Origin of the sequence: Rhizobium aethiopicum, assembly GCF_014197535.1 — a bacterium.
Lineage (GTDB): Bacteria > Pseudomonadota > Alphaproteobacteria > Rhizobiales > Rhizobiaceae > Rhizobium > Rhizobium aethiopicum_A.
Map to the genome: position 1 here is coordinate 1 of NZ_JACIFV010000025.1, position 57,671 is coordinate 57,671.

Consider the following 57,671-nt stretch of genomic DNA (forward strand, 5'->3'; position numbering starts at 1 on the left):
AACTGCGCAGACGTCAGCCTTTCTGCGGATGCAAAGGGTAAAGCGGATGCGAGGGTGAAGTGGAAAGCAGGGGCCGGCATGTAAGCCCCTCCCCCCTTGTGGGGAGGGGTTGGGGAGGGGTCTATCCGCCGGCCTTGGGCGTAATCGTCAGGTCGGCACCATAGGCATCGCGCAGTTTGTCCTCCTGTCCCGGATGCCTGTCGGCGGCCTGGTGCAGCAGTATCGTGTTGTAGCCCTGCGAACGCGTTCCCTCGATCAGCGTAACGTCGGCATTTCCGGGATTGTCGGAGCGTTCGAACCATTCGACGGAATGGTGCAGGAAGTTCATTTCCACCGCCCGGTTGGTGACGCCGTGGCCGACGATCGCGACATTGTGGTCGCTGCTTTCGGCCTCGCGCATGACGGTCTGGAGGAAGAGACGCACCCGCTGCGCCACATCCGCCCGGCTTTCGCCGTCCGGCGGCCGCGCATAGAACTTGCCGCTATTGTTGCGCAGCCTCGCCCATTTTTCGAATTCTTCGGGGAATTTCTGTTTCTGCTCGGCATGGTCGTAGATTTCGGTGAAGAGGCCGAAATCCTGCTCGCGCAGAAGGTAATCTTCCCTGACATCGCCAACGAAGTTTTCCGGCAGCGCTTCGAGCAGCGCATCCTTGCTCTGGCGCGTGCGCAGAAAAGGCGAATACCAGATATGCAGCTTCTGAAATCCCTGGCTCGGCAGCCCTCTCAGGTACGAGGCGATGACAGCGCCTGCCTCCGCCGCCTGGCGATAGCCCCATCCAGTCAGCGGCACGTTATGATCGCCGAACTGACGGTAGGCCTGTTCGTTGATGTTGCCGAGGGATTCGCCGTGGCGAACGAGAAAGAGACGCATCGGCCATCCCGCTTTGTCGGATATGGAATCGTCGTCATCATGAACGCGCTCGATCGGCACGGCAATATTGTCGGCCGAAAAGGGGGCGAGCGTCCAGTCGCCGCTTGCCCCCAATCCGCTTGGCTCGATCTTGCACGTTCGGTTCCAAAATCGACGAGCGAGAGAGCGTCTTCCGGCTATCGGCCCTGGAAGATCTTGATGAGCTTTGGCGTAAACCTGTGAGCCTTGATGTCGAGCAGATCCTGATACGTGGCGCGACCGGAGATCGCGGCCGCCAGATATCGCCGGCAAGCGGCCCTCGGAGCGTCCTTGTCGGAGACGTTTGTCACGATCCCTGCGGTGCGACGGGCATTTGCATCGAAATCCTTTGCGCACACTTTGACGAACTCATTTCTCGCTCTCGCGCTGCCTTGCAGCAGCGTGACTATCGCATCATAGTCCTGCTGCGTCGGTGCACAGCCGGCAAGCAGTGCAATAGAAATCATTATAGTCGCGGTGCGGACGCGCATCATCAATTCCCCCAGGGTCAGCCTTGATCGGCAGTTGCTGTTAATTTGATTCTCGGTATGCGGGAAAGATCCAGAGCCTCGCGGCGAGAAATTATGATGATGGGACTCCCGGGTGTTGGTGTTGCGAGCTCCTGGCCGACTGGCTCGGCATTTACCATTCAGACGGAATAAGCGCGCTTGCATGGCTTTTCCCCAGCTTGTCATCTTCCTGAAACACGAGTCTGGTTTTGGAAGGCTAGATGAAAGATGGGGCATGAGCGGCAGCTCGTGATAGACATGATGGAACCCAGACATTTCCGCACGCTCTTCATTTCCGATGTCCATCTGGGCTCGAAAGCCGCGAAGGCTGATTTCCTGCTGGATTTCCTGCGCTACCACGAGGCGGACACGATCGTGCTCGTCGGCGATATCGTCGACGGCTGGCGCCTGAAGCGCAGCTGGTACTGGCCGCAGGTCTGCAACGACGTCGTCCAGAAGCTGTTGCGCAAGGCGCGCAAGGGCACCCGCGTCGTTTATATCCCAGGCAATCACGACGAATTTCTGCGCGACTTCCCGGGTATGCATTTCGGCGGCATCGAGGTCGTCGGGCGTATGATGCACGACGGCGCGGACGGCAAGAAATACCTGATCCTGCACGGCGACGAGTTCGATGTCGTCGTCCGTAACGCCCGCCTGCTCGCCTATCTCGGCGACTGGGCCTATGATACGGCGATCCGGATCAACATCCTGCTCGCGGCAGTACGCCGCCGCCTCGGCATGCCCTATTGGTCGTTTTCCGCCTGGGCGAAGCTGCAGGTCAAGCATGCAGTCAATTTCATCGGCGAGTTCGAGCGCGTCGTGGCCGAAGAGGCCCGCAAGAGCGGCGCCGACGGCGTGATCTGCGGCCACATCCACCACGCCATCATCCAGGACATGGACGGCATTCGCTACATCAACACGGGTGACTGGGTGGAAAGCTGTACGGCGGTTGCCGAACATGCCGACGGCACCTTCGAACTGATCACCTGGCGGGCGCTTGCCACCGCCGTACCGGCGCTTACCGCCGTCGAGCGTACCGAAGAGGCGGAACTCGCCCCGCAGGCGGCGTGATTTTAGCGCCGTCGCAATCGCGGCGGCTCTCCAGCAATTTAGCCGTTACCGCGAGGTGACAGGCCCAATTTATTTCTTAAAACGTTTCCAGACGGCTATTTCTCGCAATAGTCGCCTCCCGGGTGGTGTGTTAGGACAACGTCCAGTTTCCTTCAGGTCCACCCATGATTCCCGCTCAACATTCCCCGGGTGAGGGAGCGCCGCCGCGCTTCCGGCTGCTCAGCGCGCTGTCCTATTGCGCGCCGCTGCTCGTCAACGGCGTCGTGCTGCCGTTCTTCCCCGTATGGCTGGAAAGCCACAGTTTCAGCGATCATGAAATCGGCATCATCCTTGCCATACCGATGGTGGTTCGCGTCCTGGTGGGGCCCATCGTCGCCATGATCGCCGACCGCCTGAAGGAGCGCGCCGACGTGTTGCTGTGGTCGGGCGGCCTGTCGCTGCTGACGGCGATCGCACTTTATTGGACGACGAGCTTCTGGCCGGTGACGATCGTCTTCGCGCTCCAGGGCGCCACCTTCGCGCCCTATCTGCCGGTCGTCGAATCGATCGTTATTTCAGGCGTGCGCCGCTGGGGGCTCGACTATGGGTCGATGCGGGTGTGGGGGTCGATCGCCTTCATCATCTCGACGCTCCTCGGCGGTCAGCTGATCGGCCGGTGGGGCGGCGGCATGGTGCTCGTCGTCATGGTGTTCGGCTTCACGATGACCGTCGTGATGGCGATCTTCTGTCCGCGGATCGGGCCGACGCGGCGGCGCGGCCAGCCGATCGATCTTCCGGCCGCCACCGGGCGGGGTCTGAGCGAGCCGCATCTGCTGCTGCTTCTGATCGGCGTCGCCATCCAACAGTCGAGCCATGCGGTGCTTAATGCTTTTTCCTCGATTTATTGGCATCAGCTCGGCTTTTCCGGCACGCAAATCGGCCTGCTCTGGAGCGCCGGCGTTGCCTCGGAGGTGACGGTGTTCTTTCTGTCGAAGCGTCTCAATCGGCGCTTCAGCGCCTGGACGCTGATCCGCTTCGGCTGCGCCGTCAGCGTCTGCCGCTGGATCCTGTTTCCCATGAATGCCGGCTTTGCCGGCTTCTTTCTGCTGCAATGCTTCCACGGCTTCACCTATGCCTTCGTACACACCGGCGTGCAGCGGCGGATCATGACGACGGTGCAGGAAACGCAGGAGGCCTCGGCGCAGGGCGCCTATTTCTTTTATGTCGGCATGGCGATGGGGTTGATGACCATCGCTTCGGGCTATCTCTACGCCTGGCTCGGCCTCGTCAGCTATTACGTCATGGCGCTGGTCGCGCTTTCCGGCCTCGGGCTCGTCATCTCAGCCTATTATCTTCAGCCCCAGAGGGCGCTTTCCGGCGGAAAGACCAGGGAAGCGGCGTAGCGCAGGCCGGGCTCGCGGTCGCGGGCAAGCAGCAGCGGGCCGTCGAGATCGACGAAATCGGCATTCTGCGCGAGCAGCACGGCCGGCGCCATGGCAAGCGAAGTGCCGACCATGCAGCCGATCATGATCGAAAAGCCGAGCCTCTCGGCTTCGGCCTTCATCGCCAAGGCCTCGGTGAGGCCGCCTGTTTTATCGAGCTTGATATTGATCGCATCATAGCGGTCGGCAAGGCTTGCGAGATCTCCGGTATGATGCACACTCTCGTCGGCGCAGACCAGCAGCGGGCGGCGGATTTCGGCAAGCAGCGCGTCGCGGCCCGCCGGCAGCGGTTGCTCGACGAGGGCAACGCCCGCCTCTGCGGCGATCTGCAGATGACGTTCCAGCACCGCCTCCGGCCAGCCCTCATTGGCGTCGAGAATGATGGCGGCATCGGGCGCGGCCGCGCGGACGGCGCGGATGCGGCCTTCATCGTCGCCGGTTCCGACCTTCACCTTGAGCAGAGCGCGACCGGCATGTTCGCGCGCCTGCGCGGCCATCACTTCCGGTTCGCCGAGTGAGATGGTGTAGGCTGTCGTGAGCGGTTTGAGGGCGGTGAGGCCGAGGCGGGCGGCGACCGTTTGGCCCGTCCGCTTTGCTTCGATATCCCAGAGAGCGCAATCAACGGCGTTTCGTGCCGCACCCGGCGGCATCGCCGACAAGAGATCGTCGCGCGAAATGCCGGATTCGACCAGCGGGCGCGCTGCCTCGATCTGCGCGACGACGCTCTCCATGGTCTCGCCGTAGCGGCGGTAGGGCACACATTCGCCGTGCCCTTGCGCGCCTTCTTCCGTGACCGTGCAGGTAATGACCTCGGCCTCGGTCTTTGCGCCGCGCGAGATGGTGAAGGTCCCGGCAATCGGAAAGGAATTCATCTGGATATCGAGGGTGCGCGGCATTATTGCTATCCTGCGAGCATGGAAATTGGACGTTGCTTCTGTATATTGACGCTCCGGCGGCGACGATCCGCTTCGCGAGTCGGCAATGTCGCCGTAAGCCTTGAAAGACACAAGTATCTTGAACGCCGAGAATCGCAACGCCGCCTCGCTGCAAGTGGACGACCGGTCAGATGGTTCGGGGCAGTATGTTCGTCTCAGCGGCAACTGGCGCAGCGCTTATGTGCATCTTGTGCTGCGCGACTTCGAAAAGCTTCAGCGAGAGAAGACCGGCAATCTGACGCTCAATCTCTCCGATGTATCAGACATCGATACTGCCGGTATCTGGCTTCTGTGCCGGCTAAAGAAAGAGGAGGAGGCGGCGGGACGCACGGTGCGCTTCGTCGGCACCAATCCGCATATCGACGAAATGCTGGAGATGTTTTCCGAGGAACCGGCCAAACCGGAGCCGGAACAGAAGGAAAAGGTCTCGCTTGCCGCGCGTATCTTGGCGCCGATCGGCAAGATGACCTACGACATCTGGGACAATCTCGCCGCCTCGATGTATATCCTCGGCTCGGCGGTGCGCGGGGCGCAGATGAAGCTCGGCCGCGGCAGCGGCGTTTCGCCGGCCTCGATCGTCAACCAGATCGATCACATGGGCGTGCGCGCCGTTCCGATCATCCTGCTGATGTCGTTTCTGATCGGTGCCATCATCGCCCAGCAGGGCGCCTTCCAGCTGCGGTATTTCGGGGCGGAGGTGTTCGTCGTCGATCTCGTCGGCATCCTGCAATTGCGCGAAATCGGCGTGCTGCTGACCTCGATCATGATTGCCGGCCGCTCCGGCAGCGCAATCACTGCCGAAATCGGCTCGATGAAGATGCGTGAGGAGATCGACGCGCTGAAAGTGATGGGGCTGAACCCGATCGGCGTGCTGATCTTCCCGCGGCTTGTGGCGCTGACCATCGCGCTGCCGCTTCTGACGGTGCTGGCGAACTTCGCCTCGCTGGCGGGGGCTGCAGTCGTCGCCTGGGGCTATTCCGGCATTACCTTCGCCAATTTCCTGTCGCGGCTGCACGAGGCGATTACGCTGTCGACCGTGCTGTCGGGCATGATCAAGGCGCCGTTCATGGCGCTCGTCATCGGTATCGTCGCCGCCGTCGAAGGGCTGAAGGTCGGCGGCAGTGCGGAGTCGCTCGGCCAGCACGTGACGGCCTCGGTGGTGAAGGCGATTTTCGTCGTCATCCTGATGGACGGGCTTTTTGCGATGTTCTATGCAGCGATCGACTTCTAGCATGGCGGGCAGCGTGGACGAGCAACCGATCGAAAACGAAGGACAGGGCAGGGATGTCGTGCTTTCGGCGCGCGACGTCACCGTCGCCTTTGGCTCCAAGGTGGTGCTCGACAAACTGAACCTCGATATCTATCGCGGCGAGATCCTCGGCTTCGTCGGCGCGTCGGGCACCGGCAAATCGGTGCTGATGCGCACGGTACTGAGGCTGCTGCCGCGACGCTCCGGCACGATCAAGATCCTCGGCCAGGACTTCGACGAGCTCAACGAGCCGCAGCGCAACGCGCTCGACATGCGGCTCGGCGTGCTCTTCCAGCAGGGCGCATTGTTTTCGTCGCTCACCGTCAAGGAAAACATCCAGGTGCCGATGCGCGAATATCTCGATCTGCCGCACTCGCTGATGGATGAGCTGGCGCATCTGAAGATCCGCATGGTGGGGCTGGCGGCCGATGCCGCCGACAAATATCCGTCCGAGCTTTCGGGCGGCATGATCAAGCGCGCCGCGCTTGCCCGCGCCCTGGCGCTCGATCCCGAGCTCGTCTTTCTGGACGAACCGACTTCAGGTCTCGATCCGATCGGAGCGGCCGAGTTCGACGAACTCATCGCCAATCTGCGCGATAGTCTCGGACTGACCGTCTATATGGTGACGCACGATCTCGACAGCCTGTTTTCGGTTTGTGACCGTATTGCCGTGCTCGGAAAGAAGCGGGTAATGGTGGAAGGCACGATCGACGACATGCTGGCCTATGACGATCCGTGGGTGCAGGCCTATTTTAGAGGTAAGCGAGCGCGGTCGATCGTGCCACAGGACAATGGCGCGCGGCACGGCAACGGCAGCGGCGGGAAGTGATCGGATAGATGGAAACCAAAGCCAATTATACGATTGTCGGTTTTTTCACGGTGCTGGTGATCGCGGCCGCCTTCGGCTTCGTCTACTGGATGGCCGAATATGGCCGCGGCGGCCCGATGACGGAGCTGATCGTGCGTATTCCCGGCTCGGCGAACGGGCTCAGCGTCGGCTCGCCGGTGCGCTTCAACGGTATCCAGGTGGGCTCGGTGCAGACGCTGTCGATCGATGCCGACGATCCGCAATATTCGCTGGCCTTCACCCAGGTGCGCACCGACGCGCCGATCTACCCCTCCACCAAGGCCGCGCTTGAAATTCAGGGCTTGACGGGGGCCGCCTATATCGAACTGTCGGGCGGTCGCAAGGGTGAGGAGAGCATCCTAAAACATGCGATCGAAAACGGCAAACGCGCCGTTATCGTCGCCGACCAGTCGAGCGTCACCAATCTTCTGGCGACCGCCGACAAAATCCTTGATCGCGCCAACGACGCGGTCGGTGAACTTCAGGGTTTCATCCAGGATTCACGTGCTCCGCTGACCCAGACGTTCAAGAATGCCGAAACCTTCTCGGATGCGCTGGCCAAGAATTCCGACAATATCGACGCCTTCCTGCAGAGCGTCGGTGAGCTCTCCAACACGGTGAAGGCGGTTTCCGGGCGTGTCGATTCGACGCTTCAGGCTGTGGAGTCGCTGGTCAAGGCCGTCGACGCTCAGAAGATCGACAATATCGTCTCCAATGCCGAGAAGATCACCGCCAATGTTGCCGATGCCTCGGGCGATCTGAAGGGCGCGATCCAGAAGTTCGACGAGACGGCCACCACCTTCAACGATTTCGGCAAGCAGGCGCAGGCAACGCTCGACCGCGTCGACACGCTCGTCGCCCAGATCGACCCGGCGAAAATCAAGGGTTCGGTCGACGATATTTCGCAAGCCACAAAGGATGCTCGTGCGGCAGTCGCCTCGATCCGCGACGTCGCCAACACGGTTTCGCTGCGCCAGAAAGATATCGACCAGACGATCCAAGACGTGTCGCAGCTTGCCAATAAGCTGAATTCGGCCTCGACACGCATCGACGGCATTCTCATCAAGGTCGATGCGCTGCTTGGAACCGACAATACGCAATCGCTGTTCGCCGAGGCGCGCGATACGCTGGAATCCTTCAAGAAGGTGGCCGACAATCTGAACTCGCGAATCGGTCCGATCGCCGATAATCTTCAGAAATTCTCGAGCGGCGGCTTGCGCGACGTGCAGACGCTGATCAACGACATGCGTGGAACCGTGAGCAATCTGAACGATACGATCAGCAACTTTGACCGCAATCCGCAACGCCTGATCTTCGGCGGGGACACGGTCAAACAGTACGACGGCCGAACGCGGCGTTAATAGGGAAAGTCAGGGGTAGCCCAGTATGGTCGCATCGCATCTGTTGTCGCGCCGTTCATGGATCAGGGGAACGGCGATCGCGCTGCCGCTGACTGCGTTGATCCTGTCGGGCTGTGGGACTTCAGCCAAGAACGATACCTATGATCTCTCTGCGGCCGTCGATGGCGATGGGCCTGCTGCCAAATCCCGCCAGATCCTGATCGCCGGCCCGACGGCACTCAGATCGCTCGACAGTGACCAGATCGTCATCCGTGTCTCGTCGTCGGAAATCCAGTATCTGTCGCGGGCGCAGTGGGGCGACAAGCTGCCGCGCATCGTGCAATCTAAACTGGTCGAGGCCTTCGAGAATTCGGGCAAACTCGGCGGCGTTGGCATGCCGGGGCAGGGGCTGGCGATCGATTATCAGATCGTTACCGACATCCGCGCATTCGAGATCGACGCTTCAAGCGGCAATCAGGCGGTGGTCGAAATCTCCGCCAAGATTCTCAACGACCGAAACGGCTCGGTACGCGTCCAGAAGGTGTTTCGCGCCACGGCGCCGGCCGGCGGCGACAATGTTGGCTTCGTCAAGGGTCTCGACCGCGCCTTTTCGACGGTGGTTTCGGAAATCGTCAGCTGGACGCTGCGCTCAATCTGACATGGCGTTTGTGGAGCGCTGCGCCGACGTCAAGGGGTGCTGATTCGGGAAAATAACGGCTCCGTCAGGTTAGAGCGGCTACCCTATTAAATTTCTTCATGAATTTGTGTGCTTGGCTCGCCGGCTACTTCGTCGGCTGCGCATCCGTCATCGTCGGTGCAGGCTGGCTGCCTGGGGTAGCGGAGGCGGTGGCGGTTGGTGATGAGGGCAGGGTGCTGTCGAGGAGGCCCGCCATCTTGTCGTCGCGCAGGCTTGCAGTCTTTTCACCCATGACGACGCCGACGACGCGGCGGCCATCCCTCAGCGCCGAGGTCACGACATTGTAGCCGGATGCATCGGTATAGCCCGTCTTGATGCCGTCGACGCCGTCATAGCGATACATCAGATTGTTGTGGCCGCGCAGTTTCATGCCTCGGAACTGGAAGCCGCGCATCGAGAAGAGCTTGAACTCCTCGGGGAAGTCCCGCATCAACGAAAGGCCGAGCGTGGCCATGTCGCGCGCCGTGGTAACCTGCTCCGGATCGGGAAGGCCCGACGGGTTCTTGAAGACCGTGTCCTTCATCCCCAGCTGGCGCGCCTTGTCGGTCATCGTTCTGGCGAAAGCCGGTTCGGAGCCGCCGAGCTGTTCAGCGATCGCCACGGCGGAATCGTTGGCAGACAGCACGACGATGCTTTCGACCGCTTCACGCAGCGTCACCTTGCGGCCGGCGCCGACGGCAAGCTTGAAGGGTTCCTTGCTCTCGGCATTTTCCGACATGGTGAGCTTCTGATCCCAGGTGAGGCGTCCATCGTGCAGCGCCTCGAAAGCGAGATAAAGCGTCATCATCTTGGTCAGCGACGCGGGATAGTTGAGATCATCCTGGTTGGAGGCTTCAAGGACCTGACCGGACTGCGCATCGATGACGAAGCTTGCCTGACCGGCCTCGGCCGGAATGAAAGCGCCCATCAGCAAGGTGGACGAGAGCGCGATGGCAAGGAGCCGGGATGTCTTCGTGGTCATCGGTATTGCTGTCTCTTTCGTTGCACGGCCGACGGGCCGTTGGCTTTAAACGCAAGCGGATCGAAAAAGTTTGTGACGGAATGAAGGAAGGCGGGCAATAAAAAAGGCCCATCCACAGATGATACCTTTTGTCTCGGCTCCCGCGGCTTTGACAATCGCGCGCATGGCACGTAGAAATTCGTCATGAGCATGAAGAGCGCGCTTTTCGACCATGACCGCACCTGCCCGCAGGTCGCGATCGCGCGCGCCATTGGCGGACGAGGTCTCCGCGTCCTGCTGTGACGTCCGGGCGCTGCATGCGTCCGGCGCGCCGCCGGACGTAAAGCCCTTCACCACGTCAACAGGGTTGCCAGGGAGACAGGCACCATGCTCAATATTTATCACGTCAATTCGCTCGTCCATTGGGAGGAGCGCGAGATCAATCTGCGCGATCATATGATCGGCTTTTTCTCGCAAGAGGTCCGCAGCTTTCTCAGATCGGTCAATCCAGCCTGGGATATACGACGGGTCGAGGCGCCGGCGCTGACGCCGCGGTCGCTGGTTTCAAGTGCCTATTCGAATGCCGACATCTGGGTCCAGGAACAGCTCGCGGCCGGCGATACTGCGCTGGTGCTGAGGCCGGAGACCACGCCTTCGACCTATGTCTACATGCAGCATATTCTTGGAAACCATTCAAAGACGCGGTTGCCTCTCTGTGTCTGGCAGGCCGGCAGGTCCTATCGCCGCGAGCAGGAGCAGCCGACGAAACACATGCGGCTGAAAGAATTTTGGCAGCTCGAATTTCAATGCGCCTTCACCGCCGACAGCGGCAACGACTATCACGCGGCATGCCTCGAACCTTTGCGCCGCATGATCGCCTCGCTGATCCATCTGCCGACGCGGGTCGTGCCCTCCGACCGGCTGCCGGCCTATTCCGAGGTGACGATGGATATCGAGGTTGATAATGGCGACAAATGGATGGAGGTCTGCTCGATCTCGCGACGAACCGACTTTCCGCTACGCTACCGGTCGCAACCGAAGCAGGGAGCTACCATCGAGCATGACGTCCTCGTGCTCGAAATCGCCATCGGCCTCGACCGCTGCGTCTACAACTGGGGTATGGCGGCCGACGGGTGAGAGGCGGAAAACCGGAACCGCATGGCGATCCCGGTTTTCTCTGCAGTTGGTCACGGATTTTCCGCAGCACTTTGAATTGCTGTAGGCGCGGGCTTCCGATTTGATGTCAGGTGTTGTTGCCGGAGCTTTCTGAAAAGGCAATGTCGGCGGCAGGGCGGACATTCACAATCGCCTTGCCCGCATCGAAACCATCAAGCGTTTCATTGTGGTGGGCGACAATCTCGGAGAAACTAAGGGTCGCCGTGTCGCCGGTTGTGTGGCCGTCGGCAACCAAGGTCACGTCATAGCCGAGCGAAACGGCCCGCCTGACGGTCGTGTCGACGCAGAATTGCGACATGCAGCCGCCGACTATGAGGTGGGTAACCGATCGCTCTTGCAAGCGGTCGGCAAGATCGGTCCCGAAGAAGGAGTCGGCGCTTTTCTTGCGCACGACGACCTCACCTGTTTGCGGCGCAATCTCCCGGCGCAGCGCCCATCCTGACGTGCCCACGGCCAATCGGTGACCGCTGTCGCCATCATGCTGCACCAGCACGACCGGCACGCCGGCCTGTCGCGCCCTTTCCTTGAGCAACGCCAATCGCGCGACGGTCTCGTCAAGTGCGGAATCGACCTCGGGCTGGCGCTCCGGCGTGGCCTTTCCGGAGAGGATTGCGTTCTGTACGTCGATAATTAGAAGGGCCTTGGTCATTTCGTTCGCGGTTCCGGGCCGGGGAGCAGATCATATCCCCATCATCAGGGAAAGCCGCCTGACACATCTTCAGGCGGCTTCAGCTCGACGATATCGGCCAGACTCTATCTCAGCCTGCCCGCTGCGTGGGCGAGCATGGTGTAAACCTTGCCCGTATCCGACGTCAGATAGGACTGTGTGACTGTCTGGTTCGGGTCGGTTCGGGCGACGTCGGCGAGCAGCTTTTCGAAATCGCCGATATAGCGGTCGACGGCGGTGCGGAATTCCGGTTCGCGGTCGTATTTGCGCTTGATCTCATCGAAGGTCTGCTGGCCCTTCAGCGTGTAGAGGCGACGGGTGAAGACGTCGCGCTCGCCGCGCTGGTAGCGGCGCCAGAGATCGACCGACGCATCGTGATCGATGGCGCGGGCGATATCAACGGAGAGCGAATTCAGCGATTCCACGACATGGCGCGGATTGCGGCTGTCGTTGCTGCGTGCGGCCGGTGCGGCGGTTTCCGCCGGGCGGGCGGGAGCACGGGCCGGCGCCGTGTCCGCGGCGTCTTCGCGGGATGCGCCACGCAAAAGATCGCTGATCCAGCCGCCGCTTTCCCGCGCCGGTTCCTGGCGGCCCAATTCCTGGCGAGCGGGGGCTGGCTGCTGGGCGGCCCGCTGAGGAGCGGCGGCCGGAGCGGACGGCGCAATCGTTCCGCGCAGACCCGCCGCTTCGATCGGCGGAGGCGCTGCCGGCTGCGGCGGCTGGGCTGTGATCGGCTGGGTTGGGCGCGGAGCCGGCTGCGCCTGGGCAAGCGAGCGGGCGGCGGGCTCTGAGATTTCGAGCTGCTGGCTGGAGCGGCCGACAAGCTGCGAGATATCCTGCAGGGCCTTGATCTGTTCGGCGACGGCGCGGCGCATGGCCGAGGCGCTTTCCTTGGCTTCCTCGGGCAGGTCGAAGGCGCCGCGCTTCAGTTCGGCGCGGGTGGCGTCGAGTTCGCTGCGGATGTCGGCAGCGGAGCGACGGATGTCCTCGGTGGCGCCGGAGAAGCGGCCGACGGCATCCTCGATCGCCTCACGCAGCGATTCCCGCATGTGCTGGGCGGCACCGTCGGAGGCGCGGCCGGCTTCGCCGAGCATGCGCTCGACTTCCGACAGCGAGGCGGTCAGGCCGCCGCGAATACGATTGGAGAGATCACCGGAACGGCGCTCGACATTGGCGAAGGTGCTGTCGATCGTCGTATTGGCCTCATCGCCGGCGCGGGTGATCGCCGCGCGCATCGTCTCGGCGGCTTCCTGGGCGCGCTTCTCGGTTTCCGTCAGAACGCGACCGATATCGGCAAAGGAGGACTGGACGCCCTGGCGCAGGTTGCCGGTGACCTGGTTGGAGCGCTGCTCGGCCCGCTCGAACACGGTCTCGATCATGCCGCCGAGCCCGCGCATGGTCTTTTCGATCTCGTCGGAGCGTTGGACCAGGCTGACGGAGAGGGCTTGCAGCGCGCCTTCACGCTCTTCGAGCGTCGAGGCGAGGTTGGACTGGGCGGCACCCAGAAGCTGCGAGGCCTGGGTTAGAACTTTGGAATGGTCGTCGAAGCGGCCGATGATGCTGCCGACCTGGGCCAGCGTCTGGCCGGAGATGTCGGAGAGGCGGTCGACCTTGCCTTCGAGAAGCCTGGTCGAGGCGTTGACCATTTCGGCAGCCTTGGTGGCGGAGTCGGCAAAGCGGGTCGTGGTTTCGCCGAGACGCCCGTCGACGCTCGTCAGCTGCTCGGCGGCGCGGTTCATCATCATCGCCATCGCCGCGCTGCTTTCCGACATGCGCTGAACCAGGCCGTTGACGTTGCCGACCAGGCTGTTCTCGATGGCGCTGACAGCGTTGGCAACATTCTCGGTGCGGGCGGCGACGGCGCTGGCGAGCGCTTCGTTCTCGGCGCGCAGGCGATCGGCGCTGAGATTGGCTGCTGCGGTGATGCGGGCAGCGGCCTGCTCGCCGGCATCGGTGTAGCGATCGATGATCGGGCGGGCCGTTTCATCGAGTATGCGGGTCAATTCGACAGAGCGGCCTGCTAGCATCGAGTTGAGGTCGCGGGTGCGTTCCTCGAGCGTCGAGCGGATTGAGTTGCCGCGCGCTTCGAGCGCCCGGTCGACGTCGGAGAGGGAGGTATCGATCTCGCGGACACGCTCCTCGAGATTGGAGCGGATGGCGCTGCTACGCGCTTCGAGCGCCCGCTCGACATCCGCCATGGTGGCGGAAATCTCGCTGCCGGCTCCCGACAACGTCGTGCGGATGGCATTGCCGCGCGCCTCGAGAGACTGGCCGGCGTCCGACAGGGCCCTGGAAATGGCATTGACCTGCGTGCCGACAACGGTCTCCGCCTCGGCGACCTTGTTGACGATGGCATTGCCGGCTTCCGAGAAGGTCTGGGCGACGGCAGCGGCCTGGGTTGCCAGGCGGTTCTGAGCTTCGGCAACCCGCGTGACGATCTGGGACGAGCGCTCATCCATGGTGCGGGTGAATTCGTCGCTTTTTGCATTGAGATCCTCGGCGAACTGCTGGCCGGTCTTGCCGAGCAGTTCCGTGGTTCTCGTCGCTTCGCCTTCCATCCCCTGGGCTGCTTCGGCCACCGCGCTGCGCAGCGTCGAGGCGAGGCCGGCGGCCTTGCCCTCGATGGTGCGGTTCACGGCGTCGAGGCCGACGGTCAACGCGCGATCCATGGTGGAGAGGCGTTCCTCGATGCGTTCGTTGCCGCGGTCCAGGGTTTCGCCGAGACTTGCCGTGCGGCCCTCGATGGCGCCTGCAAGCGTGGTCGTGCGGCTGTCCAGCGTCTCGGCCAGATTGGCGGCGCGGCTGTCGATTGCCTGTGTAAGATTGGCGGCGCTGCCTTCGAGCGTCGCCGAGATGCGCCGGGTGGCGTCGTCACCGAGCGCGCCGAGCCGGGAAATGCCGTCGGTAAGCACGCCGGAGAGCTGGCTGTTGGCGGCCTCGACCTTTTCGGCAACGCCGCCGACGCCGTCACGGATGCGGGTCTCGATCGCCGTAAGGCCGGCTTCCATACGAGAACCGGTTTCTTCAAGACGTCCCGCAAGGTTTTCAACCGACTGGTCGAGATGGGCCGAAAGGTTCTGGGCGGAGCTCGAAATCGTGTTCGCCGCCTCCTGGAAGCGGCCGGCGATCTGGCCGGCGCCGGCGCGCATGCGATCTTCCAATGTCTGGGCGCCGGCATCGATCGCCTGGCGGATCGAGGCTTCACGATCTTCAAGCGACATTTCGAGCATGCTGACGCTCGTCGCCACCGAAGTGCCGATGCTGGTCGCCTGTTCGGTGAGCGTATCGCTGATTTGCGCATGCGCCTGGCTCAACGACAGCTCGATGGCATTGCCGCGATCCTCGAGCGTCGTGCGGATGCGCTCATGGGCAGAAGCGAGCCCGCCTTCGATCCGCGCCGCGGCCTCCTCGGCCAGGCTCCCGAGCCGCGCATGGGCATCGCTCAGGCGGCTTTCGATGCGGCCGGTCAAGCCGCCGACGAGATCCTCGAAGCGGGCACCGCCCGCATCGAGCGCGCCCGAAAGCGCCGCGCTGTGCTCGGAGAGGGCGGATTCAAGCCGCCGCTGATTGTCGGCATAGGCGTTGTGGATGGCGTCCGTCTTGTCGGCAAAGGCGCCGGCGACGCGGGCCTCGGCGCTGGTGACGGCCTCCATGATCGCATTGCTGCGGGCTTCGAGGGCGCTGTCGAATCGGCTCTGGTTGTCATCGAGCGAAATGGCGAGCGCCATGGTCTTTTCGTCGAGCGTATCGGTGAGCCGGTCATGGCTTGCGGTTACGGCACCGACGAGCGCGGCGGCGCGGTGTCCCAAGGCTTCCTCCAGGCGAACCTGCCCTTCGTTCAGCGAGGCGGCCAATGCGCTGGCCTTCTGGTCGAGCACGCCATTCAGGCGTTCATGTGTGCCGGAGACCGCATTGGTGATCGCATCGGCGCCTGATGTCAGCGTCTCCTCGAGGCGGCTCTGGCTCTCGTTCAGCGAAATGGCAAGGGCCATCGCCCGATCGTCGAGCGTCTCGGACAGGCGGTCATGGGTGGCAGAAACCGCACTGAGGAAGGATTCCGAACGGCTCTCCAGCGTATCCTGCAGGCGGCTCTGGCCTTCGCTCAAGGAGGCGGTCAGTGCCGATGCCTTCTCATCAAGGGTTTCGGCGATACGCTCATGCGTACCGGAGACGGCCTTGAGGAAAGCTTCGGAGCGGGCTTCCAACGTGTCTTCGATCCGCGTCTGGTTCTCATTGAGCGAGATTGCGAGCGCCATCGCCTTCTCGTCCAGCGTTTCCGACAGCCGGTCATGGGTGCCGGAAACGGCATTCAGCAGCGCCGACGACCGGGTCTGCAGCGTGTCCTCGATGCGAGCCTGGCCTTCGCTCAGCGAGATGGCAAGCGCCATCGCCTTTTCATCCAGGGTCTCGGAGAGACGGTCATGGGTGCCGGATACGGCATTCAGCAGGGCCGCGGAGCGGGTTTCGAGCGTATCTTCGATGCGTGCCTGGGTTTCGTTCAGCGAATTGGCAAAAGCTGCCGCCTTACCTTGCAGCGTCTCGGCAAACCGGTCATGGGTGCCGGATACGGCGTTCAGCAGGCCTGCGGAACCGTTTTCCAGCGTTTCCTCGATGCGAGCCTGGCTCTCGTTCAAGGAAATGGCAAGCGCCATCGCCTTTTCATCAAGGGTTTCGGCGAGCCGGTCGCTCGTGCCGGACACGCTGTTCAACAATGCTTCGGCGCGGGTTCCGAGCGCGTCCTCGATGCGGGCATGGCGCTCGTCGAGCGAAGTCGTCAGCGCCGCTGCCTTGGTATCCAGGGTTTCCGACAGCCGATCATGCGTGCCTGAGACGGCGTTGAGGAAGGCTGCGGAACGGGTCTCCAGCGTGTCTTCGATGCGGCTCTGGCTTTCGTTCAAGGAGATGGCGAGCGCCATTGCCTTTTCGTCGAGCGTTTCGGAAAGGCGGTCATGAGTGCCGGAAACGGCGTTGAGCAGCGCCTCGGAGCGGGTTTCGAGCGTATCCTCGATGCGGGTCTGGCTCTCGTTCAGAGAAATGGCGAGCGCCATCGCCTTTTCGTCAAGCGTTTCGGCAAGACGGTCATGGGTGCCGGAAACGGCGTTGATGATGGCGTCGGAGCGAGTCGTCAGCGCTTCCTCGAAGCGGCCGTGATGGGTGGTCAGCGCATTGATCAGCGCTCCGCCGCGCTCCGCCATGACGCTGTCGATACGCTCATGGGCTGTGCCAACCGCGTCTCGGATTTCTGCGGCGCGCGCTGTCAATACGCTGGTCAGTTCCTCGGCGCGGCCGCCGAAGGCCGTCGTGACCTGCTCGGTGCCGGCGGCAACGGCGGCGGTCAAATCGGTGGTGGTTGTGCGCAGCGTATCGCGGAATTCGGCCGAGCGGGCCTGAAGATTGTTGTGCAGGTCGGAGGTGCCGGATGCAAGAGCCAGCGCGATGTCCGACGTGGCGCTCTGCAGCGCCGAGGTGAGTTCGCCGGTGCGGCTGGTGAGTGCGGTGGTGATTTCTTCGGTGCGACTATTGAGCGTGCTCTCCAGCACTTCATGACCGGTTGCGAGCGCCGTCGCGAGCGCTAGCGACTGGTCGGTCATCGAGGAGCCGAGCCGGTCGATGCTGGAGCTCAAAATGCCTTCGATCGAATCCGAACTGCCGGTCAGCGTTTCGTTGATGCGGGCAAGGCTCTCCATCAGCTTGGTGTCGAGCGAGCCGGTGCGCTTGTCGAAAGCGCTGGTGAATTCGGCGACACGCTCGTCGAAGGCGGTCGACAGCTGGGCGACGGTCGTCTGCAGCCGCTCTTCGAAGAAGCCGGAGCGCAGGTCGAGATCCATGACGGCGTCGTCGGCGGTGCTCTGCAGGCTCTGGCGGAAGCTTGCGCCCTTCTCATCGAGCGCGCTGTTCAGCTTCGAGAGCACGTCGTCCAGCGTCCCGCCGATGGTGCGTTCGCCCGATGTCAGGCTCTCGTTGATCTCGCGGGTGCGGGCGATCAGGATCTCGTTCAGCTGATGCGTGCGCTCGTTCAGCGCCGCGTTCAGCTTCTCGGTGCTGCTGTCCATGGTCGAGGCGCGCGTCTCGAACTGGCTCAGCAGTTTTTCGCCGTGTTCGTTGAGGTTGACGGAGAGCGCTTCGAGGCGGTTGTCGAATTCGGTGGCGAGCGCAAAACCGGAGGCGTTGAGGGTCTGGAGCAGGCTGTCGGTCTTGGCGGCAAGCAGGCTGCCCATCGACTGCAGGGCGCTGTCCGATTTTTCCAGGATCGTCGCTGCGCGCGTGTCGATCAGCGAGGCGAAGGCTTCGCCCGATGTGGCGAGCCGCACGGCGATCTCTTCGGTCGCCAGCGACAGTTCTTCCTTCAGCTGGTCGTGGACGCTGCCGATCGAGGTGCGGATGCGGTCGGCATGGTTGACGATCGCCTCCCGCTCCGAACCGAGTTCATGGACAAGACCGCGCACGCGCAACTCGTTGTCGGCATAGGAGCGTTCGAGAGCGTTGACTTCGGAATGGACCAGCGTTTCCAGCTCGGAAGCGCGCGCAATGGTGCGCTCGATGCCTTCATTCATGGCCGAGACTTCGCGGCGCACCGCCTGGCCAACGGTCATGATGCGTTCGGAGGCGATGGTTTCCGGCTCCGCCAGGCGCAATGCCACTTCTGCCATGGAGCGGGCGGCGTTGCGCATGTCCTGGGCGCGGGAGATCATGATGGCGAAAGCGTAGAACATCATCACCGGAATGATGATGCCGACCAGGCCGGCAATGACGCCGGGCAGGGCGACGAGATCGGCGATCGAGCGGATCTGCCAGATCTGCGGCGCATAAAGCAGCGACATCAGGCCGAGGCCCGCCATGACCCAAAGCACGGAAAACAGGGTAGCGGTGCGCATGGCCGAGCGGCTGGAAGCGCCGTCGAAGGACTTCAGGATCGAGGCGGGCGTATTGCGGCTGGCATCATTGGCGGGCGCGAAGGCCGAAGCCCTGGAAGCCTGCTCGGCCCCGGAGCCGCGGCGGCTGCGGCGCTGCGCTTCTTCCTGGGCCTGCTGATTGCGCGCATTTGATGGATCAGACACATTACCCTCCGGCGCCTGGGGCGCGTCGCCGCGGCGAGACGGCACGTTATCCTTGCCGAAGTCGATCTGGAGCGCCTCGTCCAACGCTTTGAACGCCTTGTCCTCGATCGACTCGTTATATTTGTTATTCGCCATTCGGTTACGCCTCGTTACTGTCGGCCGGCCCGGCAGCACATCCCCGGCTTCCACCTTGTCCGGGAACAACTTTGCCGTAACGGCCCTCCATCCCGACCGCGGACGGATAAGCATGTCATTTCAGAGTAGATAGCCGCTTTTTCAAACGGAAGGTATCAAAACACTACCATTATCCACTCACTCGGCAAAGGCGCGTACCATAAACCCGCTCCACCAGTATCGTAGTGACACATCTGGGCTCTGCACACAATTAATGAAGGCTTGAGATTTATGGCTCGTTAACCCGTTGTTAACATCTTTGAATCCGAGGCCCTGCTTAAAAACCAATAATTTAGCGATATTTAACGGATGTTAACCATATGGTGAGATTTCCACGCCCGATGTGCCGGAATTTAACGCGATGGCCACCCTCCTGACGCAGAACTGTAGCAAGTGCGGACGACCTGAGACGGGAGAAATGGCAAATGGCGGCCCAGCTGGCAGCATTGAAGATCGTATTCGAGGCGCCTGATAATGCAAAAGGGCCGTGCCCCTCGACGGTCCGGCCGATCGATCTCGTCCATCTCGCAAAACAGACGATGGGCGACAAGTCCTTGGAAATCGAAGTCCTTCAGATGTTTGCGCGTCAGGCGCGGGCGTGTCTCCAGGATATGGCGAGCGGTGAGACCGTGCGTGTCGGCGCGGCCGCGCATCGGCTGAAAGGTGCGGCGAGTTCGGTCGGCGCATTCCGCGTGTCGCAGACGGCTGAGGTCGTCGAGGAGACCGGCGGCGATGCCGGCGCGATGGCGGCGCTCGGCGCTGCCGTCCTCGATGCCGAGAACTTCATTCTCAAGCTCTGCCGCGGCTGACCTCCAAGTCTTCTTTCGTTGATCGAACGAGGCCCGTTGTTTCATTGCGGAACCACGGGTCTTTTTGCGACGTCCTAGATGACGCTTTGAAGACGGCGGGCGAAGGCCCGATCTGCGAGGTTATGGCGGATTTCCGAATGTTGACTGAAGCGTCGAATTGTCGGAAGAAACTCCGCCCACCCATTTGAAGACCGGAAATAGTCCTGATGCCCAAACTTACCATCGTCGCCTTCGACGGCACGCGCTTCGACCTCGACGTCGACCAAGGCTCCACCGTGATGGAGAATGCCGTGCGCAATTCGGTGCCCGGCATCGAGGCCGAATGCGGCGGCGCCTGCGCCTGCGCCACCTGTCACGTCTACGTCGACGAGGAATGGACGGAGAAGGTCGGCCAGCCGGAAGCGATGGAAGAGGATATGCTCGACTTCGCCTTCGACGTGCGCCCTACCTCGCGGCTCTCCTGTCAGATCCGGATGAAGGCCGCTTATGACGGGCTCGTCGTGCACGTGCCCGAACGCCAGGCCTGAGGCGCCCCGCGTTTCGCGCTAACGTATCGGCCCGAAAATCGGAACCGATTTTCGGAGTCGAATAACCGACACCATCACCACAAAAAAGACGCCTCGCGCGCTGGTGCGAGCGAGGCGAGGCGGGCGCATTACCAACGGATGAGGGAGGAACATCCGCGGCTTCGGAACGCGCCAGGAGAACCCAGCGAGGAAAGTCCAGATGCCGTACCTGAACTTTCGAATGTGTTCATATTAACGCGTTCCGGTTGAGTCTGCCAGGATGAAAAATGACCATTAAAACGCTGGGGAAGGGGTAAGTTTCGCACAAGTTTCGTTGTGGAGCTAAGTTTTTCCGCTCGTCATCAGCTCGAGAAAGTCTTATTTTCTGCCGGCTCGACCGTTGATTCGATTTTTCAGCAATCTGAGCATGCGCTTCTGGAAGTTGACCGCCTCAACCCGGTCGAATCGCGCCTGCAGTCGATCGTGCTCCTCTATGCCGCGAGTTGATTCGTTGGAGACGAGCTCCTGCATGGCCTCGCAGCTGCGCTGCTGCGGCAATGCGCGGATGGCGCGCTCCATGGCGCGGGCCTGATCTCTGGCGATCTCGGCATGACGCTCCTCGTGGCGCTTGATGTCACTCGACAGTGCGTCCCATATCATCGACAGCTCCTTGCTGGCGCCTCTGCGGCTGTTCCAGCGCGGCAGGATGATCTGGGTGTGAACGGTGACCTTTACGTTGCCGACGCGGCATCGGCCATTATCCTGGATATAGGTGGCCTCGCCGCCGAAGCGGATCTTGGTGGCGCCGGGATGGCGTGCCGACGAACCGCTCGCCGTCGGGCCGCGCCGGCTGAGTTCCCGGTCTAGCTCATCGGCGGTTTTGCCGCGGATGTCGAAATAGGAATAACTTTTCGATGCGATCACTTCGGCTGCCGCTGGACTGCTGAGGGAAAGAGCAATGGAAAAGGCGACAGGAAGGCACATATAACGCATTGCAAGCGGCATTCTGAACGCAACCCATGTTGAAATCGGCAGGAGCTTGGGGCATAGCCACCGTAAGCGCAATATCGGATGGCGGCTTTTTTCGTCATCAATAGGACAAGTCTGGTGACAGGGCTCGAAGGCAGTTTCTGGCGTGTCGGCCATGGCCGGGAAATCGAACTCGGCCGTCGGTCGGCGATCATGGCGATCGTCAATGTGACGCCGGACTCCTTCTCCGACGGCGGACGCTTTGAAACCGTCGATGCCGCCGTCGAACACGCATTGCAGGCGGTCAGAGACGGTGCTGCGATCGTCGACATCGGTGGCGAATCGACCAGGCCGGGTGCGGCGTCGATCAGCCCTTCGGAAGAGCAGGCGCGGGTGTTGCCCGTCATCGAGGCGCTGCGCGGTCGCATCGAGGCGCTGATCTCGATCGATACCTATCGTGCCGAGACGGCGCGGCTGGCCGTCGGCGCCGGCGCCCATATTGTCAACGACGTCTTCGGACTGCAGAAAGACGCAGGTATCGCGGATGTGGCCGCGGCCACCGGGGCGGGGCTCTGCATCATGCATACCGGCCGTGACAGGGTCAAACTTGCCGATGTGATCGCCGATCAGGCGCATTTCCTCGAACGGTCGCTGGCGATCGCCGCCACGGCCGGAGTCAACAGCGACCGGATCGTGCTCGATCCGGGTTTCGGCTTCGCCAAGGAGACGGCGGAGGAGAACCTGGAGCTGATGGCGCGGTTTTCCGAACTTTCGCGCTTCGGCCTGCCGCTGCTTGCCGGCACCTCGCGCAAGCGCTTCCTCGGCGTGGTGACGGGGCGCGAGGCGCCGGAGAGAGATGCGGCGACGGCCGCATCAAGCGCGCTGCTCAGGCTTCAAGGGGCTGCGGTTTTCCGGGTGCACAATGTCGCAATCAACAGGGATGCGCTTGCTATCGCCGATGCTATGCTCAATGCGCGCCAGGAATTCGAGAGGAAGCGGCCGACATGACCACCTACACGATCACGCTGCAGAACTGCGCCTTCTTCGCGCGCCACGGTGTTCATGACGAGGAGGAATTTCTCGGCCAGCGCTTCTTCGTCGACGCCGAGCTCGATGTCGTCGCCGGCGAGGCGCTGGAAAGCGATTCGATCAACGACACCGTCAATTACGGCATTGCCTTTACGGTGATCGAGGAGATCGTCACCGGCAAGCGACGCTACCTCATCGAAGCCCTGGCGCTCGATATCGCCAAGGGCCTCTGTCAGACATTCCCGCAGGTGCGCCGGGCGAAGATCACGGTGCGCAAGCCGAATGCGCCGGTGCCCGGCGTGCTCGATTTCGTGCAGGTGAGTGTTGAACATTTTGCCTGAGGCTGCATCGCAATCGGCCACACTCGGCCTCGGCGGCAATATCGGCGATCCGGTAAAGGCGATGGCCGCGGCACTGCAGAGACTGGAGGAGCGCGACGACTGTCGTATCACCGCCGTGTCGCGGCTCTATCGCACGCCGCCGTGGGGTAAAACCGACCAATCGTTCTTCTTCAATGCCTGCGCCGCCGTCGAAACCCGGCTCTCTCCAGAGGCGCTGCTCGATGTCTGCCTGTCGATCGAGCGCGAGATGAAACGCGAGCGTGTCGAACGTTGGGGGCCGCGCACGCTCGATATCGACGTGCTGACCTATGGCAACGTCGTCCAGCAGGCGCCGCGGCTGGAGTTGCCGCATCCCCGTATGACCGATCGCGGTTTCGTCCTGATGCCGCTTGCCGACATCGCCCCAGGCCTTCTCGTCAGGGACCGGCCGGTCAGCGACTGGCTGCTCGAGGCAGACGTGACCGGCATCGAGGTCGCCGATGACAGCGGCGACTGGTGGCGGCGCGCCTAGAGCTTTTCCGGGTTAGCTTGAAGCATTCTGTTGGCTCAAACGGAGTCGGATGGTCGACCGGCCGGCGCGCGTCGTAGCCCAGCTCTACGGCCAAGCCGGCCGGTCGATCAGCCGGCCCGTTTCAGCCAACCCGAAGGGCCGGGCATCTTTCCGCCAGGATCAAAGGCGATCGGCTCAGACGTACCTGGGGGTATGCCCGTCGCCAATCGCCTTTGCCCTGACGAAAACCTGCTCCGGCAGAATGCTTCAATCTAACCCGGAAAAGCTCTAAGGCTCTAAAACGCGAAACGGCGGGAAACCCGCCGCTTCAGGAAAACCGGGTCATCCGGTCTGTCTGCTACTGGATGGAGCCGACCGCCATTTCGTCGACCTGACGAGTCAATGTCAGGCCGATAACCGGGATCATCTGGCTTTCGACCTTGACCGACACGGTGACGTTCATCGTCTTGTCGTCCCGCACGCGAGCGATCATCGCGCCATTCAGCTTGGCGCGGTTGATGCCGACCACGACTGTATCCTCGGTGACAGCGCCGGAGACGACGTCAAGACCCTTGCCGGCGGCGCCGTCGAGGAACTTGCCCTTGTAGGTGGAGCCCGACTGCGAGATGACGGCGCTCATCGGCTGCTTGAAGACGCCGACGCGGCAGGTTCCATCGAGCTTGATGCCGGCAGTGCCGTCGCCGGTCGGTTCACCGGTCAGATTGCAGGTGAATTTCGTGCCCTTGTACTTGCCGGCGACGATCTCGCCGGGGCCTTTCCAGGAGCCGGTGACGGATTCGAAGAAGGCCTTGTCGCGGGTTGCGGCAGTGGCTGTCGGAGCGACGTCTGCGACGGGAGACAATGCCGCGGCGGCGAGGCCGCATAAGAAGAGAAACTGGCGCGAATACATGGATTTTCCTTGGCAAACACCACTCACGAACTGGTGTCGAGTTTTGCCGAAGAATGGTTAATCCTTCCTTTCGATTGTGCCGAAATGCGAGGGATTGGATTTCTGTCGCGCCTCGCGGATTTTAGGATCCGGCGGCTACAGTGTTGAATCTGCTTAACTTCGCCAACTTCACCTACGGGAAGGTGAGAACTGCAAAATCGCCTGGTCAGTTAAGGATTGTTGCCGCGCGGCGACATTGAAGGTGTGAGATCGCCGATAAAATCGCCGATTCCCGGTCGCTTCACCGCACGAAAGGCAAGCGGGCGACAGAGATCCATCGCCGCGATTCCGATGCGAGCGGTCATCAGACCGTTGATCACGCCCTCGCCGAGTCGGGCCGATAGCTTCGAGGCCAGCCCATGGCCGAGCACCTGCTGGACGAGACTGTCGCCGACGGCGATCGAGCCGGTGACGGCGAGGTGGGCCAGCACGTCACGCAGCAACCGGAACATGCCTAGCGTGCCCGGGCGGCCGCCGTAGAGCTCGGCCATGGCGCGGATGAGGCGCACGGACTCGTAGAGCACATAAAGCAAATCGACGATCGCGCGCGGGCTGACGGCGGTGACGATCGAGACGCGTTTGGAGGCGTTGACGATGAGGGCCCGCGCTTTGCGGTCGAGTGGGGCCAGCAGCTCGCGTTCGGCCAAGGCGATCAGATGCGGGGGGTCGATGACCTCGCCCTCGGTCGCCTTCAGCGTCGCGCGGCCCTTCGATGTCTCGGGGTTGGCCGCAAGAAGAGTGGTGAGGCGCGTAACGACGGCGCGCGCTTTCGCCGGCCGTGTTTCGAGGATCGCCGCCTCCGCTTCCGCCTTGATCGCCTGAACAGCGGCAAGGCGCATCATGCCCGCGGTCTCGCGGATGACGAGGGCAAGCACTGCGAGAATGCCGATCGCCAGCACGCCAAGAGCTGCATAACCCAGCCAGTCGGCGCGGTTGAAGAGATCGCGGATCAGCCGGTCGGTCCAGAGGCCGATGCCGAGCGACAGCAGGATCCCGAAGGCGCCTAGTGCGATCTTGCCGAAGGAGGCGCGCCGCTTGCGCGGTGTTGCCACCGGCACTGCACTCGCATCCCTGTCCGGATTGATGAAGGGATCCTCCTCGTCGGGCGTCAAGACAATGTCTTCCGAGAAGCTTTCCGGTTTGCGTCGGCCTTGCTGTTGCCGACCATTGTCGCGCGGCACGGCAGCCTCATCCTCATAGGCGAAGGCGGCGGGTGGGCGGTGCGGCAAATCGGAGGGGGGCTTACTCATGCGAGACGGTCTCCGAACAGGAACTGCATGGCGCGGTCAAGGCGGATATGCGGCACCGACAGTTTGATGCCGCCGCCGGTCTCCTCGAGATGCGGCGGACGGAATCTGACGACGTTGACGTCGGGCAGGGTATCGGCGGTCCCGCCCGAGGCGATGCGATCGAACAGGCTTTCCGGATCCTGCGGCAGGTCTCCGGGGAAGATCGCGGTCTTTCTCTGGCCGTCGAATCGCTCGCCGGCAATGTTTTCGCCCTCCATCGGCGTGCCGACGATGACAGGCAGTTCATGGCCGTCGCGCTTGACCGATGCCTCGCGCGTGGCGCGCACGGAAGCGAGCGCCATCACGTCGATGCCGGCTCCGGCCATGCCGATGCGGGCGATGGCGCGATCGACGAGGCGGCGGGTCAGCGCGTCGAGCCGATCATGGCTCTCATGATGGAGATGGTCGGCCTTGGTTGCGGCGACCAGCACACGGTCGATGCGGCGCCCCAGCAGCGACGAGAGCAGCGAATTGGTGCCCGGGCGGAAGCAGGCAAGCACGTCGGTCAGCGCGCGCTCCAGATCCTGGACGGCTTCGGGGCCGCGGTTCATGGCCTGTAGCGCGTCGACCAGCACGATCTGCCGGTCGAGCCGGGCGAAATGCTCGCGGAAGAACGGTTTGACGACGACAGATTTATAGGCCTCGTAGCGCCGCTCCATCATCGTCCAGAGCGAGCCGCGATCGGGACGTGCGCCCTGCGGCAGGACGAGCGGGGCGAAGGTCAGCGCCGGCGAGCCGTCAAGATCGCCGGGCAGAAGCATGCGCCCGGGCGGCAAGGTGGAGAGCGAGCGTTCGTCGGCCTTGCAGGCCTTGAGGTAATCTGCAAAGGCGGTGGCAAGCTCGCGAGCCACCATCTCGTCGGCGCCGGAATTTATATCGGCAGCACGTGTCAGAGCCAACCATTGCCGCGACAGTTCGGAGCGCACGCCTTTTTGCGCAAGCGCGATCGTTTCCTCGCTGAAGGTGCGGTAATCCTTGCCGAGCAGCGGCAGGTCGAGCAGCCACTCGCCTGGATAATCGACGAGATCGATCGACAGCCGGCCGGGCGAGAACAGGCGGTTCCAGCCGCTGGCGCTCTGATAATCGAGGGTGATGCGCAGTTCTGATATGGCGCGAGTGGAATCCGGCCAGACGCGGTCCTTCACCAGCGCCCGGATATGATCCTCATATTGGAAACGGGGCACGGCGTCATCCGGCTGCGGCTCCAGCCGCACGGCTGAAACGCGCCCCGACTGCACCGGCTCGAACAGCGGCAGCCGGCCGCCATGCAGGAGATTGTGGACAAGCGAGGAGATGAAGACCGTCTTACCGGAACGGGAGAGGCCGGTGACGCCGAGCCGTACGGTCGGATTGACGAGGCCGCTTGCCCTGTCGGCGAGATTATCAAACGCGATGCGGGCGTCGTCGGCGAGAGATGTCAGGCGTGGCGGCAAGGCGCAATTCCGGTTGATGACTGCCGGCAATATAGGAAGACTGCGCCGGCCGAAAAAGAAGCGGAGTTAGAGCATTTTCGTTTTTCTTCGAATCACGAGCATCCTCTATCTTCTTGTTTTTACGCAATTCCGGACGCAAAACCGCTGCACACTTTTGCTGGAATTGCTCTGGAGACTTCAGACGACGAGGAAATCGATCAGGCGCCAGCCGCTGGCGGAAACGTCGAAATCGACAACGGCGAGACCTGCCGTCGGAAAGCCGGCGGGAAGTGCGTTCACCATAGCCTCGTGGCCGATCAGCGCCTCAAGCGCCTGCTCGATCGTCGGGTTGTGGCCGACCAGCATGACGGCGGCGTTATCCTGCGCATCAACGATTTCGACATAGGTATCGACCGTGGCGTTGTAGAGCGCGTCGATGTAACTCACATCAAGTGCCACACCCATCGCCCGATGGACGGCGTCGGCGGTGTCGCGGCAGCGCAGCGCCGTCGAACTGATCAGAAGATCGGGACGGTAGCCCTTGTCGGCGGCTTTGTCGGCGATAACCTCGGCATCGCCATAACCTTTTTCGTTGAGCGGCCGGTCGAAATCGCGCTGTCCTGGCTCGGCCCAGGCGGCCTCGGCATGACGCAGGAGATAGATGCGATTGGGCGGAGGCAGCGGTACGGTCATGGGCAAATCCAGGATCGGCGGGTCTTTTCAGTAGCGGTTGCGATCATCCGCCGTCAACCGCCAGCCATGCCGCAACGGCCCAAAACGTGGCCGACAACACGGCGTTTTGAAGACGAGACGAAAATTGCGAACGCGAATAATCATGAGAAAATAGCCCGTTAGCCGAAAATTGTAACAGATTTAAAAATCTGTTTAGCTGTCGTATTTGGCTTGAATCGCGGCTAGCGCTTGGGATATACACCCCGCCAGATGAGATGTTCTTCAGGAGAATCGCGTTGAGTGAGAAGATCGATCTTAGCAATTACGTTCCCTCGGAAGAGGAAGAATTCATGAACGTAAACCAGCGTGCCTACTTCAGGGCAAAGCTGGTCGCCTGGAAAAACGATATCCTTAGAGAAGCGCGCGAAACACTCGACCATCTGGCCGAGGAAAGCGCAAACCATCCCGATCTCGCCGACAGGGCGTCATCGGAAACCGACAGGGCGATCGAACTTCGCGCCCGCGACCGGCAGAGAAAACTGATCTCCAAGATCGACGCGGCGCTGCAGCGCATCGAAGACGGCACCTACGGCTATTGCGAGGAAACCGGCGAACCGATCGGTCTTAAGCGTCTCGACGCCCGTCCGATCGCGACGCTGTCGATCGAGGCGCAGGAGCGCCACGAACGTCGCGAAAAGGTTTACCGCGACGAATGACCATTCCCGTGCAGAGATGAGAGACATTCAGCGCCGCGATCCGATCGCGGCGCTTTTTGTTGAGCCATCTCCGGCGTGTCGAAGAGGCGGTTACGGGAAAGCGTCGGTCGCCAGAGCTTTCCAGCGCTCCGCCTCTGTGGCGAGATCGATTGTGACGAGGGTGCCATTCATGATCCGCCGCCGCATGATGTCGGCCCGGTCGGGCTGTGTTCGACAGAGGCCCCGATCGTGAAGAGCCTGGAGGCGGGAGCGTGACATCTGCAACTCGCCGGCCAGCAGCCGATCCAGGCGTATGCTCGTTGGAAACGGAGCCGCCAGTTCGATTTCCAAGCTCGTCCAGCCCGCGGTCTCGTGCCGGGCCTCCTTGGCGATGTCGAATTCGGCGAACTCGTCCACACGCTGTGACTTGCGCCGCAGCGCATCAAGATTGAAGGTTTCCGCCCGAATCCAGTCCGGGTCGTTGGACTGCAGCGCGTCGAGAATCATCGGATCGACGTCTCGAATATTCCGGCGTTCGAAGATCGGGCGGTTCCATGTCCTTTCGCAGATCAGGCATTTGTAGATCAGCCAGGCGTTGAGCTTGCGACCGTTGGCATTGAGCCGGACCTTGCCGCTGGATCGGAAAGCTCTGAGGCCCCCGCATCCGCCGCAGGCAATCCATGGCTGGGGCGCCGTTTTGGGAGTGATGGTCCATCGGACCCGAAGTGTCTTGCACATATCGTCTTGGTCTTCCGTTCGGAAGTCCACCAAGATGGTGCATGAGAAAACCCTTGCGGGCGCGGTATGGCGATGTTGTGGGCGGCTGAAGAGCTGAGACAGCGGAGCTGCACATGGCACATTGTAACAATGCCAAACCGGTCTCTCGCCACCACCCGATGAACATCGTCGCATGCCGCCAGCGCGTCGCTTGCGGCTACACGGGTGAAACTGGGGTGAGACCGGTATTTACTTAGGCAAAGTCTACCTCGGATGCGCCAATGCTCTTCAACCTGATCGATAGCAAATGATCGGCGTGATAGGGAGTCCCCAATGCGTCGGCGAGGTGAAAGCCGCAGCATTGCGGCTTTTATGCAACTTCATGACGAAGGCTAAGGGATGACAACCGGATGTAAGCGTTTGTCTTACTTGTCGCGATTGACGCTCATTTCGCCAAAGATGCGGGCAACTTCTTTCTGCAGGTCCGTATCGGCACCGGTGATGGGCGCAAGCTCGGGATCACGGCGCGGCTGGTTGGCCGGCTGCGGTGCGGCCTGGCGCGGGGGGGCCGGCACGATGCGCTCGGCCGTGAGATTGTTCGACATTTCCTCTTCCAGCACCCGTTGGAAATCACGGCGGATCGCCGCTGGCGATTGCGCAGCCGCATCGTCCTCGTCCGTGGCGGCTGCGGCGCGGGGCGCCGGCATATCCGGGGCGGAGACCTCGGGCTCGATGCGCTGCTGCGGCAGCACGCGCCGGCGGGCGGCCTCCAGGATTTCGGCGGCGCTCGCGGTATCGCGGAACGGTGCCGGCTGCGCCCCGGCGGCAGCAGAGGGACGCTCCGGGGCCTGCGGCTGGGGCGGGACAGCGCGTAGGGGTTGGTCGCGTTCGGCCGATAGAGGCGCCGTCGCGGGTTCTGGCGGAAGCGGGCTGGTGGCCACCGGCGGCGGCACGGTGGGCGGGGCCGATGGTTCGGGGCGCGGCCGCGGCTCCGACGCGGGCGCAGCGAAGGAGGGCTCGGCGGCCGGCTCGGCGCGGGGGGTGACCGGCGCACGGGCGGCGGAAACAGGCGGTGTTTCCGGCCGCGGGACTGCAATCGGCCGCTCGGCGGCAGGCTCCGGGCGTGAGAGGCTTTCCGGCTGTTCGGCCGTCTCCGGCAGGATGCGGCTTTCGATGACGATATCGGTGGGGCCGCCGATCATGATAAGATGCTCGACATCATCTCGGCGCACCAGCACCAGCCGGCGGCGGGCATCGACGGCTGCCGCGTCCAGCACCTGCAGGCGGGGCTGACGGTTGCGGCCGCCGCGGACGAAGGGCGACGGGGCGCGGCCTCGCATCAGCCAGAGTGCCAGAATGAGCAGGAGGAGCGCCAGGCCGACGCCACCGGCCGCAAGCAGGAAACGGCTGCCATAGGCTGCGACAAGATCATCGAACATAGTCACTCACTCCATTTCACATTCGGCACATATTGACGACTTTTCCGTTCCTTAGGCAAGGGCAGCCGGTCCTGTCCAGCCATGCACGAAGGCGATTTCGTGTTATGCCGAATTGCAGCTGCCGGCTTCGCGCGCGGGCCGCTGCCGCAGGTATCAGGCGCAGATGGCGCTCTTGTCTGTGAATTCAAGCGGTCTTGCCGGCGACCGGTGTTTTTGCCGGCGTGGCAAATTGCTAAGAAGGAAAGAGCGCCTGATTCCCGCTTCTTGTTCGTGCTACGAGGTGGGAGGGGCTTATGCGAGGAATATATGACGAAACCGCGTCAGGTCGACGACTATAACGCACCGCTTGTGGATCGTGGGGGGCGTTCTGGCACGGTTTTGCGCATTCTTCTCCTGGCGCTCGTGCTGATCGCGGCCGCCGGAGCTTTTGTCGTCTTTAAGCGATCGCTCGACAACGAGATGGTGCTCGGCGGTCTCGGCGTTCTCGCCATGGTCGGCATCTTCTTCCTGGTATCTTCCGTTATCGGCTTCATCGAGGTGATGCCGCAGCGCCAGTCCGACAGCCTGGCGCGCGCTTTCCTCAACAGCCACCCGGACGGCACGCTGATCACCGACGAAAAAGGCCGGATCATCTATGCCAACGCCGCCTATGGCGCGCTCACCGGCGCGCGCAAGGCAACGGAAGTGCAGACGCTGGAAACGCTGCTGTCGCGGCACCGTGAATCCAACGAGGCGCTCTACCGGCTGGTCAATGGTCTGCGCGAGGGCAAGGAGGGCCGGGAGGAATTCCGCCTGCTGCGCGCCGTCGGGCCCGGCAGCAACAGCTCGGGCGCGCATTGGTACCGGCTGAAGGTGCGGCTGCTGCAGCCGGAGGATGATGACGGCAAGCCGCTGCAGATCTGGCAGATCACCGACATCACCGCCGAACGCGACGATCAGGAGCGCTTCTTCAAGGAGCTGCAGAATGCGATCGACTATCTCGACCACGCGCCGGCCGGCTTCTTCTCCGCCGGCAGGAAGGGTGAGATCTTCTACCTGAACGCGACGCTTGCGGAGTGGCTGGGCCTCGACCTGACCAAGTTCCTGCCGGGCTCGATGTCGATCGGCGACCTGGTGGCGGGCGAGGGGCTGGCGCTGATCCAGTCGGTGCAGGCCGAGCCCGGTCTGAAGAAGACCGTGACGCTGGATCTCGATCTGCGCAAGACCAACGGCCAGAGCCTGCCGGTGCAGATCATACATAGCGTCACCTCAATGCGCGACGGCGCGCCCGGTGAAAGCCGGACGATCGTGCTGGCGCGCGAAAGGAGCAGCGAGAGGGGCCAGTCGGCTTCAGCTGCCGCCATGCGCTTTACCCGCTTTTTCAACAATACACCGATGGCAATCGCCTCGGTCGACGGCGACGGACGCATCCTGCGCACCAACGCGCCGTTCCTCAAGCTGTTCTCCGGCATCGTCTCGCGCGACGACCTGGAAAAGGCGCCGTATCTGGAAACGATCGTGCAGGAGAGCGATCGACCGCAACTGGCCGCGGCGCTGACGGCCGCCAAGGACCGGCAGAGCGACATCCCGCCGCTCGACACCCGCACGCCGACAGACGAGGCGCGCTATTTCCGCTTTTATGTCAACGCCGTTATCGACCAGAGCGACGAGGCGCCGGAAGAGGCGGCGATCGTCTATGCCGTCGAGGTGACCGAGCAGAAGGCGCTGGAAGCGCAGATGGCGCAGACGCAGAAGATGAACGCTGTCGGAACGCTGGCCGGCGGTATCGCGCATGATTTCAACAACGTCCTGACGGCGATCCTGCTTTCTTCCGATCACCTGCTGCTGCAGGCGCGTCCTTCCGATGCAAGCTTCGCCGATCTGATGGAGATCAAGCGTAACGCCAACCGCGCCGCAGTGCTGGTGCGCCAGTTGCTCGCCTTCTCACGCAAGCAGACAATGCGGCCTTCGGTGCTGAACCTCACCGATGTCGTCGGCGACCTGCGCATGCTGGTCGACCGGCTGCTCTCCGGCACCAATGTCAAGCTCGATGTGCAATATGGCCGCGATCTCTGGCCCGTCAAAACCGACCTTTCGCAATTCGAGCAGGTGCTGATCAATCTCTGCGTCAATGCGCGCGACGCCATGCCTGACGGCGGGACGCTGACGCTGCGCACCCGCAATTTGACCGCAGCCGACGTCGCGGCCTTCAATTACTCCTACATGCCGGCCGAGGACATGGTGCTGGTCGAAGTCGCCGATACTGGTACAGGCATCGCGCCCGAAATTATGGACAAGATTTTCGAGCCCTTCTTCACCACCAAGGATGTCGGCAAGGGCACCGGGCTTGGTCTCGCCATGGTCTACGGCATCGTCAAGCAATCGGGCGGCTACATCCAGCCGGAATCCGAAGTCGGCAAAGGCACGACCTTCCGGGTCTTCCTGCCGCGCCACATCCCAGAACCGGCGATTGCCGCGGAGGCGGGTTCGATCGACAACGCCATCAATGAAGTCCCAGCCGCGCCGGCGGTGGCCGCGCAGCAGCCGGAGGACCTGACCGGCTCGGCCGTCGTCCTTCTCGTCGAAGACGAGGAAGCGGTGCGCCGCGGCGGCAAGCGCATGCTGGAAACGCGCGGCTACACCGTGCATGAGGCTGGCTCGGGCGTCGAGGCGCTGAGCATCATGGAGGAGCTCGAGGGCAAGGTCGACATCGTCGTTTCCGACGTGGTGATGCCTGAAATGGACGGCCCGACGCTGCTGCGCGAGTTGCGTAAGAACTATCCCGACCTGAAATTCATCTTCGTTTCCGGCTATGCCGAGGACGCCTTCGCCCGCAATCTGCCGCCGGATGCAAGATTTGGATTTTTGCCGAAACCGTTCTCGCTGAAGCAGCTTGCCGTGGTGGTGAAGGAAACGTTGGATAGCTGATCACGGCTTAATGGTTTGCGGAGAGGCACACTGTGTGGCACATCTCCCCCACAGGTGGGGAGATCGGCTGGGCGCGATGGATTCCTCAAACAACTGCCGTACGATTGTTCCGCTACTGTAGCGAGGGAACGATGGGCCGGCCTCTTGCCGATCTCCACCCTAGTGGGGGAGATGTCCGGCAGGACAGAGGGGGGTGCCACACGGCCAACCCTCTCTGAAAATCCTTAAGCCGATAAAAACGAACCCACCAATTACTCACCCAACGCCACGGCAATCTCTGCCGCAAGCCGCGCATTGTTTTCGACCAGCGCGATATTCGTCTTCAGGCTTTGGCCGTCCGTCAGGTCGAAAATGGTCGAGAGCAGATAGGGCGTCACCGCCTTGCCGGTGATTTCGTCGCGTTCGGCACTATCAAGCGCCCGCTCGATATAGATCTCCATCTCCTCACGCGCGATTTCGTCGGCTTCCGGCACCGGATTGGCGACGAGCATGCCGCCGTCGATGCCGAGCTGTTCGCGCACCGTCTGGAAATTGGCGATGGCCGCCGGGCTGTTCAGCGAGAGCGGGCTGCGGATACCTGATGAACGCGACCAGAAGGCGGGGAATTCTTCGCTCTCATAGGTGACGACAGGTACGCCGCGGGTCTCCAGCACTTCAAGCGTCTTTGGAATGTCAAGGATCGCCTTGGCGCCGGCGCAGACGACGATAACGCCGGTGCGCGCCAATTCCTCAAGATCGGCTGATATATCGAAGCTTTCCTCGGCGCCGCGATGCACGCCGCCGATGCCGCCTGTGGCAAAGACACGAATGCCGGCGCGGGCCGCCGCGATCATCGTCGCAGCAACCGTCGTTGCGCCGGTGCGCCGTTCGGCGATGGCGAAGGCGAGATCGGCGCGTGACACCTTCATGACCTCCTTTGCCTTGGCAAGCTGCTCAAGTTGCGCAGCTTCAAGGCCGATATGAAGGGTGCCGTGGATGACCGCGATCGTCGCCGGCACCGAGCCCTGTTCGCGAATGATCGTCTCAACGCTGCGCGCCATTTCGATATTGCCGGGATAGGGCATGCCATGGGTGATGATGGTCGATTCCAGCGCCACCAGTGGCGCGCCGCGCTGCTTGGCGCTGGCGACCTCCTTCGAATAGGCGATCGGCAGAAGAGGGGAGATGGGCTTGGTCATGGTCTTGTCCTGTGATCGGCAGAGCATGATACCAAAAGCGTGGGCGGCTTTCGAAACGGCATCTTGCTCAACTCTTTAATTCAGCCGCTTCAATGCAGAATTCTGACCTTGGGAACAAGGGCAAGCGCCTCATTCAAGAGATCCGGAGTCAGATTTTCGTTGACGGCGTGCCGTGACTGCACCGTGAGCGCTGCCGCCGCCGCGCCGTAGCGAACGGCCTCCTCGAGCGGCAGGCCTGATATCAAGGCGGCGAGCGTGCCGGCGGCAAGGGAATCGCCGGCGCCGGTAACATCGGCGACGGTTTCGGCGATTGGCGGCTGCAGCGCCACGGCGCGGTCTTTGCAAATCGCAACGAGCTCGCGCCGTCCGCGGGTGACGACGGCGTTTCTGATGCCGATCTCATTCAGGAGCGGCGGCCAACCGCCCGAATCCTCCGGCTGCAAGCCGGTAACGGCGGCGGCTTCGGCCTCGTTCAGGAACAGATAATCGATATCCCTAATGCAGGGTTTCAGCCGGACCACCTTGGCCGGCGAGATGGCGATGGCCGCAACGGGTTTGGCCAGGGAGTTCGCCTTGGCGACGATCGCCGCGATTGTCTCTTCCGGCAGATTGGCGTCGACGAGAATGAAATCATGGGCGGCGAAGGCCTCGCGCACCCAGCGGATGGACAGGCGCCGCGGCACGAAGAAACGGTAGAGATCCATGTCGGCAAGGGCGATCACGAGGTCGCCGTTCTTCTCGATGATCGCCGTATAGCTCGGTGTCTTGCGGTCGAGGAAGACGAAGGGCCGGTCGTCGATTCCGGCGAAATCGGCAGCTTCGCCGACCATTTCGCCGAAGGGATCGCCGCCGCGCGGCGAGATCATGGTCACGTGAAAACCCAGTCTTGCAAGGTTACGCGCCGCGTTGAAACCGCCGCCGCCCGGCTCCTCGAACCAGGTGCCGGGATTGCTGGCGCCTGGCGCCGTTTCGCCGGAGATGCGGCCACGCCTGTCGATATGGGCACCGCCGAGAACGAGAATCTTTTTCATCAACTTACCCGGGATCATAAAGTGCGAAGGGCGAATCGATGCTCATTGCCCGGCCGCGGCAAAGCTTGCGCAGAGGGTCTAAGCCGTTGCTTTGCATCGATAAAACAAATGTAGAACATGGACCGTTTTACCTTTTTCTTTCAAATGTTTGTGCGCCTATTGCGGGAATGGAACAAATAGGGTACAAACTCGACATTGCTTGAGCGGCTTCAATAACCTAAAGGTGGATCGGATGTCTCAGAATACATTGCGGCTGGTAGAGGACAAATCGGTGGACAAAAGCAAGGCGCTTGAAGCGGCACTCTCACAAATAGAGCGGTCGTTCGGCAAGGGCTCGATCATGAAACTCGGCTCCAACGAGAACGTCGTCGAGATCGAGACGGTTTCGACGGGCTCGCTTGGTCTCGATATCGCGCTCGGAATTGGCGGCTTGCCGAAGGGCCGCATCGTTGAAATCTATGGGCCGGAAAGCTCGGGCAAAACAACGCTTGCGCTGCAGACCATTGCGGAATCGCAGAAGAAGGGCGGCATCTGCGCCTTCGTCGATGCCGAACACGCGCTCGATCCAGTCTATGCCCGTAAGCTTGGCGTCGATCTGCAGAATCTGCTGATCTCGCAGCCAGATACCGGAGAGCAGGCGCTCGAAATCACCGACACGCTGGTGCGCTCCGGCGCCGTCGACGTTCTCGTCGTCGACTCGGTCGCCGCGCTGACGCCGCGCGCCGAAATCGAAGGCGAGATGGGCGACAGCCTGCCGGGCATGCAGGCCCGCCTGATGAGCCAGGCGCTGCGCAAGCTGACCGCTTCGATCTCCAAGTCGAACTGCATGGTGATCTTCATCAACCAGATCCGCATGAAGATCGGCGTCATGTTCGGTTCGCCTGAGACAACGACGGGCGGCAATGCGCTGAAATTCTATGCCTCCGTGCGCCTCGACATTCGCCGCATCGGCTCGGTCAAGGAGCGCGAAGAAGTGGTCGGCAACCAGACCCGCGTCAAAGTCGTCAAGAACAAGATGGCGCCTCCCTTCAAGCAGGTCGAGTTCGACATCATGTATGGCGAAGGCGTGTCGAAGACGGGCGAACTCGTCGATCTCGGCGTCAAGGCCGGTATCGTCGAGAAGTCGGGCGCCTGGTTCTCCTATAACAGCCAGCGTCTCGGCCAGGGCCGCGAAAACGCCAAAACTTTCCTACGCGACAATCCGGATCTCTCTCGGGAGATCGAGCTGGCGCTGCGCCAGAATGCCGGCCTGATCGCGGATCGTTTCCTTCAGAATGGCGGTCCGGATGCCGATGACGGCGATGCTGCCGCGGAAATGTAATTTTCGCGCTTGAACTTGATCTGATATCTCAGCCGGCTGCATTCCTCATCAGAATGCGGCCGGTTTTGTTTGTCGGCTGGACAGTGGCGGAGGCGAACGTTAAAAGCCGATGGATTTGTATTTACCGGCCTCGGGCCGCATTGAAGGGCATAGAATGAGCGGCGTGAACGATATCCGGTCGACCTTCCTCGACTATTTCAAGAAGAACGGCCACGAGATCGTTCCGTCCAGTCCGCTCGTGCCGCGCAACGACCCGACGCTGATGTTCACCAATGCCGGCATGGTACAGTTCAAGAACGTCTTCACCGGCCTTGAGAAACGTCCTTATGCGACGGCGACAACCTCGCAGAAGTGCGTGCGCGCCGGCGGCAAGCACAACGACCTCGACAATGTCGGCTATACCGCGCGTCACCTGACCTTCTTCGAAATGCTCGGCAATTTCTCCTTCGGCGATTATTTCAAGGAGAATGCGATCGAGCTTGCCTGGAAGCTCGTGACTGAAGGCTTCGATCTGCCGAAGCATCGCCTGCTTGTGACCGTCTATTCCGAAGACGAGGAAGCAGCGGCGCTGTGGAAGAAGATCGCCGGTTTCTCCGACGACAAGATCATCCGCATCCCGACCTCCGACAACTTCTGGCAGATGGGCGATACCGGACCCTGCGGCCCCTGTTCGGAAATTTTCATCGACCAGGGCGAGAACGTCTGGGGCGGCCCTCCCGGTTCGCCCGAGGAAGACGGCGACCGGTTCCTGGAATTCTGGAACCTGGTTTTCATGCAGTTCGAGCAGACCGAGCCGGGGGTTCGCAATCCGCTGCCGCGTCCGTCGATCGACACCGGCATGGGTCTGGAGCGCATGGCCTGCATCCTCCAGGGCGTTCAGAGCGTCTTCGATACCGATCTTTTCCGCACGCTGACCGGCACCATCGAGGATACGATAGGAGTCAAGGCGGAAGGCAGCGCCAGCCACCGCGTCATCGCCGACCATCTGCGCTCCTCGGCCTTCCTGATTGCCGACGGCGTGCTGCCGTCGAATGAGGGCCGCGGCTATGTGCTGCGCCGTATCATGCGTCGCGCCATGCGGCATGCCCAGCTTCTCGGCGCCAAGGAGCCGCTGATGTACAAGCTGCTGCCGACGCTGGTGCAGGAGATGGGCCGCGCCTATCCGGAACTCGTGCGGGCCGAGGCGCTGATATCAGAGACGCTGAAACTCGAAGAGGGCCGCTTCCGCAAGACGCTGGAGCGTGGCCTGTCGCTGCTGTCGGATGCGACCGCTGATCTCGACAAGGGCGACATGCTGGATGGCGAGACCGCCTTCAAGCTTTACGACACCTACGGCTTCCCGCTCGACCTGACGCAAGACGCCCTGCGCGCTCGCGAGATCGGCGTCGACATCTCCGGCTTCACCGATGCCATGGAGCGCCAGAAGGCCGAAGCCCGCTCGCACTGGGCTGGCTCCGGCGAGAAGGCCACCGAAATCGTCTGGTTCGAGCTTAAGGAAAAGCATGGAGCTACCGAGTTCCTCGGTTACGACACAGAGAGCGCTGAAGGCGTGGTGCAGGCGATCGTCAAAGACAGCGCCGTTGCCGACGAAGCCAAGGCTGGCGACAAGGTGCAGATCGTCGTCAACCAGACGCCGTTCTATGGAGAATCCGGTGGTCAGATGGGCGATACCGGCGTCATATCCTCCGACCACGGCAAGATCGAAATATCGGACACGCAGAAGAAGGGTGAGGGCCTCTTCGTGCATTCCGGCACCGTCGTCGAAGGTGCGTTCAAGACCGGCGATGCTGTCGTTCTGACTGTCGACCATGCCCGCCGTTCGCGCCTGCGCGCCAACCATTCGGCAACCCACCTGCTGCACGAGGCGCTGCGCGAAGTACTCGGTACCCACGTTGCCCAGAAGGGCTCGCTGGTTGCGCCCGAGCGCCTGCGTTTCGACGTTTCGCATCCCAAGCCGATGTCGGCCGAGGAATTGAAGGTCGTCGAGGACATGGCAAACGAGATCGTGCTGCAAAATGCGCCCGTCACGACCCGCCTGATGAGCGTTGATGACGCGATCGCCGAAGGCGCGATGGCGCTCTTCGGCGAGAAATACGGCGATGAGGTGCGCGTCGTTTCGATGGGCACGGGTCTGCATGGCGCGAAGACCGACAAGCCTTACTCGGTCGAGCTCTGCGGCGGCACGCATGTGTCGGCGACCGGCCAGATCGGCCTCGTGCGCATCCTCGGCGAAAGCGCCGTCGGCGCCGGTGTTCGCCGTATCGAAGCGGTGACCGGTGAATCGGCGCGCGAATATCTCGCCGAGCAGGACGAGCGCGTGAAGACGCTCGCGGCGTCGCTGAAGGTGCAGCCTTCGGAAGTTCTGTCGCGCGTCGAAGCGCTGATGGACGAGCGCCGCAAGCTCGAAAAGGAACTGGCTGACGCCAAGCGCAAGCTCGCCATGGGCGGCGGGCAGGGCGGCTCGGCTGATGCCGTGCGCGAAGTTGCCGGTGTCAAGTTCCTCGGTAAGGCGATCTCGGGCGTCGACCCGAAAGATTTGAAGAGCCTCGCCGACGATGGCAAGACCAGCATCGGCTCCGGCGTCGTGACGCTGGTCGGCGTTTCCGAAGACGGCAAGGCGAGCGCGGTCGTCGCGGTGACGCCGGATCTGGTGCAGCGTTTCAGCGCCGTCGATCTGGTGCGGGTTGCTTCTGCCGCGCTCGGCGGCAAGGGCGGCGGCGGCCGTCCCGACATGGCCCAGGCCGGCGGTCCGGATGGTACCAAGGCCGAAGAAGCCATTGAGGCTGTTGCAGGGGCACTTGCCGGGTGAACTGACCTGGGGCTTCCGCCTTAGTTTGCTGATAGGCTTGTTCTTCATTCGGCGTCCCCCAGCCTCCGTCACGGGTGCTCGTCACAGGAATCCAGTGCGCCCAAGTCCTTGGGCGCGAAGGCACTTTTCTTTAGGTGCTGATTCATTCACGGCGCGGACGCTCCGTGGCTGGATTCCTGTGACGAGCACAGGAATGAGGGAGGAGGGCGGCGTAGCTGACAATCGCGAGGTTTTCTCTGCCGCTTAGCAGGTCGATTGCGTAGCGTCGGCGCTCCGGATCCAGTAATTCCGCAAGATTTGTCAAATCGATATATGGTTGTCTGCGGTCGATCGATTTGCAGAGGGCTTCGACATGAACGGCGAGACTGCATGGACGCTTTACGAGACCCGTCTTCGACGGGTTTCGGCCTATATTCACGACCACCTCGACGAGGAACTGGATATGGAGCGCCTTGCCGAGATCGCCTGCCTGTCGAGCTATCACTGGCACAGGATCTATCGGGCGATCCATGGCGAGACGCTGGCGGCCACCGTAAAGCGGCTCAGGCTGCATCGCGCCGCGGGCGAGATTGTCCGTACGGAGCTTGCCGTCAGCGAGATTGCGAAGCGATCCGGCTATCCCAACCTCCAATCCTTCAACCGCATCTTCAAATCGGTCTATGGCATGCCGCCGGCGCGCTACCGGAAAGAGGGAAGCCATACAGCGTTCCTATCCTCACCTAACGGAAAGACCAAAGCCATGTTTGACGTTACCCTGCGGCAGATCGAGCCGATCGAGCTGATCGGCGTCGCCCACACCGGTTCCTACATGCAGATCGGCAAAGCCTTCGAAACATTGTTCGGCACGCTTTACGCCCGCGGCCTTGCCAGGCCGGATATGCGGATGATCGGCGTCTATCTCGACGATCCCGACATCGTGCCGGCCGAAAAGCTGCGCTCCATCGCCTGCGTCATCAGCAACCCAGGAGTTCCCACCGAAGCGCCGTTCGAGCGACGTACGATCGAGGGCGGCGAGTATGCCGTCCTGCGCCACAAGGGTCCTTATGCGGACATGTATAAGGCCTATCAGTGGCTTTATTCCGAATGGCTGCCGAACTCGGGGCGACAGCTGAAGGAGAGCGTCATGTTCGAGGAATATCTCAACAACCCGCGCGATGTGCCGCCGACAGAACTAATGACGGATATTCACATGCCGCTTGCCTGACGGCTGGGATCCCGGCGCGGCATTCTGGACGCCGCGCCGGATTGACAGTCAGGCAGCCTGCATCGTTTTGCCGGCCTCGTCGTCGAGAGCGTTCGCGCGTTTGTAGGCCTCGCGCTCGCTGATGCGGCCGAAATAGTCGATAAAGGCCTGGCGCTTCTCGATGCTGCCGAAACCGAGGCCCCAGCCGATATGGGCGCCGACATAGACGTCGGCGGCGGTGAAGCGTTCGCCGGTGACATAGGTCGAGCCGGAGACGGCCATCTCGAGCGTGTTCATGACGTCGCCGAAACCGCCGCAGCCGGCCATGCGCAGGCGTTCCGCCGGGATTTCGAAGCCGAGCGCCCTCATCGTCACCGCCGATTCGAGCGGACCGGCGGCAAAGAACATCCAGCGGTAATAGGCGGCGCGCTCCTCCGGCCTCGGCGCCAGACCCTTTTCCGGGAAGGTTTCGGCGAGATAAGCGCAGATCGCTGCGCATTCAGTGATGATGGTGTTGCCGTGGCGGATCGCCGGCACCTTGCCCATCGGATTGACACGGAGATATTCCGGCGCCTTCATGCTTTCACCGAAGGTCAGCAGTTCGGTGCGGTACGGCTGGCCGATCTCCTCCAGCATCCATCGTGCGATACGGCCGCGCGACATTGGGTTCGTATAGAATACCAGCTCTTCGGGCATGACGTCCTCCTCGTGTTCTCGTGTCGCTGGAATCAATAGCGCGGCGAAGTCTTTGTGCAAGCCCGGAGCTAAAGCGCCTTTCGGTACTGAATGAAACCCGAGCGCTCGGCAATCCTGTCATAGAGGTACCGCGCGGTCGCATTGCTTTCATGGGTCATCCAATAGAGCCTGCCTGCGCCGCTCCGGCGTGCAAGCTCGGCGACGGCCTCGATCAATGCAGTCCCGGTCCCGAGGCCGCGTTGGCTGCCTTCGACGTAGAGATCCTGCAGATAGCAGGTCCATTGCGGCAGCCAGCAGGACCGATGGAAGATGGCGTGCACGATGTCGACGACGCGGCCGTCTTCGTCGAAGGCGCCGAGCGCATGCATCGGTTCGTCGGGATATGGAAACGAACCCAGGTAAGATCGGTCGTCTCGGCGGGGATGACCACTTCGTAGAACCGCTGGTAGGCTGCCCATAAGGGTTCCCAGGCGGCACGGTCTGAAGGTTCGAGCAGGCGTACGGTCACCATCATTTTCTCTCCTCCCAAATGAAAACGGCGGGGAAATCCCCGCCGTTCAATGCTATTGCGAAAAGATGGGCTTACGCCATGGCCTTCTGCAGGTTCTGATCGATCTTGTCGAGGAAGGCGGTCGTCGAGAGCCACGGCTGATCGGGGCCGATGAGCAGCGCCAGATCCTTGGTCATGAAACCGGATTCGACGGTGTCGACGCAGACCTTTTCGAGCGTGGAAGCGAACTTGGCAAGCTCGGCATTGTCGTCGAGCTTGGCGCGGTGCGCGAGGCCGCGGGTCCAGGCGAAGATGGAGGCGATCGAGTTCGTCGAAGTTTCCTGGCCCTTCTGGTGCTGGCGATAATGGCGGGTCACCGTGCCGTGGGCGGCTTCGGCTTCAACCGTCTTGCCGTCCGGCGTCAGCAGAACCGAGGTCATCAGGCCGAGCGAGCCGAAGCCTTGGGCGACCGTGTCGGACTGGACGTCGCCGTCGTAGTTCTTGCAGGCCCAGACGTAGCCGCCAGACCACTTTAGGGCCGAGGCAACCATATCGTCGATGAGGCGGTGTTCGTAGGTGATGCCGGCTTCCTTGAACTGGTCCTTGAATTCGGTCTCGTAGACTTCCTCGAAGATGTCCTTGAAGCGGCCGTCATAGGCCTTGAGGATGGTGTTCTTGGTCGACAGGTAGACCGGCCACTTGCGCATCAGGCCGTACATCATCGAGGCGCGGGCAAATTCGCGGATCGATTCGTCGAGGTTGTACATGGCCATGGCAACGCCGGCGCCCGGCGCGTTGAAGACTTCCTTCTCGATGACGGTGCCGTCTTCGCCGACGAACTTGATCGTCAGCTTGCCCTTACCGGGGAATTTGAAATCGGTGGCGCGATACTGGTCGCCGAAGGCATGGCGGCCGACGACGATCGGCTGGGTCCAGCCGGGAACGAGGCGCGGCACGTTGCGGCAGATGATCGGCTCGCGGAAGATGACGCCGCCGAGAATGTTGCGGATGGTGCCGTTCGGGCTCTTCCACATTTCCTTGAGGTTGAATTCCTTGACGCGGGCTTCATCAGGCGTGATGGTCGCGCACTTGATGCCGACGCCGTATTTCTTGATGGCGTTGGCGGCGTCGACCGTGACCTGGTCGTTGGTGGCGTCGCGATTTTCGACCGAGAGGTCGTAATAGTCGATGTCGAGGTCGAGATACGGATGGATCAGCTTATCCTTAATGAGCTGCCAGATGATGCGCGTCATTTCATCGCCGTCGAGATCGGCGACGGGATTGGCGACCTTGATCTTCTTCATGTATCTGCCTCGTTAAGCTTGGAAGGGGATATTGTCCCGGCTGGGTGATGTAATCCGGAGCGCTATAGCATTGTGAGCCGGGAACGCAAAGCTGCAACGGGCAGGGACATCACGTTTTTGCCGCCATTGCCAAGTGGCGGAAAATGGCTAACCTCCGCGGCATAAGCCTGCCCCGAGTCCCGGACATTTTGCCATGAAGAAGATCGCCGTTCTGTTCGCCGGCCTCGTTGCCGCCGTGTTTGTAGCACCTGGCCTTTCGCTTGCGGCCGATGCGACCGAGCCGGTCAAGGAAATCATGAAGGACACGCAGACGAACTGGGCGAGCGACGTCAGCGACTGGATCGATATTTTCGAGGAAAGCGTGCTCGGCCGGCTCTACAGCAAGGACTTTGGCGACAAATACAAAGAAGCCGCCCAGAACCCGGCGGCCGACGAGGATGGCATTTCGCCCTTCGACTATGACGTGATCGTCAACGGCCAGGATGCCTGTCCGCTGCAGGACATTTCCATCGAAAGCGGCCAGCCGGCAAACGGCACGACAGAGGTGACCGTGAAATTCAAGGCGGCGACCTGCATGGAAGGCGCACCCAACAAGGATGACGTCACAACTGTGCGTTTCGAGGTGATTGAGGAGAACGGCAAATCCGTCATCGATGACATCATGGTTCAGGGTGAAGAGGGGCAGGGGCCGAGCTCGCTCAAGGAAACTATGGGGCTGATCGCCAAGGGCCAGTAAGCGCGCGACATTCGATCGGCATCGGGGGTGCTCGTCAGCGGTTTGATTTCCGCTCCCGCGGCGGTATCTATCGATGCTTCAGAGCATGAGGGGCTCATGCATTTGTTTTCCCGCTTTCAGTTTCGCGACTGGCTGCTTGCCAATGATCCGGCGCTTTCGCGCCTGCGCATGGCCTCGCGGGTGACGCTGACCATCGTCCTCGTATTCCTGACCCTGCTCGCCATAAAGGCTTTCATCTTGCCGCTGCCGACGGCGGCCTTCGGCCTCGGTATCGTACTGTCGATCGAAGGTGGGGTGGCGGTGCGCGACAAGGGTAATTCGCGCCAGCTGGTGACGCGGCTGGTCGGCTGTGCCGTAAGTCTTGTTGTCGTCGCCATTGCCGCAGGGCTCGAGGACCAGCGCGTTTTCTCCGACCTCGTTTTTCTCGTCATCATCCTGCTCGCATCGGCAGGCCGGGTGTTCGGGCCGCGCGGCTTTGCGATCGGCATGTTCGCCTTCACCTCCTATTTTATGGGGGCCTATTTCCAGCCGCCGCTTGCCGAATTGGCTGAGGTGGCGATCGGGCCGGTCGTTTCCGTGCTTGTCGGCCATGTGGTAAGGGCGGTGCTTCTACCTGATGACTGGCGGCGCGATCTGCTACGCTCGCTCGAAAGTGTCAGCGGGCGGATCAATCAGATCCTCTTCAAGCTCGCAGCCCTTGCCGCCAGTGGCGATATCGGCGATGCCGACCAGCAGGAACTGCGCCAGCTGGAAGACCGGCTGAAGGAAGTGGTGCTGATGGCCGAGACCTTCATCCCGCGCCCGTCAGCGGGCGTCTTCGATGGCGCTTCCGATCCCGCTGCGGAGCTGGCGATCCGGCTCTTCGATGCGCATCTTGCCGCCGAAAGCGCTATCGTGCTGAGCTTCCAGAGCCCGCCGCCCTTTGCACTCGTTCACGCGGTGATCGAGGCGGATGCGGCAGAACTCAAAAGATATGAGGGAATGACCGAGGCCATCAAGGATCAGCCGCAGGGCGAAACCATACGGGCGCTGCTTTGTCTGGGCGAAGCGCGGCGGCAACTGACCGAGACGATCAACACGGGACAGGCCTCCGGTTTCTCCGGCATTGATGCGGCCAAGGACACAGCGCAAGCTCAGGCTATCGATTTTTCACTGACCAATCCGCTGCTGCGTTCAGCGCTGCAGATAACGCTCGCCTCGGCGATCGCCATGGGCTTCGGTCTGCTTTTGTCGCGGGATCGCTGGTTTTGGGCGGTGCTTGCCTCCTTTCTTGTCTTTACCAACACCAATTCGCGCGGCGACACAGCCATGAAAGCGCTGTCGCGCTCGCTCGGCACAGTGTTCGGCATCGCCGTGGGCCTCGTCCTGGCCACGTTGATTTCCGGCGAGCCTGATATCGCTATCCCGGTCGTGGCCTTATGCATCTTTCTCGCCTTCTATTTCCTGCAGGTTTCGTACGCGACGATGACCTTCTTCATTTCGATCGTGCTCTGTCTGGTCTACGGCATGACCGGCGTATTGACGCTCGATCTGCTCAAACTGCGCATCGGGGAGACGATGATCGGAGCTGCGGCCGGAACGGCAGTTGCTTTCGTCGTTTTCCCGGCCCGCACGCGTGGCGCGCTCGATACGGCGCTCGCCCGTTGGTTCCAGGCGCTGCGCGAGCTGCTTGGCGCAATCGGCGCGGGCAAGAGCGGTTTCGAATTGATCGCATTGTCGCAGATGATCGATTCCTGCTACCGCGACGTGACCGTGGCGGCCCGCCCGCTCGGCTCCTCCTGGTCGGTGGTGACGCGGCCCGGCCAGATACGCCAGACATTGGCGATCTTTCTTTCCTGCACCTATTGGGCGCGCGTCCTGGCGAGGAGCTATGAAGCACCGCCTGCCGACAGTGATCAGAAAGGGCTGATCGCGGCGGACCTGGCGCTGATCGCTGATGCGGCGCCACGCGGCTCTGCTTGTTTCTTCATCAAGCGCAAGGCGTCGCGAACGACGGGAAGGCATTTGCCGGTGTCGCGCGAGGGCGCCAGGGTGGGGCTCGAGATGATCGGTTCGGCGCTGGAGAGGCTCTATCCGCAGCCTGACGTCTTGCCGTTTGCGCCGGGCGAGGCTATTGCGCGCTCGAAACAGGGATAAGAGCATGGCAGGCACGAACAGCGAGCGTCAACTTTTGGCCGAGGGACCGGCCATCATTTTGGTCGAGCCGCAGATGGGCGAAAATATCGGCATGGTGGCGCGCGCCATGGCGAACTTCGGCCTTGCGGAACTGCGCCTCGTCAATCCGCGCGACGGCTGGCCAAACGAGAAGGCGCAGGCGACTGCCTCCAAGGCCGATCACGTGATAGAAGCGACGAAGGTCTATGACACGCTGGAGCAAGCGATCGCCGACCTCAATTTCGTGTATGCGACGACGGCGCGCAGCCGCGACAACTATAAGCCGGTGCGCTCCCCGGTCTTTGCCGCGCAAACGCTGCGCACAAGGTTCCGGGCAGGCGAGGCAACGGGCATTCTCTTCGGCCGTGAGCGCTGGGGCCTGACCAATGAGGAAGTCGCGCTGGCGGACGAGATCGTGACCTTTCCGGTCAATCCCGCCTTCGCCTCGCTGAATATTGCACAAGCCGTGCTTCTGATGTCCTATGAATGGATGAAGTCCGGCATGGAAGATTTGGAGGCCGTGCCGTTCCAGGCGCTCGAGCAGCGACCTTCCACAAAGGAGCAGCTCTTCGGTCTGTTCGACCAGCTGGAAGAAGCGCTCGATTCACGCAACTATTTCCATCCGCTCTCGAAAAAGCCGAAAATGGTCGACAACCTTCGCGCTGTTCTCTCCCGCCGGGCCTTCACGGAACAGGAAATCAGCGTGCTGCGCGGCGTCATCTCCTCCCTCGATCGCTTTTCGCGAAACAGTCCGCGTAAAGGCGGTTTCACCAGATCCGGCAAGGAAGCGCCAACCGATGACAGCGCCGACCAATGAGCTGAAACCCGTCCTGGTCTTCGATTCAGGTATAGGCGGGCTGACCGTACTGCGCGAGGCGCGTGTGCTGATGCCGGAGCGCGGCTTCATCTATGTCGCTGATGATGCGGGCTTTCCCTATGGCGGCTGGGAGGAGCAGGCGCTGAAGGAGCGCATCATCGGGCTCTTCGGCAAGCTGCTTCAGGAGCACGATCCAGAAGTCTGCATCATCGCCTGCAACACCGCTTTCACGCTGGTTGGCGCCGACCTGCGCGCGGCCTTTCCCCAAATGACCTTCGTCGGCACAGTGCCAGCGATCAAACCGGCGGCGGAGCGCACGCGTTCGGGCCTGGTTTCGGTACTGGCGACGCCGGGGACGGTCAAGCGCGCCTATACGCGCGACCTCATCCAGTCCTTCGCACAGCAATGCCACGTACGGCTTGTCGGCTCGGAAAACCTTGCGCGCATGGCCGAAGCCTATATTCGCGGCGACGCCGTCTCCGACGAGGCCGTGCTTGCCGAGATCGACCAGTGCTTCGTCGAGAAAGAGGGGCACAAGACCGATATCGTCGTGCTTGCCTGCACGCACTATCCGTTCATGGCCAACCTCTTCCGCCGTCTTGCGCCCTGGCCGGTCGACTGGCTCGATCCGGCCGAGGCAATCGCGCGGCGCGCACGCACGCTGATGCCGCTTATTGCCGATGCCGTGCATCCGGATAATTTCGACTTTTCAGTTTTCACGTCAGGCAAGCCCGATTTTGCCACGCGGCGGCTGATGCAGGGATTCGGCTTGAGGGCATGAGCGGAATTGTCCTGTGGGTTGGCGAAATCCAGCCCTGAAATACTGTCCATTCTTTGATAGACGGGGCGTTGCCGTTTCGGAAGAATGGCACTTCATTCATGTGAGTCTCTTCGCCGCGAGGATCAGCATTGCAGGTTGGCATCGATATGGGATTGGCGTCCGGCGCTCCGGCGACACTCGATATCGAGGAGTTGCTGGCGACCCGTCTGCTCGTGCAAGGCAATTCCGGCTCCGGCAAATCGCATCTCTTGCGCCGCCTGCTCGAGCAATCCGCCCAATGGGTGCAACAGGTCATCATCGATCCCGAGGGTGATTTCGTCACCCTTAGCGACAGGTTCGGTCATGTCGTCGTCGACGGCGAGCGCACCGAGGCGGAACTGGCAGGCATCGCCAACCGCATCCGCCAGCATCGCGTTTCCTGCGTTCTGACGCTCGAAGGTCTCGATATCGAGCAGCAGATGCGCGCTGCGGCCGCTTTCCTCAACGGCATGTTCGATGCCGATCGCGAATATTGGTATCCTGTCCTCGTGGTCGTCGACGAGGCGCAGATGTTTGCGCCGTCCGTCGGCGGAGACGTCTCGGAAGATGCGCGCAAGATGTCGCTCGGCGCGATGACCAACCTGATGTGCCGCGGCCGCAAGCGCGGTCTTGCCGGGGTGATCGCGACGCAGCGGCTCGCCAAGCTTGCCAAGAACGTCGCGGCCGAAGCCTCGAACTTCCTGATGGGCCGCACCTTCCTCGATATCGATATGGCCCGCGCCGCCGATCTGCTCGGCATGGACCGGCGCCAGGCGGAGATGTTCCGCGATCTCAAGCGCGGCAATTTTGTTGCCCTTGGGCCGGCCTTGTCGCGCCGGCCGCTGCCGATCCAGATCGGTGCGGTGGAGACCTCGGCGCGCTCCTCCAGCCCGAAGCTGATGCCGTTGCCGGACGCGCCGCAGGACGTCGAGGACCTGATCTTCACGCCCGATCCGGAAGAGTTCCAGCGCCCGCTCGTGCGCCGCGCGCCGCCGGCGCCGCGACCGACGACCGATATACTGGCCGAGCTCTCGCGCTCGACGCCGGCGGCATCCCCGGCTCCGGTCGAAGCGAGGGCGAGCCAGGCGGAGATCTCGCCAGAGGAGCGGGAGGAGCGTCTTGCCGGCGTGCTCGCCGAAATACTCGACGATCCCGCATCCGCCTTCCGCACCGATTCCGTGCTTTACCAGGATTTCCTCGTCCGGCTGCGCATGCGCCGCGTGCCGGGTCCCCCCATCGCGCTGCCGGATTTCCGCCGGCGCGTGGCGATCTCGCGCTCCGGCGTCGATGCGGCAACAGCGGCGAGCGATGAGTGGGCGACGGCGCTGTCGCTGTCGGCAGGCGTCACCGACGACCTGCAGGGCGTCTTCCTGATGCTCGCCAAGGCAGCCGTCTGCGGCGAAGCGTGCCCGTCCGACGCGCGCATCGCCCGCGCCTACGGCACGCATTCCGCCCGGCGAGCCCGACGGCTGCTCGGCTATTTCGAGGAACAGGGCATCGTCGTCGTGCATACGGATTTCTCCGGCAAGCGCATTGTGGCGTTCCCCGACATGAATTGTCAGACGGCGCCTGGCGACGCGAACGCGCCGGATACGGGCGATCAGCCTTTGGCTGCGGAATAGTGGCGTTTTCAGGCTTTGGCACAGTTGACATTTTCATGACGGGCCTCTAAAGACCGCGCCAAGCACCGGGCAGCAATGTCCGGTGTTTCATTTGACATGTCCCGTGGATCGTTTCTGTTCGCGTAACCGAAACATCCTGTCAGGCCTCGGCAGAGGTCAGAGGAGGGCGTGTTTCCTTCGCGCGGTTTGGCAACAAGCCGGCATAAACCTTTGAAAGGAAATACGATGAGCAAGCGCGAATCGTCCAAATACAAAATTGACCGCCGTATGGGCGAAAACATCTGGGGCCGCCCGAAGTCCCCGGTGAACCGCCGCGAATACGGTCCGGGCCAGCACGGCCAGCGCCGCAAGGGCAAGCTTTCGGACTTCGGTGTGCAGCTGCGCGCCAAGCAGAAGCTCAAGGGTTACTACGGTGACCTGCGCGAAAAGCAGTTCCGCGCCATCTTCGCAGAAGCTTCCCGCCGCAAGGGCGACACCTCGGAAAACCTGATCGGTCTGCTGGAATCGCGCCTCGACGCGATCGTCTATCGCGCCAAGTTCGTTCCGACGGTCTTTGCTGCCCGTCAGTTCGTCAACCATGGCCACGTGACCGTCAACGGCGTGCGCGTTAACATCGGTTCCTATCGCTGCAAGGCCGGCGACGTCATCGAAGTTCGCGAAAAGTCGAAGCAGCTCGTGACTGTTCTGGAAGCCGTCAGCCTCGCCGAGCGCGACGTTCCCGACTATATCGAAGTCGATCACAACAAGATGGTCGCTACCTATGGCCGCGTTCCGACCCTCAGCGACGTTCCGTTCCCGGTCGTCATGGAACCGCATCTGGTCGTCGAATTCTATTCGCGTTAAGAAAACCCAGGCGTTTCGCATATGGAAAAGCCGCTCTTTCGGGCGGCTTTTTTGTTATCCGGAGAGAAGCGATGGCGGATTTGCAGGCGACCCTCGACAGTATCTACAGTGACATCCTGCCGCGTATCGGCGAGGGCAAGGTCGCCGACTATATCCCCGAGCTTGCCAAGGTGGATCCGCGGCAGTTCGGCATGGCGATCGTCACCGTCGACGGCCAGGTCTTTCGTGTCGGCGATGCCGATATCGCCTTTTCGATCCAGAGCATATCCAAGGTCTTCACGCTGACCTTGGCACTCGGCAAGGTCGGCGAGGGACTGTGGAAGCGCGTCGGGCGCGAACCATCGGGATCGGCCTTCAATTCGATCGTGCAGCTCGAACACGAGAGCGGCATTCCCCGCAATCCCTTCATCAATGCCGGCGCGATCGCCGTCACCGACGTCGTCATGGCCGGCCATGCGCCGCGCGAAGCGATCGGCGAGCTGCTCCGTTTCGTGCGTTATCTCGCCGATGACGAGTCGATCACCATTGACGACAAGGTGGCGCGTTCCGAGACGCAGACGGGATACCGCAATGTTGCGCTTGCCAATTTCATGCGCGCCTATCGCAATCTCGATCATCCCGTCGACCACGTGCTCGGCGTCTATTTCCATCAATGCGCGCTCGCGATGAGCTGCGAGCAGCTGGCCCGGGCCGGTCTGTTCCTGGCGGCGCGCGGCAGCAATCCGATGACCGGTCATTCCGTGGTCTCGCCGAAGCGGGCGCGGCGCATCAATGCGCTGATGCTGACCTGCGGCCATTACGACGGCTCGGGCGATTTTGCCTATCATGTCGGTCTGCCCGGCAAGAGCGGCGTCGGCGGTGGCATTTTTGCGGTGGCGCCCGGCATTGCCTCGATCGCGGTCTGGTCGCCGGGGCTGAACAAGGTCGGCAATTCGCAGCTTGGCGCCGTTGCGCTTGAGATGCTTGCGGCCCGCACCGGCTGGTCGGTTTTCGGCGATTGAGGCTGTGTTGCCGAATGACTTTCTGCTAAGGCAGGCAGACCTTATAGGACGGAGCAATGAATATCGCAGCCAACATCGCTGATGATCCGGAAACTGGCGAAATCGATGACAGCGCAGGCGCTGCACTCTTTGCCGATGCGCCGCGTTCGGTCTCCTTCAACAAGCTGCGCAAGCGCCTGCTTAGGCAAGTACGTCAGGCTTTCGATGACTTCGACATGCTGAAGGGGCAGAAGCGCTGGCTTGTCGGCCTTTCCGGCGGCAAGGATTCCTACGGTCTCTTGGCGCTGCTGCTTGATCTGAAATGGCGCGGGCTGCTGCCCGTCGAGCTCGTCGCCTGCAATCTCGACCAGGGACAGCCGAACTTTCCAAAGCATGTGCTGCCGGACTATCTGGCGAAGATCGGCGTCCGGCATCGGATCGAATATCGCGACACCTATTCGATCGTGAAGGAGAAGGTCCCCGAAGGCGCCACCTATTGCTCGCTCTGTTCGCGGCTGCGGCGCGGCAATCTCTACCGCATCGCGCGGGAGGAGGGCTGCGACGCACTGGTGCTCGGCCATCACCGTGAGGACATTCTCGAAACCTTCTTCATGAATTTCTTCCACGGCGGACGGCTTGCCTCGATGCCGGCAAAGCTTCTGAACGACGAGGGCGACCTAATGGTGCTTCGGCCGCTCGCCTATGCCGCCGAGGACGATCTTGCCAGGTTTGCCGTCGCCATGCAGTTCCCGATCATTCCCTGCGATCTCTGCGGCTCGCAGGATGGGATGCAGCGCAACGCGATGAAGGACATGCTCGCCGATATCGAACGGCGCATGCCTGGACGCAAAGACACGATGCTGCGGGCGCTTTCGCATGTGAACCCGTCGCATCTGCTCGATCCGAAACTCTTCGACTTTTCCAGCCTTGGTGTCACCGATCCTTCATGAAAGGCCGGCTAAGCAGGCTGGCTCTTTGCATGAAGGACAGCAATTCGCATGACTATTTCAGATCAGGATATTCTCTTTCTCGGCGAATGTTTAAAAGACGCGGCGCGTGCGGAAATCATGCCGCGTTTTCGCAACCTCGGCGACACGGATGTTTCGGAAAAAACCTCCGCAACCGATCTGGTGACGCAGGCGGATCTGCTGGCCGAACACCGGATCACCGCGGCCCTGAAAGAGCGCTTTCCCTCGGCACTCGTCGTCGGCGAGGAAGCCTATGATGCGGATAAATCGGTGGTGCCGGCGCTTGCCGATGCCGAGCTTGCCTTTGTCATCGATCCTGTCGACGGCACGTTCAATTTCGCCGCCGGGCTTCCCGTTTTCGGAACGATGCTTGCGGTGACCGTCAGGGGCGAAACCGTCGCCGGCATCATTCACGATCCCGCTCTAGGCGACACGGTGACCGCGATCAGGGGGGCGGGCGCCTTTCTGATGCGCCGGGATGGACAATCGAGCAGGCTGAAGGTGGCTGAGCCTGCCGCCTTGAACCAGATGGTCGGCGGCATGTCGTGGGGCCATATGGAAGAACCCGATCGCTCGCGTATCTGCGCCAACATGGCAAAGGCGCGGATGACCTTCGCTTTCAACTGCTCGGCTTACGAATATTGGATGGTCGCGTCCGGCAAGATGCACTTCATCGGACATGCGAAGCTGATGCCCTGGGATCACCTGGCCGGCGTACTCGCGCACCAGGAGGCGGGCGGCCACACGGCGAAATTCGATGGCACGCCCTATCGTCCGGGCGAGACGACCGGCGGCATTATCTCTGCGCCTGATAAGGAAAGCTGGCAGCTGGTTCGGCGCGAGATCGTCGGCATCTGATTGAAGGCCTCGGCCGAAGTGAGAGGATTTGATATGACAACAAGCGTTGACGTGACCGTTCTTGCCGATCTCTTGCGCCGCGCGGCAAAGGCCGAGATCCTGCCGCGCTTCCGTCGGCTCGGCCGGGATGAGGTGCGCGCCAAGAGCGAGGCGACCGATCTTGTCACCGAGGCCGACGAGCAGGCCGAGCGGATGATCAAGGCGGAAGCGCAACGGCGCTGGCCGGACGCGCTGTTCCTCGGTGAAGAGTCGGTCGCGGCCGACCCGGCGCTGCTCGGCAGGCTTGCCGATGCCGATCTCGCCATCGTGGTCGATCCGGTCGACGGAACGTTCAACTTCGCCGCCGGCATCCCGGCCTTCGGCGTCATGGCCTCGGTCTTATCAGGCGGCGAAACCATTGCCGGCATCATCTACGATCCGATGGGCGACGACTGGGTGATGGCGGAGAAGGGCGGCGGTGCCTGGCTGCGCAGGCCGGATGGCGAGGCGCAGCGGCTGCGGGCCGCCGACCCTGTCGCGCTCGACCAGATGGTCGGCATGGCTTCGACCGGCTACCTGCCAGTGGAGAAGCGCGCCGAGGTCCTCGGCAATCTCGCCAAGGTGCGCTTCCTCACCAACTATCGCTGTGCTGCCCACGAATACCGCACCCTTGCTGGCGGGCATGTCCATTACCTGATGTACAACAAGCTGATGCCCTGGGATCATCTTGCCGGCACGCTGATCTCGCAGGAGGCCGGCGCCTATGCCGCCCGCTTCGACGGCTCACCCTATTTGCCGCAGCACCTCGACGGCGGTCTGCTGATTGCGCCTGACAAGGCATCGTGGGATACGCTGCGGCGTGAGGTCGTTACCATCTAAACCTATGCGACCGGCCGTCGCAAAGCCGGTCGCAAATGACAATTTAGGCGTAGAACTTTTCCATCAGGAAGTTTTCCAGGCCCTGTCCGCGCTTCTCGACGGTTTGCCGGGTTATCACGCGAAATCCTTTGCGTTCAAAGAACGGACGAGCAGTTCTGCTTGCTTCCGTATATATTCGGCGAAATCCAAGCCTGAGAGCCTCTTCTTCGACCCTGCCCAGCAGGCGGGTTGCTACACCGATCCCTTGATAGCCAGGGTGCACGAACATCATGTCGAGGCACCCGTCGCTGGTGAGATCCGAAAAACCAACAGCGTTTCCGGCTATCTCTGCCATCCAGGCCGGTCTGCTCATCCTTCGTTCCGCCCATAGGGCGCGATCCTCCACCTTTGCCCAAGCTGCGATCTCAGCGGCGGAATAGTCTTTTGACGAGACTTCCCGGATGGAGCGCAGAAAAATCTCGATCGTGGCGTCCACGTCACCCGGTACATAAGGCCTGATCAGAATTCGCTCGTCCATCAAGACCGCCATGAATTGATCCGGTTCACCTGCCTCAGAAATGGGCGGTGCCCGGATCGAGCTGCGGACTGTCGCCGGGATGGGTGAAGAGCTTGCCGTTCTCAGCCCACAGAGTGGCTGCGATCGTCACCAGACCGAACAGCGCGAATCCGCCGAAGAGCGGCTGCACCGTGCCGTTGAACATCTGCCCGACCAGGCCACCGAGGATGGCGCCGAAGGTCGTCGAGACAAAGCCGGTGATGGCAGTCGCCGTGCCGGCGAGATTGCCCATCGGCTCGAGGCTGATGGCGGTGAAATTGGTGGCGATCACCGCAAACATCATCAGAACGATTGTGAAGATGCTGTAGGCGGTGGCGAAATCCGGCTTGCCCGCCAAGGCGATGACGAAGCCGAGAGCCGACAGTGCCGTGAAGATCAGCAGCGCGGCATGCGAGATCCGGCGCATACCGAATTTGCGGACGAAGAAGCCGTTGGCGAAATTGGCGACGGCAATGCCGCCGGCAGTCGCCGCAAAGGCGATCGGCAGCCAGTCACCGAGACCAATACTTCGCCGAAAACCTGCTGCACCGAAATCACATAGGCGCTGATGACGCCTGTGAACATGGTCAGACCGATCATGTAGCCGCAGGTGATGCGGTTGGTGAGCACGGTCTTGAAGCCGTCTGCGACGGAGCCGACCGACAGCGGCAGGCGTTCTGCCGGGGGCAGCGATTCCTTCAGCCGCAGAAGAGCCCAGACGAACAGGATGCTGGCGACGGCGCCGAGCAGGATGAAGATCCAGTGCCAGTTTGCATAGAGGATGATGAGCTGGCCGACCGAAGGGGCAACGATCGGCACGATCATGAAGACGATCATGACGTAGGACATGACGCGGGCCATTTCGCGGCCGCCGAAGCAGTCGCGGACGATGGCCATGGTGGTGATGCGCACGGCCGCGCCGCCCACGCCCTGAATGAAGCGCATGAGGAGCAGCATTTCGAAGCTGCCGGTTGCGGCAGCGGCAAACATCGCGACCACATAGCAGGCGAGGCCCCCGAGCAGGATGTTACGGCGGCCGAAAGTGTCGGAAAGGCTGCCGAAGAATATCTGCGAGACGCCGAAGCCGAGGAAGAACACGCCGATGATGAGCTGCGCGTCGTTGGTGTTGGTGACGCCGAGGGAATGGCCGATATTGGGTAATGCCGGCAGCATGCTGTCGATTGCCATGGCAATGCTGGCGGTCATGATGGCGATGGTGACGACGAATTCGCCGAAGCCCATGCCGATGCGGCGGGAACCCTGGTTTTCCTGGTGCGGTTTATGCGGCGGCGTCATGCGGTGAAATCCTGGATGCGGAAGGGACCGGCCGCTCAAACGGCCGGATTGTGCTGATGGAAGAGGCGGCCCTTTTCGGCGATCAGCACGAAGATGAGCCCGATGATCGAGACGATGAAATAACCGGCGACCATCGGCAGCGCCGTGCCGTCGAAGGCCTGGCCGATGCCGGCGCCGATAAGGGCGCCGCCGACCGTGCTCATGAAGCCGAGGACGGAGGAGGCAGTGCCGGCAACGTGTCCAAGCGGCTCCATGGCGAGCGAGTTGAAGTTCGAGCCGATCCAGCCGAACTGGAACATGGCAAGCCCGAAGAAGGAGATGAACAACGCAAACGGCATCGGCTCGGAACTTGCCATCTGGACGATCAGCCAAATGGTGTTGATGGCAATGAAGCCGAGCAGCGAGCCGTGTGACAGGCGGCGCATGCCGAGTTTGCCGACGAAACGCGAATTGAAGAAGGACGACAGCGACATGAAGATCGCCACACCGGCAAAGGCGAAGGGGAAGTAGACGCCGAGGCCGTAGATGCCGACATAGATCTGCTGGGCGGAGTTGATGAACCCGAACAGCGCACCGAAGATGAAGGTGCTGGCGATGGTGTAGCAAAGCGCCACGCGGTTGGTCAGCACCAGCTTGAAGGCGCCGAAGATCGAGCGGGCGGTGAAGGGGCGGACATTCTGCGGATGCAAGGTTTCCGGCAGGCGGACATAGGCCCAGACGCCGATCGCCGTCGCCATTGTGGCGATGAAAAGGAAGATCAGGTGCCAGTTGCCGAAGAACATGACGACCTGGCCGGTGCCGGGCGCAATCACCGGCACGATCATGAAGACCATCATGATGAGCGACATGACCTCCGCCATCTGCCGGCCGCCATAGATGTCGCGGACGATGGAGATGGTGATGACGCGGGTGGCGGCCGAGCCGACGCCCTGGATGAAGCGAAGCACCAGCAGGCCGGCGAAGGAGGGAACGAAAACGATTCCGATGGCGGATGTGATATAGACGACGAGGCCGATCAACAGCGGCGTGCGGCGGCCGAAACGGTCGGAGAGCGGACCGTAGAACAGCTGGGCGCAGCCGAAACCGAGCAGATAGGAGGAGACGACGAACTGCCGGTGATTCTCGCTTTCGACGCCGAGGCTCGCGCCGATCTGCTGCAGCGCCGGGAGCATGATGTCGATGGCAAGCGAGTTGATGGCCATCAGGAAGGCGGCAAGCGCGATGAACTCACGCTTGCCCATGGGCAGGCGGCCCGCGGACACGGCTTGTGATGAATCTGTCACAATGAAATTCCCATAAACAGGCCAAGGCGCTGCTCACCGCAGCGCCTCGGACTCGAGAAACAGATTTGGAAACCGGGCGGACGTCCGGTGACCGGTCAGGCGGCGCCGCGAACGGTGACGCCGTTTTCCTGGAGATGCTGCTGCAGTTCACCGGCCTGGAACATTTCCCGGACGATGTCGCAACCGCCGACGAACTCGCCCTTTATGTAGAGCTGCGGGATCGTCGGCCAGTTGGAATAATCCTTGATGCCCTGGCGGATTTCCGAATCGGCGAGCACATTGATGCCCTTGTAGTCGACGCCGATGTAATCGAGAATCTGCACGACCTGGCCGGAGAACCCGCACTGCGGAAACTGCGGCGTGCCCTTCATGAAGAGGACGACGTCGTTGCTCTTGATTTCGTTGTCGATGAATTCGTGAATGCCGCTCATGGGATCTGATTCCTTTCAACAGGCGAGTTAAAGGCCCGCCGTTTCAATCGTTTCCCTTAGATAGCATGTGACAGCAGGAATTCCAGCCGCCCGAACCAAAAAAAGACCATCTGGTCAGACCACTTTGCGATTGTTGCCGTCGCGTTACGGTCGGAAGTTTTCCTCGCGTCTCAGACGCGACGCTGCCGGCTGCGGCCGGCGGCGGTGCGGCGCTTGCTGACCTGTTTGCGGGCGGGCTTGCGCTTGGCCGTAGCCGTCTTCCGGACAGCCGTCGTCGTCGCG

General features: G+C 62.0%; 48 protein-coding genes and 2 pseudogenes (1 of these 50 running past the window's edge). 27 read left to right on the plus strand and 23 right to left on the minus strand.

Annotation, left to right across the window (positions count from 1 at the left end; all coding sequences use genetic code 11):
* Positions 1-121: 121 nt before the first annotated feature.
* Positions 122-871 (minus strand): histidine phosphatase family protein, encoded by a 750-nt coding sequence (locus GGD53_RS25315; protein ID WP_184459575.1) that lies wholly within the window; start codon positions 869-871, stop codon positions 122-124.
* A 176-nt stretch (positions 872-1,047) separates the two neighbouring features.
* Positions 1,048-1,380: a hypothetical protein gene (locus GGD53_RS25320; RefSeq protein ID WP_184459576.1), complete on the minus strand. Its 333-nt coding sequence runs from the start codon at positions 1,378-1,380 to the stop codon at positions 1,048-1,050.
* Positions 1,381-1,626: 246 nt separating this feature from the next.
* Here GGD53_RS25320 and GGD53_RS25325 point away from each other — a divergent pair, with 246 nt between their 5' ends.
* The gene (locus tag GGD53_RS25325) at positions 1,627-2,469 is read left to right on the plus strand and encodes a UDP-2,3-diacylglucosamine diphosphatase (protein ID WP_184459501.1); all 843 of its coding nucleotides are present in this window, start codon (positions 1,627-1,629) and stop codon (positions 2,467-2,469) included.
* Positions 2,470-2,633: 164 nt separating this feature from the next.
* Positions 2,634-3,851 carry an MFS transporter gene (locus tag GGD53_RS25330; RefSeq protein ID WP_184459502.1) on the plus strand — a complete coding sequence of 406 codons (1,218 nt, stop codon included), beginning with the start codon at positions 2,634-2,636 and terminating at the stop codon, positions 3,849-3,851.
* Here GGD53_RS25330 and dgcA read toward each other — a convergent pair.
* Positions 3,803-4,786, minus strand: coding sequence for an N-acetyl-D-Glu racemase DgcA (gene dgcA, locus GGD53_RS25335; RefSeq protein ID WP_184459503.1), 984 nt, complete (start codon positions 4,784-4,786; stop codon positions 3,803-3,805). The two genes, GGD53_RS25330 and dgcA, sit on opposite strands and share 49 nt — an antisense overlap.
* A 100-nt stretch (positions 4,787-4,886) precedes the next feature.
* Here dgcA and GGD53_RS25340 point away from each other — a divergent pair, with 100 nt between their 5' ends.
* The 4 genes from GGD53_RS25340 to GGD53_RS25355 are packed head-to-tail and all read left to right on the plus strand — an operon-like array spanning position 4,887 to position 8,919.
* Positions 4,887-6,056, plus strand: a complete 1,170-nt coding sequence (locus tag GGD53_RS25340; protein ID WP_184459504.1) for an MlaE family lipid ABC transporter permease subunit — start codon at positions 4,887-4,889, stop codon at positions 6,054-6,056.
* Position 6,057: 1 nt separating this feature from the next.
* Positions 6,058-6,903 carry an ABC transporter ATP-binding protein gene (locus GGD53_RS25345; protein ID WP_184459505.1) on the plus strand — a complete coding sequence of 282 codons (846 nt, stop codon included), beginning with the start codon at positions 6,058-6,060 and terminating at the stop codon, positions 6,901-6,903.
* Between the two features lie 8 nt (positions 6,904-6,911).
* On the plus strand, positions 6,912-8,282 hold the full coding sequence (locus GGD53_RS25350; protein ID WP_184459506.1) for an MlaD family protein: 1,371 nt from the start codon (positions 6,912-6,914) through the stop codon (positions 8,280-8,282).
* Between the two features lie 25 nt (positions 8,283-8,307).
* On the plus strand, positions 8,308-8,919 hold the full coding sequence (locus tag GGD53_RS25355) for an ABC-type transport auxiliary lipoprotein family protein (RefSeq protein ID WP_184459507.1): 612 nt from the start codon (positions 8,308-8,310) through the stop codon (positions 8,917-8,919).
* 124 nt (positions 8,920-9,043) lie between these two features.
* Here GGD53_RS25355 and GGD53_RS25360 read toward each other — a convergent pair whose 3' ends face one another.
* The gene (locus GGD53_RS25360) at positions 9,044-9,919 is read right to left on the minus strand and encodes a D-alanyl-D-alanine carboxypeptidase family protein (RefSeq protein ID WP_184459508.1); all 876 of its coding nucleotides are present in this window, start codon (positions 9,917-9,919) and stop codon (positions 9,044-9,046) included.
* Between the two features lie 366 nt (positions 9,920-10,285).
* Here GGD53_RS25360 and GGD53_RS25365 point away from each other — a divergent pair, with 366 nt between their 5' ends.
* Positions 10,286-11,035, plus strand: coding sequence for an aminoacyl--tRNA ligase-related protein (locus tag GGD53_RS25365; RefSeq protein ID WP_184459509.1), 750 nt, complete (start codon positions 10,286-10,288; stop codon positions 11,033-11,035).
* A gap of 106 nt (positions 11,036-11,141) precedes the next feature.
* Here the strand turns inward: GGD53_RS25365 and GGD53_RS25370 are convergent, their stop codons facing one another.
* Together GGD53_RS25370 and GGD53_RS25375 are read right to left on the minus strand one after the other, a co-directional pair.
* The gene (locus tag GGD53_RS25370; protein ID WP_184459510.1) at positions 11,142-11,723 is read right to left on the minus strand and encodes a cysteine hydrolase family protein; all 582 of its coding nucleotides are present in this window, start codon (positions 11,721-11,723) and stop codon (positions 11,142-11,144) included.
* Positions 11,724-11,827: 104 nt separating this feature from the next.
* Positions 11,828-18,934, minus strand: coding sequence for a hypothetical protein (locus GGD53_RS25375; protein WP_184459511.1), 7,107 nt, complete (start codon positions 18,932-18,934; stop codon positions 11,828-11,830).
* Positions 18,935-19,398: 464 nt separating this feature from the next.
* Here GGD53_RS25375 and GGD53_RS25380 point away from each other — a divergent pair, with 464 nt between their 5' ends.
* Entirely contained in the window at positions 19,399-19,782 is a 384-nt protein-coding gene (locus GGD53_RS25380; protein ID WP_184459512.1) for an Hpt domain-containing protein, read from the plus strand.
* Positions 19,783-19,988: 206 nt separating this feature from the next.
* Positions 19,989-20,309 carry a 2Fe-2S iron-sulfur cluster-binding protein gene (locus GGD53_RS25385; RefSeq protein ID WP_011425597.1) on the plus strand — a complete coding sequence of 107 codons (321 nt, stop codon included), beginning with the start codon at positions 19,989-19,991 and terminating at the stop codon, positions 20,307-20,309.
* 357 nt (positions 20,310-20,666) lie between these two features.
* Here GGD53_RS25385 and GGD53_RS25390 read toward each other — a convergent pair whose 3' ends face one another.
* Positions 20,667-21,293, minus strand: coding sequence for a DUF922 domain-containing Zn-dependent protease (locus GGD53_RS25390; protein ID WP_184459513.1), 627 nt, complete (start codon positions 21,291-21,293; stop codon positions 20,667-20,669).
* A gap of 102 nt (positions 21,294-21,395) precedes the next feature.
* On the opposite strand from GGD53_RS25390, the gene folP reads away from it, so the two are divergent.
* From folP to folK, 3 genes are read left to right on the plus strand one after another with little or no spacing between them, the layout of a single operon-like run.
* Positions 21,396-22,265 carry a dihydropteroate synthase gene (folP, locus tag GGD53_RS25395; protein WP_184459514.1) on the plus strand — a complete coding sequence of 290 codons (870 nt, stop codon included), beginning with the start codon at positions 21,396-21,398 and terminating at the stop codon, positions 22,263-22,265.
* Entirely contained in the window at positions 22,262-22,627 is a 366-nt protein-coding gene (gene folB, locus GGD53_RS25400) for a dihydroneopterin aldolase (protein ID WP_008525873.1), read from the plus strand. The genes folP and folB overlap by 4 nt, the downstream gene beginning before the upstream one ends.
* Positions 22,620-23,138, plus strand: coding sequence for a 2-amino-4-hydroxy-6-hydroxymethyldihydropteridine diphosphokinase (folK, locus tag GGD53_RS25405; RefSeq protein ID WP_184459577.1), 519 nt, complete (start codon positions 22,620-22,622; stop codon positions 23,136-23,138). The genes folB and folK overlap by 8 nt, the downstream gene beginning before the upstream one ends.
* Before the next feature lie 337 nt (positions 23,139-23,475).
* Here the strand turns inward: folK and GGD53_RS25410 are convergent, their stop codons facing one another.
* The 4 genes from GGD53_RS25410 to GGD53_RS25425 form a co-directional block, all read right to left on the minus strand.
* Positions 23,476-24,027 carry a hypothetical protein gene (locus GGD53_RS25410; RefSeq protein ID WP_184459515.1) on the minus strand — a complete coding sequence of 184 codons (552 nt, stop codon included), beginning with the start codon at positions 24,025-24,027 and terminating at the stop codon, positions 23,476-23,478.
* Positions 24,028-24,236: 209 nt separating this feature from the next.
* Positions 24,237-25,316 carry a YcjF family protein gene (locus GGD53_RS25415; protein WP_184459516.1) on the minus strand — a complete coding sequence of 360 codons (1,080 nt, stop codon included), beginning with the start codon at positions 25,314-25,316 and terminating at the stop codon, positions 24,237-24,239.
* Positions 25,313-26,788, minus strand: a complete 1,476-nt coding sequence (locus GGD53_RS25420; protein WP_184459517.1) for a YcjX family protein — start codon at positions 26,786-26,788, stop codon at positions 25,313-25,315. Before GGD53_RS25420 ends, GGD53_RS25415 begins: the two co-directional genes overlap by 4 nt.
* 177 nt (positions 26,789-26,965) lie before the next feature.
* Positions 26,966-27,460, minus strand: a complete 495-nt coding sequence (locus tag GGD53_RS25425) for a SixA phosphatase family protein (protein ID WP_184459518.1) — start codon at positions 27,458-27,460, stop codon at positions 26,966-26,968.
* Between the two features lie 275 nt (positions 27,461-27,735).
* Between GGD53_RS25425 and dksA the strand changes: the two genes are divergently transcribed.
* Positions 27,736-28,155: an RNA polymerase-binding protein DksA gene (dksA, locus tag GGD53_RS25430; RefSeq protein ID WP_008525884.1), complete on the plus strand. Its 420-nt coding sequence runs from the start codon at positions 27,736-27,738 to the stop codon at positions 28,153-28,155.
* A 90-nt stretch (positions 28,156-28,245) separates the two neighbouring features.
* Here the strand turns inward: dksA and GGD53_RS25435 are convergent, their stop codons facing one another.
* Entirely contained in the window at positions 28,246-28,872 is a 627-nt protein-coding gene (locus GGD53_RS25435) for a DUF1062 domain-containing protein (RefSeq protein WP_184459519.1), read from the minus strand.
* A 404-nt stretch (positions 28,873-29,276) separates the two neighbouring features.
* The gene (locus GGD53_RS25440; RefSeq protein WP_184459520.1) at positions 29,277-30,290 is read right to left on the minus strand and encodes a flagellar biosynthetic protein FliO; all 1,014 of its coding nucleotides are present in this window, start codon (positions 30,288-30,290) and stop codon (positions 29,277-29,279) included.
* Positions 30,291-30,596: 306 nt separating this feature from the next.
* Between GGD53_RS25440 and cckA the strand changes: the two genes are divergently transcribed.
* The gene (gene cckA / locus GGD53_RS25445) at positions 30,597-33,197 is read left to right on the plus strand and encodes a cell cycle histidine kinase CckA (protein ID WP_184459521.1); all 2,601 of its coding nucleotides are present in this window, start codon (positions 30,597-30,599) and stop codon (positions 33,195-33,197) included.
* 251 nt (positions 33,198-33,448) lie between these two features.
* Here cckA and GGD53_RS25450 read toward each other — a convergent pair whose 3' ends face one another.
* Positions 33,449-34,375, minus strand: coding sequence for a pseudouridine-5'-phosphate glycosidase (locus GGD53_RS25450; protein ID WP_184459522.1), 927 nt, complete (start codon positions 34,373-34,375; stop codon positions 33,449-33,451).
* A gap of 89 nt (positions 34,376-34,464) precedes the next feature.
* The gene (locus GGD53_RS25455; RefSeq protein WP_184459523.1) at positions 34,465-35,409 is read right to left on the minus strand and encodes a carbohydrate kinase family protein; all 945 of its coding nucleotides are present in this window, start codon (positions 35,407-35,409) and stop codon (positions 34,465-34,467) included.
* Positions 35,410-35,638: 229 nt separating this feature from the next.
* Between GGD53_RS25455 and recA the strand changes: the two genes are divergently transcribed.
* The 3 genes from recA (at position 35,639) to GGD53_RS25470 (ending at position 40,740) form a co-directional block, all read left to right on the plus strand.
* On the plus strand, positions 35,639-36,727 hold the full coding sequence (recA, locus tag GGD53_RS25460) for a recombinase RecA (RefSeq protein ID WP_184459524.1): 1,089 nt from the start codon (positions 35,639-35,641) through the stop codon (positions 36,725-36,727).
* A 154-nt stretch (positions 36,728-36,881) separates the two neighbouring features.
* On the plus strand, positions 36,882-39,536 hold the full coding sequence (alaS, locus tag GGD53_RS25465; RefSeq protein WP_184459525.1) for an alanine--tRNA ligase: 2,655 nt from the start codon (positions 36,882-36,884) through the stop codon (positions 39,534-39,536).
* 352 nt (positions 39,537-39,888) lie between these two features.
* A complete protein-coding gene (locus GGD53_RS25470) occupies positions 39,889-40,740 on the plus strand; it encodes an AraC family transcriptional regulator (RefSeq protein WP_184459526.1) in 852 nt (283 codons plus the stop codon).
* 48 nt (positions 40,741-40,788) lie between these two features.
* Here GGD53_RS25470 and GGD53_RS25475 read toward each other — a convergent pair whose 3' ends face one another.
* From GGD53_RS25475 to GGD53_RS25485, 3 genes and pseudogenes are all read right to left on the minus strand, one after another.
* Entirely contained in the window at positions 40,789-41,415 is a 627-nt protein-coding gene (locus tag GGD53_RS25475) for a glutathione S-transferase family protein (RefSeq protein WP_184459527.1), read from the minus strand.
* A gap of 68 nt (positions 41,416-41,483) precedes the next feature.
* Positions 41,484-41,929: pseudogene (locus GGD53_RS25480) on the minus strand (GNAT family N-acetyltransferase).
* 68 nt (positions 41,930-41,997) lie between these two features.
* Positions 41,998-43,209: an NADP-dependent isocitrate dehydrogenase gene (locus tag GGD53_RS25485; RefSeq protein ID WP_020921416.1), complete on the minus strand. Its 1,212-nt coding sequence runs from the start codon at positions 43,207-43,209 to the stop codon at positions 41,998-42,000.
* Positions 43,210-43,402: 193 nt separating this feature from the next.
* Here GGD53_RS25485 and GGD53_RS25490 point away from each other — a divergent pair, with 193 nt between their 5' ends.
* The 10 genes from GGD53_RS25490 (at position 43,403) to GGD53_RS25535 (ending at position 53,844) form a co-directional block, all read left to right on the plus strand.
* On the plus strand, positions 43,403-43,945 hold the full coding sequence (locus GGD53_RS25490) for a hypothetical protein (RefSeq protein ID WP_184459528.1): 543 nt from the start codon (positions 43,403-43,405) through the stop codon (positions 43,943-43,945).
* A 96-nt stretch (positions 43,946-44,041) separates the two neighbouring features.
* A complete protein-coding gene (locus GGD53_RS25495; protein WP_184459529.1) occupies positions 44,042-46,081 on the plus strand; it encodes an FUSC family protein in 2,040 nt (679 codons plus the stop codon).
* Between the two features lie 4 nt (positions 46,082-46,085).
* Positions 46,086-46,916 (plus strand): RNA methyltransferase, encoded by an 831-nt coding sequence (locus tag GGD53_RS25500; RefSeq protein ID WP_184459530.1) that lies wholly within the window; start codon positions 46,086-46,088, stop codon positions 46,914-46,916.
* Positions 46,897-47,697 (plus strand): glutamate racemase, encoded by an 801-nt coding sequence (murI, locus tag GGD53_RS25505; RefSeq protein ID WP_184459531.1) that lies wholly within the window; start codon positions 46,897-46,899, stop codon positions 47,695-47,697. Before GGD53_RS25500 ends, murI begins: the two co-directional genes overlap by 20 nt.
* Before the next feature lie 128 nt (positions 47,698-47,825).
* Complete coding sequence (locus GGD53_RS25510; RefSeq protein WP_184459532.1) at positions 47,826-49,337, plus strand: ATP-binding protein; 1,512 nt, start codon at positions 47,826-47,828, stop codon at positions 49,335-49,337.
* A 225-nt stretch (positions 49,338-49,562) separates the two neighbouring features.
* On the plus strand, positions 49,563-50,180 hold the full coding sequence (rpsD, locus tag GGD53_RS25515) for a 30S ribosomal protein S4 (protein ID WP_009994534.1): 618 nt from the start codon (positions 49,563-49,565) through the stop codon (positions 50,178-50,180).
* Positions 50,181-50,251: 71 nt separating this feature from the next.
* Positions 50,252-51,181, plus strand: coding sequence for a glutaminase (locus tag GGD53_RS25520; protein WP_064802925.1), 930 nt, complete (start codon positions 50,252-50,254; stop codon positions 51,179-51,181).
* A gap of 56 nt (positions 51,182-51,237) precedes the next feature.
* Positions 51,238-52,110 (plus strand): tRNA 2-thiocytidine(32) synthetase TtcA, encoded by an 873-nt coding sequence (gene ttcA, locus GGD53_RS25525; protein WP_184459533.1) that lies wholly within the window; start codon positions 51,238-51,240, stop codon positions 52,108-52,110.
* 48 nt (positions 52,111-52,158) lie between these two features.
* Positions 52,159-52,986 carry an inositol monophosphatase family protein gene (locus tag GGD53_RS25530; RefSeq protein WP_184459534.1) on the plus strand — a complete coding sequence of 276 codons (828 nt, stop codon included), beginning with the start codon at positions 52,159-52,161 and terminating at the stop codon, positions 52,984-52,986.
* A gap of 33 nt (positions 52,987-53,019) precedes the next feature.
* The gene (locus GGD53_RS25535) at positions 53,020-53,844 is read left to right on the plus strand and encodes an inositol monophosphatase family protein (RefSeq protein ID WP_184459535.1); all 825 of its coding nucleotides are present in this window, start codon (positions 53,020-53,022) and stop codon (positions 53,842-53,844) included.
* A 43-nt stretch (positions 53,845-53,887) separates the two neighbouring features.
* Here the strand turns inward: GGD53_RS25535 and GGD53_RS25540 are convergent, their stop codons facing one another.
* The 5 genes and pseudogenes from GGD53_RS25540 to GGD53_RS25560 form a co-directional block, all read right to left on the minus strand.
* On the minus strand, positions 53,888-54,361 hold the full coding sequence (locus GGD53_RS25540; protein WP_184459578.1) for a GNAT family N-acetyltransferase: 474 nt from the start codon (positions 54,359-54,361) through the stop codon (positions 53,888-53,890).
* A gap of 34 nt (positions 54,362-54,395) precedes the next feature.
* Positions 54,396-55,675: pseudogene (locus tag GGD53_RS25545) on the minus strand (multidrug effflux MFS transporter).
* 35 nt (positions 55,676-55,710) lie between these two features.
* Positions 55,711-56,916, minus strand: coding sequence for a multidrug effflux MFS transporter (locus GGD53_RS25550; protein ID WP_184459579.1), 1,206 nt, complete (start codon positions 56,914-56,916; stop codon positions 55,711-55,713).
* Between the two features lie 137 nt (positions 56,917-57,053).
* Entirely contained in the window at positions 57,054-57,389 is a 336-nt protein-coding gene (gene grxD, locus GGD53_RS25555) for a Grx4 family monothiol glutaredoxin (RefSeq protein WP_085737390.1), read from the minus strand.
* Between the two features lie 170 nt (positions 57,390-57,559).
* Positions 57,560-57,671: the final stretch of a hypothetical protein gene (locus GGD53_RS25560; RefSeq protein WP_184459536.1), read on the minus strand. It continues 119 nt past the right edge of the window; the window shows 112 of its 231 coding nt (coding positions 120-231); its start codon lies off the right edge, out of view; its stop codon occupies positions 57,560-57,562.

Bases quoted from the DNA above. Each gene is read 5' to 3' on its own strand.
- GGD53_RS25315 (WP_184459575.1), bottom strand. From the start codon at position 871: ATGCGTCTCTTTCTCGTTCGCCACGGCGAATCCCTCGGCAACATCAAC.
- GGD53_RS25320 (WP_184459576.1), bottom strand. From the start codon at position 1,380: ATGCGCGTCCGCACCGCGACTATAATGATTTCTATTGCACTGCTTGCC.
- GGD53_RS25325 (WP_184459501.1), top strand. From the start codon at position 1,627: ATGGGGCATGAGCGGCAGCTCGTGATAGACATGATGGAACCCAGACAT.
- GGD53_RS25330 (WP_184459502.1), top strand. From the start codon at position 2,634: ATGATTCCCGCTCAACATTCCCCGGGTGAGGGAGCGCCGCCGCGCTTC.
- dgcA (WP_184459503.1), bottom strand. From the start codon at position 4,786: ATGCCGCGCACCCTCGATATCCAGATGAATTCCTTTCCGATTGCCGGG.
- GGD53_RS25345 (WP_184459505.1), top strand. From the start codon at position 6,058: ATGGCGGGCAGCGTGGACGAGCAACCGATCGAAAACGAAGGACAGGGC.
- GGD53_RS25350 (WP_184459506.1), top strand. From the start codon at position 6,912: ATGGAAACCAAAGCCAATTATACGATTGTCGGTTTTTTCACGGTGCTG.
- GGD53_RS25355 (WP_184459507.1), top strand. From the start codon at position 8,308: ATGGTCGCATCGCATCTGTTGTCGCGCCGTTCATGGATCAGGGGAACG.
- GGD53_RS25360 (WP_184459508.1), bottom strand. From the start codon at position 9,919: ATGACCACGAAGACATCCCGGCTCCTTGCCATCGCGCTCTCGTCCACC.
- GGD53_RS25365 (WP_184459509.1), top strand. From the start codon at position 10,286: ATGCTCAATATTTATCACGTCAATTCGCTCGTCCATTGGGAGGAGCGC.
- GGD53_RS25370 (WP_184459510.1), bottom strand. From the start codon at position 11,723: ATGACCAAGGCCCTTCTAATTATCGACGTACAGAACGCAATCCTCTCC.
- GGD53_RS25375 (WP_184459511.1), bottom strand. From the start codon at position 18,934: ATGGCGAATAACAAATATAACGAGTCGATCGAGGACAAGGCGTTCAAA.
- GGD53_RS25380 (WP_184459512.1), top strand. From the start codon at position 19,399: ATGGCGGCCCAGCTGGCAGCATTGAAGATCGTATTCGAGGCGCCTGAT.
- GGD53_RS25385 (WP_011425597.1), top strand. From the start codon at position 19,989: ATGCCCAAACTTACCATCGTCGCCTTCGACGGCACGCGCTTCGACCTC.
- GGD53_RS25390 (WP_184459513.1), bottom strand. From the start codon at position 21,293: ATGCCGCTTGCAATGCGTTATATGTGCCTTCCTGTCGCCTTTTCCATT.
- folB (WP_008525873.1), top strand. From the start codon at position 22,262: ATGACCACCTACACGATCACGCTGCAGAACTGCGCCTTCTTCGCGCGC.
- GGD53_RS25410 (WP_184459515.1), bottom strand. From the start codon at position 24,027: ATGTATTCGCGCCAGTTTCTCTTCTTATGCGGCCTCGCCGCCGCGGCA.
- GGD53_RS25415 (WP_184459516.1), bottom strand. From the start codon at position 25,316: ATGAGTAAGCCCCCCTCCGATTTGCCGCACCGCCCACCCGCCGCCTTC.
- GGD53_RS25425 (WP_184459518.1), bottom strand. From the start codon at position 27,460: ATGACCGTACCGCTGCCTCCGCCCAATCGCATCTATCTCCTGCGTCAT.
- GGD53_RS25435 (WP_184459519.1), bottom strand. From the start codon at position 28,872: ATGTGCAAGACACTTCGGGTCCGATGGACCATCACTCCCAAAACGGCG.
- GGD53_RS25440 (WP_184459520.1), bottom strand. From the start codon at position 30,290: ATGTTCGATGATCTTGTCGCAGCCTATGGCAGCCGTTTCCTGCTTGCG.
- cckA (WP_184459521.1), top strand. From the start codon at position 30,597: ATGACGAAACCGCGTCAGGTCGACGACTATAACGCACCGCTTGTGGAT.
- GGD53_RS25450 (WP_184459522.1), bottom strand. From the start codon at position 34,375: ATGACCAAGCCCATCTCCCCTCTTCTGCCGATCGCCTATTCGAAGGAG.
- recA (WP_184459524.1), top strand. From the start codon at position 35,639: ATGTCTCAGAATACATTGCGGCTGGTAGAGGACAAATCGGTGGACAAA.
- alaS (WP_184459525.1), top strand. From the start codon at position 36,882: ATGAGCGGCGTGAACGATATCCGGTCGACCTTCCTCGACTATTTCAAG.
- GGD53_RS25470 (WP_184459526.1), top strand. From the start codon at position 39,889: ATGAACGGCGAGACTGCATGGACGCTTTACGAGACCCGTCTTCGACGG.
- GGD53_RS25475 (WP_184459527.1), bottom strand. From the start codon at position 41,415: ATGCCCGAAGAGCTGGTATTCTATACGAACCCAATGTCGCGCGGCCGT.
- GGD53_RS25485 (WP_020921416.1), bottom strand. From the start codon at position 43,209: ATGAAGAAGATCAAGGTCGCCAATCCCGTCGCCGATCTCGACGGCGAT.
- GGD53_RS25490 (WP_184459528.1), top strand. From the start codon at position 43,403: ATGAAGAAGATCGCCGTTCTGTTCGCCGGCCTCGTTGCCGCCGTGTTT.
- GGD53_RS25495 (WP_184459529.1), top strand. From the start codon at position 44,042: ATGCATTTGTTTTCCCGCTTTCAGTTTCGCGACTGGCTGCTTGCCAAT.
- GGD53_RS25500 (WP_184459530.1), top strand. From the start codon at position 46,086: ATGGCAGGCACGAACAGCGAGCGTCAACTTTTGGCCGAGGGACCGGCC.
- murI (WP_184459531.1), top strand. From the start codon at position 46,897: ATGACAGCGCCGACCAATGAGCTGAAACCCGTCCTGGTCTTCGATTCA.
- rpsD (WP_009994534.1), top strand. From the start codon at position 49,563: ATGAGCAAGCGCGAATCGTCCAAATACAAAATTGACCGCCGTATGGGC.
- GGD53_RS25520 (WP_064802925.1), top strand. From the start codon at position 50,252: ATGGCGGATTTGCAGGCGACCCTCGACAGTATCTACAGTGACATCCTG.
- ttcA (WP_184459533.1), top strand. From the start codon at position 51,238: ATGAATATCGCAGCCAACATCGCTGATGATCCGGAAACTGGCGAAATC.
- GGD53_RS25530 (WP_184459534.1), top strand. From the start codon at position 52,159: ATGACTATTTCAGATCAGGATATTCTCTTTCTCGGCGAATGTTTAAAA.
- GGD53_RS25535 (WP_184459535.1), top strand. From the start codon at position 53,020: ATGACAACAAGCGTTGACGTGACCGTTCTTGCCGATCTCTTGCGCCGC.
- GGD53_RS25540 (WP_184459578.1), bottom strand. From the start codon at position 54,361: ATGGACGAGCGAATTCTGATCAGGCCTTATGTACCGGGTGACGTGGAC.
- GGD53_RS25550 (WP_184459579.1), bottom strand. From the start codon at position 56,916: ATGGGCAAGCGTGAGTTCATCGCGCTTGCCGCCTTCCTGATGGCCATC.
- grxD (WP_085737390.1), bottom strand. From the start codon at position 57,389: ATGAGCGGCATTCACGAATTCATCGACAACGAAATCAAGAGCAACGAC.